Here is a 45,066-nt window from a genome sequence, read left to right as displayed (position 1 = left end):
GCCGACGTATCCCTTCCAACACCAGCGCTACTGGCTGACGTCGCCCTCGGCGCGTTGCGACGTCAGCCAGTAGCGCTGGTGTTGGAAGGGATACGTCGGCAGTTGCGTGCGCCGTGCCCCCCGCGCATCGAACGCAGCCTCCCAGTCGACATCCACACCCCCCGCGAACACCTCACCCACCGACCGCAAAAACCGCTCCAAGCCCCCCTCACCACGACGCAACGACCCCACCACCAGACCATCCACACCCACCGCACCCATCGTCTCCGCCACCACAAAACCCAGCACCGGATGCGGACTCATCTCCACGAACACCCGCCGACCCTCACCCAACAAAACCCGCGTCACCTCCTCAAAACGCACCCGCTCCCGCAAATTCCGATACCAATACCCCCCGTCCAACAACGCCGTATCCACCACCCCACCCGTCACCGTCGAATAAAACGGCACCCCCGACGACACACCCGACACACCCGCCAACACCCCCGCCAACTCACCCTCAACCCCCTCCACCTCCACCGAATGCGACGCATAATCCACCGCCACCCGACGAACCCGCACCCCCTCCCCACGCAACTCCTCCTCCAACACACCCAACGCATCCACCCCACCCGCCACCACCACCGACGACGGACCATTCACCGCAGCAACCGACAACCCCCCACCCAACCGCCCCTCCACCACACCCACCGGCAAAGCAACCGACAACATCCCACCCCCACCAGCCAACGACGACGCAATCACCGCACTACGCCCCGCCACCACCCGCGCACCATCCTCCAACGACAACCCACCCACCACACACGCCGCCGCAATCTCCCCCTGCGAATGCCCCACCACCGCAACCGGCTCCACACCCACCGACCGCCACAACCCCGCCAACGACACCATCACCGCCCACAACACCGGCTGCACCACATCAACCCGCCCCAACGCCTCCTCATCACCCAACACATCAACCAACGACCACCCCACAAACGGCGCCAACGCCTCCCCACACCGCCCCATCCACTCCGCGAACACCACCGACTCCGACAACAACCCCAACGCCATCCCCACCCACTGCGCCCCCTGACCCGGAAACACGAACACCACACCGGAAGAACCAGGAGCCCCGCCACAACCCCGCCAACGACACCATCACCGCCCACAACACCGGCTGCACCACATCAACCCGCCCCAACGCCTCCTCATCACCCAACACATCAACCAACGACCACCCCACAAACGGCGCCAACGCCTCCCCACACCGCCCCATCCACTCCGCGAACACCACCGACTCCGACAACAACCCCAACGCCATCCCCACCCACTGCGCCCCCTGACCCGGAAACACGAACACCACACCGGAAGAACCAGGAGCGAGCGGCGCGGTGTCGGGGGCGACGGCGAGGGCCGCCAGACGTTCCACGGCCTCCTCATGGGTGCCGGCGACCACGACACCGCGATGGGGAAAGCGGGTTCGGGTGGTCAGGAGTGACAGGGCGGTGTCGTGCAGCGGGATGCCGGGGTGGGCGCGGAGGTGGTCTGCGAGGGAGACGGCCTGGGCGCGCAGGGCTTCGGGGGTGGTGCCGGACAGGGCCAGCGGGACCACGCCGGCGGGGGTCGTACGTGCCGGGGCGGGGGTGTCGGCGGGTTCTTCGGGCCGGGCCTCTTCCAGGATGACGTGGGCGTTGGTGCCGCTGATGCCGAAGGACGACACACCGGCACGCCGCGGCTCGTCGCGCTCCGGCCACTCCCACGCCTCCGTCAGCAGCCGCACCGCACCCGCCGACCAGTCCACCTCAGGCGTCGGAGCGTCCACGTGCAACGTCTTCGGCAGCACACCGTGCCGCATCGCCTGCACCATCTTGATCACACCCGCCACGCCGGCGGCGGCCTGTGTGTGACCGATGTTGGACTTCAGCGAGCCCAGCCACAGGGGCGAGTCCTCGGGGCGGGAGCGGCCGTAGGTGGTGAGGAGCGCCTGCGCCTCGATCGGGTCGCCGAGGGAGGTACCGGTGCCGTGCGCCTCCACCACGTCGACGTCCGCCGCGGACAGCCGGGCGTTCTCCAGCGCCTGCCGGATGACGCGCTGCTGGGAGGGGCCGTTGGGCGCGGTCAGACCGTTGGACGCGCCGTCCTGGTTGACCGCGCTGCCCCGGACGACGGCCAGGACGTCGTGACCGTTGCGCCGGGCGTCCGACAGCCGCTCCAGCAGCAGGACGCCCACGCCCTCGGCCCACGCGGTGCCGTCCGCCGCGGCGGCGAACGCCTTGCAGCGGCCGTCCAGGGCCAGTCCGCGCTGGCGCGAGAACTCCACGAAGGCGCCCGGGGTCGACATCACGGCCACGCCGCCCGCCAGCGCGAGCGAGCACTCGCCGGAACGCAGCGCCTGAGCGGCGAGGTGGATCGCCACCAGCGACGACGAGCACGCGGTGTCCACCGTCACCGCGGGGCCCTCGAAGCCGAGGGTGTACGCCACCCGGCCGGAGACGACGCTGCCGGCGCCGCCGGTGAGGACGTACCCCTCGATCTCCTCGGAGCCGGTGCCCATGCGGGGGGCGTATTCCTGTCCGGCAGCGCCGGTGAAGACGCCGACGCTCTCGCCCTTGAGGGTGGAGGGGTCGATCCCGGCTCGTTCCAGGGTCTCCCAGGAGGTCTCCAGGAGGAGCCGCTGCTGGGGGTCCATCGCCAGCGCCTCGCGCGGCGAGATCCCGAAGAACCCGGCGTCGAAGCCGGCCACGTCGTCGAGGAAGCCGCCCTCCCGGACGTAGGACGTGCCGGACACCTCCGGGTCGGGGTTGTAGAGGGTGCCGAGGTCCCAGCCGCGGTCGGCCGGGAAGTCGCCGACGGCGTCGGCGCCCTCGGACACCAGCCGCCACAGCCCGTCGGGGGAGGTCACGCCTCCCGGCAGCCTGCAGCCCATGGCCACCACGGCGATGGGTTCGGTACGCCGGTTCTGTTCCTCGCGCAGCTTCTCCCGCGTCTGCTGCAGCTCGGCCGAGACCCGCTTGAGGTAGGTGAGAGCCTTCTCGTCGGTGGTCATGGAACCTGATCTCCTCTTCGCGTGCCTGGCGGGTCAGCCGAGCCCGAGCTCGTTGTCGATGAAGGCGTAGACGTCGTCGGCGGTGGCGGCTTCGAGGGGCCGGGTCCGTTCGCGTGTCTCTTCGGGGCCGCTCTTCAGGGCGGCTTCTTCGAGCCTCGATCCGAGGAACCGCAGCCGGGAGTGGACGCCGGAGTGCTCCAGCTCCTCCGCCAGCAGGGCGTCGAGCGCCGCTTCCAGGGCTTCGAGTCTGGCCGCGACCGGATCGGATTCCTGGTCGAGTGCCTTGAGCAGGTAGTCGGCGAGCGCGGTGGGCGCCGGGTAGTCGAACACGGCCGTCGTGGGCAGCCTGGTGCCTGCGGCCCTGCCGAGCCGGTTGCGCAGTTCCACCGCGGTCAGCGAGTCGAACCCGGCCTCCTTGAAGGCGCGGTCGGGTACGACCAGTGAGGCGTCGGAGTGGCCGAGGACGGTCGCGGCTTCCTTGAGGACCACGTCCAGGACGTGGGCGGCCTTCTCCTGCGCGGAGAGTCCCGCGAGCCGTTCGGCGAGGGTGCGTCCCTGGGCCGTGCCGGCGGCAGCGGCGCGGCGGGGCGCGCGCACGAGTGCGCGCAGCATCGGCGGAAGCCCGCCGGATGCGGCCCGCTCGCGCAGCACGCTCGGGTCGAGCCGGATCGGGACGAGGGCCGGTTCGCCGACGGTCAGGGCGGTGTCGAGGAGGGCCAGGCCCTCCTCGGCCGTGAGCCCGAGCACGCCGTCGCGTTCGGTGCGCCGGAGGTCGGCCTCGGCGAGGGCGCCGGTCATGCCGCTCGCGTGCGACCACAGGCCCCAGGCGAGCGACACCGCGGGCAGTCCTTCCGCGCGGCGGACGCGGGCGAGCGAGTCGAGGAAGGAGTTGGCTGCCGCGTAGTTGGCCTGCCCGGGGTTGCCGAGGACACCGGCGGCCGAGGAGAACAGCACCCAGGCGGCGAGGTCGAGGTCGCGGGTCAGCTCGTGCAGGTTGAGGGCGGCGTCGGCCTTGGGGCGCAGGACGGTGGCCATCTTCTGTGGGGTGAGCGCGGCCAGCACGCCGTCGTCGACGACGCCTGCGGTGTGCACGACGGCCGTCAGGGGCGCGGTCGCCGGGACGGAGTCCAGCAGCAGGGCCAGGGCGTCGCGGTCGGCGGCGTCGCAGGCCTCGACCCGTACGGTCGCCCCCAGGGCGGTGAGTTCGGCGGCGAGTTCCTGTGCGCCGGGCGCGTCGGGGCCGCGCCTGCTGGTGAGCAGCAGGTGGCGGGCGCCGTGTTCGGTGACGAGGTGGCGGGCGACGAGGGCGCCGAGGGAACCGGTGCCGCCGGTGACCAGGACGGTACCGTCGGGGTCGGGTCGGCGTGGCATGGTCAGGACGGCCTTGCCGGTGTGGCGGGCCCGGCTGAGGTGCCGGAAGGCGTCCGGGGCGTGTCGTACGTCCCATGCCGCCAGCGGGAGCGGGGTGAAGGCTCCGTCCTCGAAGAGGTCGACGAGTTCGTCCAGCAGCTCCCGGACCCGGTCGTCGTCGGCCTCCGCGAGGTCGTAGGCGCGGTACTCGACCCCGGGGTGGCGTTCGGCGACCTCGGCGGCGTCACGGATGTCGGTCTTGCCCATCTCCAGGAAGCGCCCGCCCCGCGGCAGCAGGCGCAGGGAGGCGTCGACGAACTCGCCGGCCAGTGCGTCGAGGACGACGTCGACGCCGCCGCCGTCGGTGGCGTCGAGGAAGTGGTGCTCGAAGTCGGTGGTGCGGGAGTTGGCGAGGTGCGCGTCGTCGAGTCCGCAGGCACGGAGGGTGTCCCACTTGCCGGGGCTGGCGGTGCCGTAGACCTCGGCGCCGAGGTGTCGGGCGACCTGGACGGCGGCCATGCCGACGCCGCCGGCCGCGGCGTGGACCAGGACGGTCTCACCGGGCCGGACGCCGGCCAGGTCGCGCAGGCCGTAGAGGGCGGTGAGGAACGCGATGGGCGCGGCGGCGGCCTGGGCGAAGGTCCATCCCCGGGGGACGCGGACGAGCCTGCGGTGGTCGGTCACGGCCTCCGGGCCGAACGCTGCGCCGGGGAACAGGCCCATGACCCGGTCACCGGGGGCCAGGCCCGTCACGCCGGGGCCGGTCTCCAGGACGATGCCCGCGCCCTCGCCGCCGATGGCGGCCCGTCCGGGGTACATGTCGAGAGCGATCATGACGTCGCGGAAGTTCATGCCTGCGGCGCGGACGGCCACGCGGACCTGTCCGGGGGCCGGCGGGCCGGATTCGGCGTTCGGCACGAGGGCCAGGTTGTCCAGGGTGCCGGGCCCGGTGGTGTCCAGGTGCCAGGTGCGGGCGCCGTCGGGGACCGTCAGGCCGACCGCGGCGGCGCGGACGAGGCGGGGCACGGTCACCTCGCCGTCGCGTATCGCGAACTGCGACTCCTCCAGGGCCGCGGCCGCCGCCGGGAGTCCGGCGAGCGCGTCGCGGGAGGCGTCGTGTCCGTCGAGGTCGGCCAGGAGGAAGCGGTCGGGGTGCTCGGCCTGGGCTGAGCGCACCAGGCCCCAGACCGCGGCTGCCGCCGGGTCGGTGACCTTCTCGCCGTCATGGACGTCGACGGCGCCCCTGGTGACCACCAGCAGCCGTGATGTGTCGTCGCCGGGCTCGGCCAGGAATGCCTGGAGGTCTCCCAGCACGCGGTCGGCGAGGGCGTGCACGTCCTCGGCCGAGGCGCCGTCGCCGATGGCGTCGAGGACGCGGATGCCGTGGGGGGCGTCCGTGCGTGTCGTCACCGGCAGCGAGGTCCACGTCGTGCGGAACAGGGATTCGTGTCCGGCTTCGGTGGCCGTGCGCAGGTGTTCGGCCGCCACGGGGCGCAGGACGAGGGAGTCGACGTCGAGGACCGGGGCTCCGGTGGTGTCGGTGACGCGCAGGGACACCCCGCTCTCGCCGGCGGGGGACAGCCGTACGCGCAGGGCTTTGGCGCCCGAGGCGTGCAGTCGTACGCCGTTCCAGGCGAAGGGCAGCAGACGGCTTCCGTCGCCCCGTTCGGCGATGCCGCCGAAGGCGCTGGGGTGCAGGGCGGCGTCGAAGAGGGCGGGGTGCAGGCCGAACAGGTCGGCTTCGTCGTGGTGGGCGTCATCGAGGGCGACGTCGGCGTAGACGTCCTCTCCCTGGGTCCACACCGCGCGCAGTCCCTGGAACGCGGGGCCGTACCCGTAGCCGGCCTCGGCGCGTCGCCGGTAGAAGTCCGTGACGGGCACGGCCGTGGCGTTCGGCGGAGGCCATGGGGCGGTGTCCGTGCCCGGAGCGTCGTGGGGGCCGGTCCGTGTCAGGGCGCCGCTCGCGTGGCGGGTCCACGCACCCTCGTCACCGTCGGGGCGGGAGTGGACGGCGACGGGGCGTTCGCCGGTCTCGTCGGGGGCGCCGACGTGCACGCGTATGCGCACCGCGCCGTCGGCGGGCAGCAGCAGGGGTGCGGCCAGGACGAGTTCGCGGACGGCGCCGTGCCCGACCTCGTCGCCGGCCCGGACGGCCATCTCGACGAGGGCCGTGCCGGCGAGCAGCACGGTGCCGTCGACGGCGTGGTCGGCGAGCCAGGGCCGGTCGGCCGAGGACAGGCGTCCGGTGAAGGTGACGGCGTCGGCCTCGGGCAGTTCCACCGCCGCGGTCAGCAGCGGGTGGCCGGCCGTGGTGATGCCCGCGGCTTCGAGGTCACCGGCGCCGGGGTCGGCGTCGAGCCAGTAGCGCCGGTGCTGGAAGGCGTACGTCGGTACGTCGGCGCCGCGGGCGCCGCTGCCGGCGAACAGGGCGGGCCAGTCGACGTGGGCGCCCCTGGTGTGCGCGCGGGCGACGGCCGCGACCAGCGTCGCGGGTTCCGGCCGTCCGTCGCGCAGTGCGGCGAGGCAGTCGACGGTCTCGGGGAGGCAGTCCTGCGCCATGGCGGTGAGCACTCCGCCGGGCCCGAGTTCGAGCACGGTGGTGACGCCCTGTTCGCTCAGGGTGCGCAGGCCGTCGGCGAAGCGGACCGTGCCGCGGACGTGGCGTACCCAGTACTCGGGGGCGCGCAGCTGTGCGGGGTCGGCGAGGGCGCCGGTCAGGTTGGAGACGACGGGCAGGGCGGGGGTGTGGAAGCTCAGTCCGGCGGCGACCTCGTGGAAGGCGTCGAGCATCGGCTCCATGCGCGGCGAGTGGAAGGCGTGCGAGACGCGCAGTCGTTTCGTCTTGCGGCCACGGGCCGCGAACAGACCGGCCACGGCTTCGACGGCGGGCGCGTCACCGGAGAGGACGACGGCTTCGGGGCCGTTGAGCGCCGCGACGGCGACTCCCTCGGTGAGCTCGGCGAGGGCCTCGTCCTCGGTGGCCTGCACGGCGATCATGGCGCCGCCCTCGGGCAGCCGCTGCATCATCGCGCCGCGAGCGGCGACCAGGGCCGCGGCGTCCTCCAGGGACCACACACCGGCCACGTGGGCGGCGGCGAGTTCGCCGATGGAGTGCCCGGCGACCAGGTCGGGGCGCACCCCCCAGGACTCGACCAGTCGGTAGAGGGCCACTCCCACGGCGAACAGGGCTGCCTGGGTGTAGGCGGTGCGGTCGAGCAGTTCCGCGTCGGGAGTGCCGGGTTCGGCGAGGACGACGTCCCGCAGCGGGCGGTCGAGCCGGCGGTCCAGGGTGGCGCAGACCTCGTCGAAGGCCCGGGCGTACACCGGGAACGACGCGTACAGTTCGCGGCCCGTACCGGGGCGTTGCGCGCCCTGGCCGGAGAAGACGACGGCGAGCTTGCCGTCGGTGGCGGTGCCGGTCGTGCCGTCGCCGGCCGCGAGGGCGGCCAGGGCGTCGCGGGCCTCCGCCGTGGATCGGGCGACCACGACCGCGCGGTGCTCGAAGGCGGAGCGGCCGCTGAGCGTGAGGGCGACGTCGGCCAGGGCGGGCGCCGGCTCCGCGTCGAGAAGAGCGGCGACGCGTGCGGCCTGCGCGCGCAGGGCCTGTGGGGACTTGGCGGACAGGACGAGCGGGACGAGCCCGTCGGGCAGCGCGCGTTCCACCGTGTCCGCCGTGTCGTCGGCGGCCGTGGTGGCGGGGTCCTGGGTGGCGGGGTCCTCGGTGGGCTGTTCGAGGACGACGTGGGCGTTGGTGCCGCTGATGCCGAAGGAGGACACGCCCGCGCGGCGCGGGCGCCCGGTCCGGGGCCAGGGCCTGGGCTCGGTGAGCAGTTCGACCGCGCCGCGGGTCCAGTCGACCTCGGGCGTCGGGGCGTCGACGTGCAGCGTGCGGGGCAGCACGCCGTGCCGCATCGCCTGCACCATCTTGATCACGCCCGCCGCGCCGGCGGCGGCCTGTGCATGGCCGATGTTGGACTTGAGGGAGCCGAGCCACAGCGGGTGGCCGTCGCCGGGCCGTTCCTGACCGTAGGTCGCGAGAAGGGCCTGCGCTTCGATGGGGTCGCCGAGGGACGTGCCGGTGCCGTGCGCCTCGACGGCGTCGACGTCGGCGGGGGTGAGATCCGCGTTGGCGAGAGCCTGGCGGATGACGCGCTGCTGGGAGGGGCCGTTGGGAGCGGTGAGGCCGTTGGACGCGCCGTCCTGGTTGACCGCGCTGCCCCGGACGACGGCGAGGACCTCGTGGCCGTTGCGGCGGGCGTCCGACAGCCGCTCCAGCAGCAGCAGAGCCACGCCTTCGGACCAGCCGGTGCCGTCCGCCGCGGCGGCGAAGGCTTTGCAGCGCCCGTCGGGAGCGAGTCCACGCTGCCGTGAGAACTCCACGAAGCTGCCCGGGGTCGCCATCACCGCGACACCGCCCGCCAGCGCCAGGGAGCACTCCCCCGCGCGCAGCGCCTGGGCGGCGAGATGCAGGGCGACCAGCGAGGACGAGCACGCGGTGTCCACCGTGACGGCGGGGCCCTCGAAGCCGAAGGTGTACGACACCCGGCCGGAGACGACGCTGCCCGCGCCGCCGACGCCGAGGTAGCCCTCGATCTCCTTCGCGGGCCGCACCGCCCGGGTGGTGTAGTCGTGGTACATGACCCCCGCGAAGACTCCGACGTCTGCGCCGCGCAGGGCCCCCACGTCCAGGCCTGCGCGCTCGAAGACCTCCCAGGAGGTCTCCAGGAGGAGCCGCTGCTGGGGGTCCATGGCCACCGCCTCGCGTGGCGAGATCCCGAAGAACTCGGCGTCGAAGCCGGCCACGTCGTCGAGGAACCCGCCCTCCGTGACGTACGACTTTCCGGCGGCGTCGGGGTCGGGGTCGAACAGCTCCTCCAGGTTCCAGCCCCGGTCGGACGGGAACGGGGAGAGGCCGTCGGCGCCGTCGGCGACCAGGCGCCACAGGTCCTCTGGGGACGTGACGCCGCCCGGCAGCCGGCAGCCCATCGAGACGATGGCGATCGGCTCGTCGGAGATCACGGCGGGGGCGGGCGGGGCCGGGAGGTCGGCGGGTCCGCCGTGGACCTCGTCCAGCAGCCGGTGCGCCAGGGCTTCGGGGGTGGGGTGGTCGAAGGCGCTGGTCGCGGGAAGCCGCAGTCCGGTGGCGGCGCCGAGCCGGTCGCGCAGCGCCACGACCATCACGGAGGTGAACCCCAGCTCCTTGAAGGCCCGGTCGGCCGGGACGTCCTCGACGCCGCTGCGTCCGAGGACCGCGGCGGCCTCGGTGCGCACCAGCCGCAGCAGGACGTTCTCCTGCTCCTGGACGGGCAGGCCCTCCAGTCGGCCGCGCAGCTCCGAGGTCTCGGCGCGCGCCTCGTGAACCGCGGTGTCGATCAGGCCGCGCAACGGTGCGGGGACCGGGCCGGTGAGCAGGGCGGCGTTGTCGAGGCGCATGGCGACGAACGCGGCCTCGCCGGCGGCGTGCGCGGCGTCGAACATCACCTGGGCCTGCTGTTCGGTGAGTGCGCCCGCCGCGAAGGGCACGGCGCACTGGGTCGCGCCGTCCTTCCAGGGCCCCCAGGCCAGGGACAACGCGGGCAGGCCGTGAGCGCGCCGGTGCTGGGCCAGCGCCTCCAGCGCGGCGCTCTCGGCGGCGATGTCACCGGCGCCGGGGGCGCCCAGGACTCCCAGGGGTGAGGAACACAGGACGAAGGCGGCCAGGTCGTGGCCGGCGGTCAGGTCGTGCAGGTGGTGCGCCGCGGCGGCCACGGCGCCGGTTCCGGTGATCTCCTCTGCGTGCACCACGGCCGTCAGCGGCGGCCGGCCGGCGTCCGCGAGCAGCTCGGCGAGCGCGGCACGGTCGCCCGTGTCGCACGCTACGGCGGTGGCGGCGGCGCCGGCCCCGGCGAGTTCGGCGCACAGCGTCTGCACGCTCTCGTCGCCGTGTCCGGGGGTGAACCCCAGCAGCAGGTGGCGGGCGCCGTGCGCGGTCACGAGGTGGCGGGCGAGCAGGGCTCCCTGGACGGTGGCGGCTCCGGTGACCAGGACGGTCCCGTCGGGGTCGAGCAGCGGAAGCGGCGGCTCCTCGCGCTCCATGGAGACCCGGGCGAAGCGCGGCAGCAGGACGACGCCGGAGCGGACGGCGAACTGCGGTTCACCGGCGTTGACGGCGGCGGCCAGGGAGCGCGCGCCGTCCTCGCCGAGACCGTCGCTGTCGAGGTCGGCGAGCACGAACCTGCCCGGGTACTCGGTCTGGAGCGCGCGGACCAGGCCCCACAGCGGGGTGTGCGCGGGGTCCTCCACGTCCTCGCCGTCGCCGACGGCCAGGGCACGCCGGGTGAGGACCACGAGCGTGAGGTCGTCGTTGCGGTCGTCGGCGGGCCAGTCCTGCAGGGACGCGACGAACTCCTCGATGCCCGCCCCGGCGTCGTGGGCGGTCCGGTCGGCGAGGAGGACGCCGCCGCCCCGGGCGGCCGTGCGGGCGGCGGCCAGGCCGGTGTGGACCTCGCACGGTACGCCGGCGTCCTGGAGGGCGGCGGCCAGGCCGAGCGGGTCGGGGCCGGCCAGCGCCCAGTCGCCCGGCTCACCCGGGGCCGCGCCCAGGGAGAGCGGGGAGCTGGGTATCCAGTCGACGCGGAACAGCGAGTCGTACAGGCCGCTGCTGGTGGCGCGCAACCGGGCGGGCGTCTCCAGCAGCCGGTGCCGCACGATCTTGCCCGAGGCGGTGCGCGGGATCGCCTCGATCTCGTACAGCTCCTCGGGCACCTTGAAGTAGGAGAGGCGGTCGCGGCACTCGGCGAACAGCCGTTCCGTGTCCGGTCCTTGAGAGCCGGGGACGATGAACGCGACCGGCACCTCGCCCAGCACGTCGTGCGGCTTGCCGACCACCGCGACGTCGGCGACGCCGGGGACGGTGCGCAGGACCTCCTCCACCTCTCCCGGGTGGATGTTCTCCCCGGCGCGGATGATGAGTTCCTTGCGGCGGCCGGTGATCGTGAAGTAGCCGGCCTCGTCACGGCGGGCCAGGTCGCCCGTGCGGTACCAGCCGTCCTGGAAGGCGGCCGCGGTGGCTTCGGGCTGGTTGTGGTAGCCGGCCATGACGCTCGGCCCGCGCACCCACACCTCGCCCTCCTGGTTGTCGGCGACGTCCTCGCCGGTCCGCGTGTCCACCAGACGTACGCCCAGACCCACCACCGGCAGGCCGCAGGAGCCTTCGGCGCGGGCGCCCGAGGGCCAGTTGACGGTGATGGAGCCGCAGGTCTCGGTGGAGCCGTAGGCGTCGATGAGGGGTACGCCGAAGACGCGCTCGAACGACCGGCGCAGCGATGCCGTGGTGACCGCGCCGCCCACCAGGGTCACGCGCAGCCACGGCGCGGTGAAGCCGCGGTCGCGGGCCGCGTCGAGCAGATAGTGCAGCAGGGTGGGAACGCCGGCCAGGAAGGTGGCGCGCTCCTCCTCCAGCGCGGTCAGCACGTCCTCCGCCGACAGACCGTCGACGATGCGGGCGCTGGCGCCCACGGCCACCACGGAGAGCACACAGGCGATGTGCGAGAGGCTGTGGAAGAGGGGCAGCGGCCAGACGACGCGGTCCTCGGGGCCGAGTCCGGGCACCGGCACATAGCAGGCGGCCACCGACCACAGGCAGTTGCGCTGGGTGGAGAGCACACCCTTGGGCCTGCCGGTGGTGCCCGAGGTGTAGAGCATCCACGCCAGATCGTCGAGGCCGAGGTCGTCACGGGCCGGCGTGGCGGGTTCCCGGCTCGCGAGCGATTCGTAGGGCAGGAAGCCGGAGCCGAACGGCACCGGCGCGTCGCCGACGAGGACGACCGTCAGGTGCGGACGGTCGGCGAGCAGGCGCCGCAGCTGTTCCACATGCGGGTGGTCGGTGATGACGATCCGGGCGCCGCTGTCGTCGAGGACGTGCGCGAGTTCCGCGTCGCTGCTCTGCGGGTTGACGGGGACGCCGATGGCGCTGGCCCGGGTGATGGCGTAGTAACTCTCGACGATCTCGACGCGGTTGCCCAGGCAGATGGCCGCACGGTCGCCCGGTTGCAGTCGCAACTCCGCCAGATGTCCGGCCAGTCGGCGGGTCCGCGACTCCAGGTCGGTGTAGCTGACGCTCCGTCGGGCGTCCCGGTAGGCGATCTTGGCGCCGAAATTCCGGGCCTGGTCCACCAGCAGCTCGGGAAGCGGCCGGATCAGCTCCGTGCGCAACATGTGTCGTCATCCCTCCGGGGCGAGAGCAGACGGGCAGTCCGCAAGGGCAGATGGTTCGCCCTACCCGGCACAGTCTTGTCATCCGCCGCTCCCCTGCACCCCCTCATCACCCCCCTACGCGTCCCTAACTTGGAGAGTGACCAGAAATAATCAACAGGGGTTTGGAGCGGCGGACCGACGGTATTAGGCTCCGTCGCCGTACTGACAGTCGTCGCACTATTGACCGTCGGCCCGAAATGCAGACCTGATGAGCGGCCATCGCATATCCGCCAGTGCCCTGGGAGCGGGATTTCATTTCCCGGCAGCCTTCGCTCGACGGCGGGACAGCAGGGAAAGGGACACACACGGACATGACGAATTCGGCACCCCATCACACCCGTATCCGGGTGGAACTCGGCGAGCGCGCCTATCCCGTCGACATCGGACCCGGGGTGCGGAACTCGCTGTCCGGGATCGTCGAGCGGCTGGGAGCGCGGCGCGCGGCGGTGGTCTCGGCCCGGCCGGACGCCTGGCTTCCCGACCCCGGCGTGCCCGCGCTGGTCCTGCGCGCCCGCGACGGCGAGCGGGACAAGACACTCGCCACGGTGGAATCGCTGTGCCGGGAGTTCGTGCGCTTCGGCCTGACCCGTGACGACGTCGTCGTCTCCGTCGGCGGCGGCACCACGACGGACGTCGTGGGTCTCGCCGCGGCCCTCTTCCACCGCGGGGTGCCCGTGGTGCATCTGCCGACCACGCTGCTGGCGCAGGTGGACGCGAGCGTCGGCGGGAAGACCGCCGTGAACACGCCCGAGGGCAAGAACCTCATCGGCGCCTACTGGCAGCCCAGCGCGGTGCTGTGCGACACCGACTACCTGAAGACCCTGCCCGGGCGGGAGATGCTCAACGGCTACGGCGAGATCGCCCGCTGCCACTTCATCGGCGCCGGCGACCTGCGGGGGCTGCCGCTGCCGGAGCAGATCGCGGCGAGTGTGGCGCGCAAGGCAGCCATCGTGTCCGCCGACGAGCGCGACACCGGTCTGCGTCATCTGCTCAACTACGGCCACACCCTGGGCCACGCGCTGGAGGTGGCCACGGACTTCCGGCTGCGGCACGGCGAGGCGGTGGCCATCGGCACCGTGTTCGCGGGTCGGCTCGCCCGGGCACTGGACCGCATCGACGAGCAGCGGGCGGCGGAGCACCTGGAAGTGGTGCGTCACTACGGCCTGCCCCACGAGCTGCCCGCGGACGTCGCTCCGGCCCGGCTGATCGAGCTCGTACGGCTGGACAAGAAGGCGATGTCGGGGCTGACCTTCGTGCTGGACGGCAAGGACGGCGCCGAGCTGGTGCCCGACCTGCCGCAGGACGTCGTCGCGCGGGTGCTGGCGGAGATGCCGCGCGCGGCGGCCTGAGAAGGGTGTGCGTACGACGGACGGTCCGCGCCGGTCCGGACGAGGGGTTCGTCCGGACCGGCGCGGACCGTGTCGTTCCCGGCGGCGGCCGGGCCGTCGCCGGCCGTGAGGGGGCGCCGGCCCGGTGATCCGCCCGGTCTCAGTTCTGCGGTGGACGGCTCTGCGGTGGACGGCCCCTGGCCAGCAGGACCGCCCCGTGCAGTGAGGAGAGTCCGCCGAGGCGGGCGGACTCCACGGGGGGCGGCGGGAAACCGGGGCGGCCCAGCCGCGCCGTCTCCGCCGCGACCGTTTCGGTGAAGCCGGCCAGGGCGTCGGCGAATCCGCCACCGACCACGACGAGCGCGGGGCGAAGGAGTTCGCCCACCCCGACAGCGGCCGCGGCGAGTGCCGCACAGCCCTCGCGTACGGCGTCGGCCGCCCAGGGCGTGCCGTCGGCGAAGGCCTGGGCCAGCTCGGGGAAGGTCACCTCGGCGCCGCGGGCGCGGGCGGCACGGCGCAGTACGGCGGGGCCCGAGGCCACGGACTGCACACAGCCGCGGCGCCCGCAGTCGCACAGGTCCCCGGACCGGTCCACGATCAGGTGGCCGATCTCGCAGGAGCCCCGCGACGGGCCGGGCAGCAGCCTGCCGCCGAGGACGATCCCGCCGCCGACGCCGGTGCCGACGCCGAGATACAGCAGGTCGGGACGGTCCGCCGCATGGGCCTCGGCGAGCGCGGCGAGGTCGCCGTCGTCGGCGCAGAGCACCTCCGCGGTACCGAAGACCTCGCGCAGTGCACCACGCAGGTCGAGGCCGGTCCAGTCCGGGCGGTTGGGCCAGGCGGTGACGACGCCCGCCGCGTCCAGGGTGGCGGGCATCGCCACGCCGACGCCCGCCAACTCGTCCGGGGCGCCGGCGCACAGTTCCCGGACCTGCCGGGCGAGCAGTTCCAGGTCCGCCGCGGGGCGGACGGGCCCGTCGGGCGGCCGGGGCCACCGGAAGCCGGCCTCGCGCACGGTGCCGTCCGTGTGCTCCGCGCGCAGGGCGACCTTCGTGCCGCCCACGTCGATGCCCAGGTGGTAGGGGATGGCTGCCTCCCGGCCGGGTCAGTCCCTGAGGTGGTCGGTGACGATCTGTGCGACCTGACGGAGCACGCGCGGGCTGCTGAGCATCTCCTCGTGGCCGCAGCTCAGTTCGTGTCGCACGATCTCGCCCGCGACGTACGGCGCCCAGGCCTCGCTGGAGGCCGCTTCGGCCACCGGGCTGGGATCGGCCGCGAACAGGTGCATGGCGCCGCTGTACTTCTCGGGCGTGTGGGCCTTCCAGGCGCCGAGGTCGGTCAGCATGGTCTCGACGAAGGTCTCGGCCGCGCTCTTCCTGCCGCGCCAGGCGTAGTTCGTCGCCATGTCGGCGAACTCGGCGACGTCGTCGTACCGGAGGGGGCGCTCGTACTCGGCGAGGTCCTTGCCGTTGATCAGCAGGATCAGTTCGATCAGGCCCTGCTCGTCACGGTCCTCCTTGTCGGTGATGTGCGGGTTGGTGTTGAACACGCCGAGGAACTCGATCTCCTCACCGCGCTTCTGGAACTCGGTGGCGACGGCATGGGCGAGGATGCCGCCGAAGGACCAGCCGAGAATGCGGTACGGGCCCGTGGGCTGCACGCCGCTGATGCGGTCCGCGTAGTCCGCCGCCATGGCCGCGACACTGTCGACCGGCGTGTCGAACTCCTGGAAGGTGTGCGACTGGAGGCCGTAGAGGGGGTACTCCAGGCTGAAGTGCTGGGCGAGCACTCCGTAGCACCAGGCGGTGCCGCCGAGGTGACGCATGCAGAACAGCGGCCGCGCCGAGCCCCTGGTCATCAGCGGCAGCAGCACGTCGAAGGAGTCCTGCGGCTCCTCCCCCGTCAGCCGCCGGGACAGCTCGGCCGGCGTCGGGGACTCCACCAGCATGCGGATCGACAGCTCCAGGTGCATCTCGGAGCGCACCCGGGCCAGCAGCCGTGCCGCGAGGACCGAGGAGCCGCCGAGGTCGAAGAAGCTGTCGCGTGGTCCGACCTGCTCCACACCGAGCACCTCGGCGAAGAGCCGGCCGAGGAGCAGTTCCGACTGCGTGAGGTGCGTCTCCACCATCGCCGTCCGCGCGACCACCGGGGCCGGCAGTGCCTTGCGGTCGAGCTTGCCGTTGGGGGTGAGGGGGAACTCCTCCAGGGCCACCACGGCGGACGGCACCATGTACAGGGGCAGTGCGTCCGCCACGAAGTCGCGCAGTTCCCTGACGTCGGGCTCACGGCCGGGGGCGGCTGTCACGTACGCCACGAGGCGACGGTCGCCGGGCCGGTCCTCGCGCACCGTCGCGGCCGCCTGGTCGACGTCCTCGGACCGCTCCAGGACGGCCTCGATCTCGCCGAGTTCCATCCGGAAGCCGTGCAGCTTGACCTGGTGGTCGGCACGGCCGACGTACTCGAGGTCGCCGTCCGGGCGCAGCCGCACCACGTCGCCCGTGCGGTACATGAGGGCACTGCCGTCACCGAAACGGTCGGGCAGGAACCGCTCGGCGGTCAGCTCCGGCCGGTTGAGGTAGCCGCGGGCCACTCCCGCTCCGGCGATGAACAGCTCGCCCTCGGTACCGGCTTCGACGGGCGCCAGTTCCTCGTCGAGGACGTACAGACGGGTGTTGCGCAGGGGCTTGCCGATGACGGCGGCGTCCTCGGGTCCGGTGACCGGGTGGACCGTGGACCACACGGTGGTCTCGGTGGGCCCGTACCACTGGACGACCTCGGCGCCGAGGTCGAGCAGCGCCGCCGCGAGCTTCTCCGACAGGGCCTCGCCGCCGATGAGGATGCGCAGGCCGCGCAGCGCCTCGGGGCAGACGGTGGCCAGCATGTGCCAGTGCGTGGGAGTGGCCTGGGCGGTGCCGATCTTCCCGCGGACGATCAGGTCGCCCAGCGCCTGCGGGTCCTGCCCGGTGGCTCGTGGCGCGATGACCGCGCGGGCACCGGTGTAGTACGGAAGGAACAGCTCGGGCACCGACATGTCGAAGGTGGCGGTGGTGACCGACAGCATGCGCTCACCGGGTTGCATGGCCAGCCGCTCCCGCATCGCCTCCAGCAGGTTGTGCAGGGCGCGCACGGGGATCTCGACGCCCTTGGGGGTGCCGGTGGAACCCGAGGTGTAGATGACGTACGCGAGGTCCTCGGGCCGCGGCGGGGCGGCCCGCTCGGCGTCCGTCAGATGGCCGGCGGGCAGTTCGGCGAGCGTCGCGGCCGTCGCGGGGTCGTCCAGCACGATGCGGGGAACACCCAGGGCGGTGCGGTCGGCGGGGATGCGGGTCGACGTCAGCAGGGCGACCGGAGCGGCGTCGCGGACCTGGAAGTCCACGCGCTCGGCGGGGTGTTCCGGGTCGAGCGCCAGGTAGGCCCCGCCCGCCTTCAGCACGGCCAGCAGTGCCACCAGCAGGTCCGTGGAACGTGGCAGCATCACCGCGACGACGCGGTCGGGCCCCACCCCCTGGGCGACCAGGTGGCGGGCGAGCCGGTTGGCCTGCTCGTGCGCCTCCCGGTAAGTGAGCTCCACGCCCTCGCATTCGAGGGCCGTGAGGTCCAGAACGGAGGCGGCCCGCTCCTCCAGCGCCTTCACCAGCATGTTCCCCTCCACAGGGCTCGTACGGATTCTCGGCACGGCGGCGGTCAGACGGCCGGGGTGCGCATCCAGCGGTTCCAGTACGGCCGCCATCCGTGGCGGTGCCAGAACGGCGTGGAGATCGGGTTGAACATCGCGTGGTAGCCGACCGCCGCGCCGATGCCCATGGCGTCCAGCTCGGTGTGGACGTGGTTGGCGAGGGAGGTGCCGATGCCCAGGCCGCGGTAGCCCTCCTTGACGGCCTGGCAGACCAGGTGCGCGACGGGGGTGGCGGTGATCTTCGTCGCGAGCCACGCCTGCTGCGGCTCGGAGGGGTCCTCGCCCCGGTGCATGCCCACGATCCCGCCCTCGTACTCGGCGACCCAGATCAGCGGTTCGTCGCGCTTGAACGACGCGGTGATCTCCTCGCGCAGCAGCGCCTCGGTCGTGGCGCGCTCGACGGCGCCGCTGACGGCGGCGTCGAACCGGGTCTCCACCATCTGCAGCGCGAACACCTCCTCGCTGTCCTCCGGGGTGGCCCGTCGCACGTGGACCCGGCGCGACTCGGGCACCAGGTCGGTGCCGTTGACCCGGCCGATCATCACGAACTCGGGGACGAATCCGAAGGCCCGCAGGACGCGGGTCATGGCCACGTCGCGGCTGGGCCACTCGACGGCGGCCATGGAGTCCGTCCCGGGGCGTTCCGGGTGGCTCCGCATGTACTGCTGCCAGTGCGTGAGCAGGGCGGCCATCTCGTCGGGCCCGGAGACCCGGGGGGTCAGCTCCCAGCGGTCGAGCGGGCCGAGCACCGCCTCCAGCGCGTCGGCGTCGACACGGGTGTGCGTCAGCAGGCCCTGCGCCCCGTCCACCTCCAGCAGTTCTTCGCCTTCGCCGGGCTCCGGCAGCGCGTCGGCCGCCGGGATCATCCGGTCGACGGGGCGCAGCCGGTCGCGGTGGGCGGCCAGCACTGATTCGGCCGTCTGTACCTGGGGCATGGTGTTCTGTCCTCGGCTTTCGGTCGTGTCCGTGGCGACGTCGCGCGGGCGCGGCTCCACGGGAAGCAGGGGTTCTCTCGTGGCCGGTGGCGCCGGGTCAGCGGTCGGTGACCTTCTCCAGCAGGGCGCGGGCGGCGAGCCGATAGCCCGTGGCGCCCAGTCCGAAGATCACGCCGCTGGCGAGCGGTCCGGTCACCGACTCGTGGCGGAACTGCTCGCGGGCCCAGACGTTGGAGAGGTGGACCTCGATCCACGGGCGCGGATAGTTGGCCAGCGCGTCCCTCAGTCCCCAGCCGGCCATCATCAGGGCGGCGGGATTGACGATCGCGCCGACCGAGTCGTAGTTGCCCTGGATGGTGCGGATCATCTCCGCCTCACCGTCGTGCTGGAACGCTTCCACTTTCCAGCCACGGTCCGCCACTTCTTCGGCGACCCATCCTTCGATATCGGCGAGCGTGTCCGTTCCGTAGATCTCGGGCTGACGGCTCCCGAGTATGCCTAGATTCGGCCCGTTCACCAACAGAAGCCTGCTCAATGCGCACCCTTTGTCTGTGCGGAACCACCGGGAAGTGCTTTTTGTAGCACGGCCGTTGACGGGTAAACACGGCTCCTCGGTATGCGCCCAATCACAAGGGGGAACATAGGGGGGTCACCAGGGGAATGACGCCTCGCCAACACTGGGTTAGCGTGCTAATCGCGACGACCGACCCCGTCCGGCGGCTACTGCGATCTGCCCCGCCGGTCGCCCGGACCGCGCCGAGGTCGTCATTCCGGCGCCGGCGTCCGTGTGAACGCCCGCCCCACTAGGGGTGGTTCCGTGTCGTGACCTCCGTGGCGTCCGCTGCGGCAGTATTCGCATGCGCGAAGACCGAAGGAGCAAGGAACAGCATGAGCAGTGGTGTGCGACTGGGCTCAGACCTTCCGGCGTGGCCGCAGTACGACGATGTGGAGCGGACCGGCCTCATACGTGCGCTGGAGCAGGGTCAGTGGTGGCGCATGGGCGGTGGCGAGGTCGACGCCTTCGAGCGGGAGTTCGCCGAGTACCACGGGAGCGAGCACGCACTGGCCGTCACGAACGGCACGCACGCCCTCGAACTGGCTCTGGAGGTCATGGGTGTCGGCCCCGGCACCGAGGTGATCGTGCCGGCCTTCACCTTCATCTCCTCGTCCCAGGCCGCTCAGCGCCTGGGAGCGGTCGTGGTGCCGGTGGACGTGGACCCGGAGACGTACTGCATCGATCCGGCCGAGGCCGCCAAGGCCATCACTGCCAGGACCCGCGCCATCATGCCCGTGCACATGGCCGGCCAGTTCGCCGACATGGACTCCCTCGACAAGGTCGCCGCCGAATCCGGGGTGCCGCTGATCCAGGACGCGGCACACGCCCAGGGCGCGACCTGGAACGGCCGACGCGTCGGTGAGCTGGGCTCGGTCGCCGCGTTCTCCTTCCAGAACGGCAAGCTGATGACGGCGGGCGAGGGCGGTGCGGTGCTGTTCCCGACCGCCGAGATGGCGGAACACGCCTTCGTCCGGCACAGCTGTGGGCGCCCCCGCGGTGACCGCGGCTATTTCCACCGCACCTCGGGCTCCAACTTCCGGCTCAACGAGTTCTCCGCCGCCGTGCTGCGCGCCCAGCTCGCTCGCCTGGACGGGCAGATCCGCACACGTGAGGAACGATGGCCGCTGCTGTCCTCGCTGCTCGCCGAGATCCCCGGGGTGCTGCCGCAGCGGCTGGACCCCAGGGCCGACCGCAACCCGCACTACATGGCCATGTTCCGGGTCCCCGGCATCACCGAGGAGCGGCGCGCGCAGGTGGTCGACACGCTCATCGAGCGAGGCGTCCCCGCGTTCGTGGCGTTCCGCTCGGTCTACCGCACGGACGCCTTCTGGGAGAGGGGCGCGCCGGACCTGTCGGTGGACGAACTGGCCCGGCGCTGCCCCAACTCCGAGGCGCTGACGTCCGACTGTCTGTGGCTGCACCACCGGACGCTGCTCGGCACCGAGGCGCAGATGCACGAGGTCGCCGCGGTCATAGCCGACGTCCTCGGCTCATGACCGCGGCGAACGGCGGCGGCCGGCCGATCCGTACCGCCGTGGTGGGGCTCGGCTGGGCTGCTCGCTCCATCTGGCTGCCGCGGCTGCGTCGCCATCCCGGCTTCGCCGTGAACGCGGCGATCGACCCCGACCCCGCCTCGCGCGCGGCCGTCGCCGCGGAGTTCCCGGACACCCCGGTCCTGGCGGCGGTGCACGACGCGGACCTGGCACAGGTGGACCTGGCCGTCGTGGCCGTCCCCAACCATCTGCACTGCGAGATCGCCGGCGGACTGCTCCACAAGGGCGTCCCGGTCTTCCTCGAGAAGCCGGTGTGCCTGACGTCGGCGGAGGCGGAGCAGCTGGCCGAAGCCGAACGCGTCGGCGGCGCACGACTCCTGGCGGGCAGTGCCGCCCGCCACCGCGCCGACGTCCGGTCCCTGCTCGCGAGCGCCGGCGACCTGGGCACGATCCGTCACATCGAGCTGTCCTGGGTGCGTGCCCGGGGCGTGCCGGACGCGGGCGGCTGGTTCACCCGGCGCCGCCTGTCGGGCGGCGGGGCCCTGGTGGACCTCGGCTGGCATCTGTTCGACATCGCCGCTCCGGTGCTGGGCTCCGCGAACTTCACGCAGGTCACCGGGACGGTCTCGGGTGACTTCATCGCGCGGGACTCCGCACGGGTCTCCTGGCGCGCCGACAAGGCCGAGACGGCCGAGGACGGCCAGGACAGCGCGCGGGCCGGCGTCGGCGTCATCGACGTCGAGGACACCGCCCGCGCCTTCCTCGTCACCGACGACGGTGTCTCGCTGTCGCTGCACGCGAGTTGGGCCTCGCACGAGGAGCGCGACATCACCCGCGTCCGCATCGAGGGCAGTGCGGGCAGCGCGACCCTGCGGTGCACGTTCGGCTTCAGCCCCAACCGGCTGGAGCACCCGGAACTGACCCGCACCGACGACGGCCGGACCCGTGCGATCCCGGTGCCGGAGGAGCCCGTCGGCACGGAGTACGACCGGCAGCTCGACGAACTGCTCGCCCAGCTGCGGGACCCGGCCGGTCCACGCCGGGCCGTCGAGGAGGCGCGCCGCACCATCGGCGCCATCGAGCGGATCTACTCCTCGGCCCGCGCCGCGCAGGAGAAGACCCGGTCGCACCGGGCGTGACCGGCACGATCACCGGTTCGGCCGGAACCCGTACCGCGGCGGCAGCGGGCCCACACCCGAAGCCGCCGCCCCACGAAGGAGAGCACCACAGCGCCATGGACAGGCTTGGAACCAGCCAAGGCCCCGCCTCCCCCGACACCTGGGACGACGAGGCACAGCCGATCGCCGCGGTCGTCTTCGATCTCGACGGGGTGCTCGTCAACAGCTTCGCCGTGATGCGCCAGGCGTTCACCACCGCCTACGCCGAGGCGGTGGGGGACGGCGAGCCCCCCTTCGAGGAGTACGAGCGCCATCTGGGCCGCTACTTCCCCGACATCATGCGGATCATGGGGCTGCCGCTGGAGATGGAGGCCCCGTTCGTCCGCGAGAGCTACCGGCTCGCGCACCTCGTCCCGGTCTTCGACGGCGTACCGGAGATGCTCAGGGAACTGCGGGACCGCGACATCGGACTCGCCGTCGCGACCGGCAAGAGCGGACCGCGGGCCCGTTCCCTCCTCGAACAGCTCGGACTGCTGGACCTGTTCACCGTCGTGATCGGCTCCGACGAGGTGGCACGCCCCAAGCCGGCCCCCGACATCGTGCTCAAGGCACTCGGCGTGCTCGGCTCCGACCCCCAGCGGACGATCATGGTCGGCGACGCGGTCACCGACCTCACCAGCGCGCGGGGGGCCGGTGTCGCCGCCGTAGCCGCCCTGTGGGGCGAGACCGACGAGGAGACCCTCCTCGCGGAAAGCCCCGATGTCGTGCTGCGCTCCCCCTCGGAACTGCTCGAGGTGTGCGTCGGCAGATCCCGCACGCCCTGATCCCGGGCGACAAGCTCCGCCTCGTCGGGGGCCGATGGACGGAAAGCTCGGACAGGGGAATTCACGGGTGCGACATCCCGGTCGGACTGTTCTGACGCGGTGTTCACGAACACCGGGGATCACCGGTCCGAGAATCCGATGGAGGAAGATCCGGTGGCATTGACCGGGTTGGAGGATCCTCAGCCCGTTCCGCCCTTCCACGGTGCCCGCCGGAGGCTGTCGATGGGTCTTCGAGAATCGCCCTCCACTGATCGCAGTCATATCTCGACCGATATTCAACCGGAGACCCGACGTGGGAAAAGCCGTGACCGACATACGTAAACCGGCCCAGCAACAACCCGAGTGGGACGATCCGTCACAGGTCCGGCGCATCCGGGAAGTGCTGGCCGCACGTCCGCCGCTGGTCAGGGCGGAGGACGTGCGCGGGCTGCGGACGCTGCTGGCCCAGGTTGCCCGGGGCGAAGCCCTGGTGCTGCAGGCCGGGGACTGCGCCGAGAACCCGGCCGAGTGCGACGCCGAGTACGTGTCGCGCAAGTCCGCGGTCCTCGACCTGCTGGCCGCGACACTGCAGACGGCCACCCACAAGCCGGTCGTGCGGGTCGGGCGTATCGCGGGCCAGTTCGCCAAGCCACGGTCCCGGCCGCTCGAACGGATCGGGGACCTGGAACTGCCCGTCTACCGGGGCCACATGGTCAACGGCCCGGAGTGCGATCCGGAAAGCCGGCGGCACGATCCGCTGCGCCTGCTGACCTCGTACATGACGGCCAGCGATGTCATGGAGCACCTGGGCTGGCGCGGCCGCGCCGCCCTGGGGCACCAGCCCCTGATCGAGCCCCGGATGTGGACGAGCCACGAGGCGCTGGTTCTGGACTACGAAGTGCCCCTGATCCGCGAGACCGAGGACGGACGCCGCTGGCTCGGCTCCACCCACTGGCCGTGGATCGGTGAACGGACCCGTCAACTGGACGGCGCTCACCTGGACCTCGTCGCCGGCATCGTCAACCCGGTCGCCGTCAAGGTCGGTCCGACCACCACCGTGGAGGAGATCACCGCCCTGTGCGAACGGCTCGATCCGACGCGGGAGCCGGGCCGGCTCACCCTCATCGCACGCATGGGCGCCGAGACGGTCGGCGACCGGCTGCCCGCGCTCGTGGAGGCGGTCCGGGTGGCCGGCCATCCGGTGATCTGGCTCAGCGACCCCATGCACGGGAACACCGTCGTCGGCCCCGACGGGCACAAGACCCGCCTGCTGGAGACCATGGCACGGGAGGTCAGGGGATTCCTGAGGGCCGTGACCGACGCCGGCGGCACGGCAGGCGGACTGCACCTGGAGACCACCCCCGACGACGTCCTCGAATGCGCCGCGGACGTCTCCGTGTACGAGGGGAAGGCCGTCCGGCGTACCAGCCTGTGCGACCCGCGGCTCAATCCGGAGCAGGCCGTTTCGCTGGTGTCCGTCTGGCCCGACGTGGACGTCCGGCCCGCCGGGCCCGGACAGGGGTCGCGGGTGGTCCGGGAAGCGCGGGCGGTCCAGGGCGGCCGGTCACTGTCCTCTGCCCCGGATCATCCGGAGTTCGAGGCCCGGAACCACTCCGCGTTGCGGCTCGACCAGACGTAGGGCGGGTTCCCGGAAAGTCCTGCCGAGTGAGCCAGAACATCTTCTCCATTTCGAACTTCTGACCCTACGACGTCGGCGTCCGATTTTTCTGTGTGCGTGTGCCCGATGCCCAGGCGTCGGTGTGCCGTGAGGATTCGGACCGTTTTCTTTTCCTGTCTCGGCCGCCATCCCACAGTCAGGGAGCAGTAGGACCCATGCACCTTCTCGTCAACGGAATTCAGCACCGCGTCACCGGTGAGATCCTTGTCCCCAATTCGAAATACCATGCGCACCGTGCGCTGATCCTCGCCTCGCTCGCCGACGGCGTCAGCCGCGTCCACGGGCTGTCCGACGCGCGTCATGTCGAGTACACCGTGCGACTGCTGCGCGACCTCGGTGTGCGGATCGCCAGGGACGGTGACACCTTCGTGGTGCATGGACTCGGCGGGCGGTACGAACCCCGCCGGGACGCGGTCTCCGCCGGCAGTTCCGGCACGACGCTGTACTTCATGATCGGTCTGGCCTCGCTGTCGGCCCGCGCCGTGTCGGTGACCGGGCAGAAGTACTTCAGGCGACGCCCGGTCGGTCCCCTGCTGCGCGCCCTCGAACAGATGGGTGTGCAACTGGAGTCGTCCGACGACTGCCCGCCCGTCCACGTCCAGGGCCGCAGACCCACGGGCGGCCACGTCACCATCGCGGGAACCCTGTCCCAGTGGGTCTCGGGCCTCATCCTGCTGGCCCCGTTCGCGACCCGGCACACCACCATCGAGGTGGAGGGCGAACTCAACGAACGGCCGTATCTCGAACTGACCGTGGCGATGATGCGGCAGTTCGGCCTCGACGTGACCGTCTCCGAGGACTGGCGGCGCTTCGACATCGAGCCCGGCCAGCAGGCGCGCAGCGTCGAGCTGACGCTGCCGCCGGACATCGGCTCGGCCGCGTTCGGCATCGCCACCGCGGCCCTGCATCCCAGCGATGTGCTGCTACGCGGGATCACCACGCTGGAGGGCGGACCGGCCGATCACCCCGAGTTCGACTTCCTCGACGTCGCACGGTCCATGGGCGTACCGATGGAGACCGACGAGGCGGCCGGCGGCCTGCGCATCCGCCAGGACACGCCGCGGCTCACCGCGGTCGACGTCGACTGCCGCGACATTCCCGACATGCTGCCGATCCTCGCGACTCTCGCCACGTTCGCGCGCGGCGAGTCGGTGTTCCGCAACATCGCGCACACCCGGCTCAAGGAGTCCGACCGGGCCGCCGCCATGCTCCAGCTCAACTCCATGGGCGGCCGCCTGGCACTGTCGGACGACGCGCTGCGGGTACGGGGCGTGGACGGCCTGACCGGGGCCAAGCTGTCCTCGTTCAACGACCACCGCATCCTGATGTCGCTCGCGGTGGCGTCGTCGCGGGCCCGGGGGCATTCGACGCTGACCTATCCGAACGCGTACCGCATCTCGTACCCGACGTTCCTCGACGCGATGAACTCGCTCGCGGTGCCCATGTCGGTGGAGGACGGCTCGGCCGGCCCCGCGGGTGACGGTGCGGGCGCCGGGGTCCCCGTGGCGACGCCGGAGGCCGTCGACCCGGAGGCCGTCGGCCCCGAGGCCGCCTCACGGGTCACGCTGCCGCAGTGGCTGCGCCGCAGGGCCGAGGCCCGGCCCCAGGACACGGCGGTCGTCGACGTGCGCTCCGACCGCGACGAGATGATCACCTGGGGCGAGCTGGCAGAACAGGTGGACCGTGCGGCGGCGCTGCTGCTGCGGCTCGGGGTACGGCCGGGCGAGAACGTGGCGTACCAGCTGCCCAACCGTGTCGAGTTCGTGGTGCTGTCGCTGGCGGCCCTGCGCATCGGGGCCGTGTGCTGCCCGGTCATCCCGTTCTTCCGTAAGCGCGAGGTCGGTTTCGTCCTGCGGCGCTCCAAGGCGCGGGTACTGGTCGTGGCGGACCGGCACCGCTCGCGGCTGCCCGCCGAGGAGGTGCTGGACCTGGTCGCCGAGGACGGCTCGGACCTGAACCTGGAACACGTGGTGGTCCTGGCCACCGCGGGCGGTTCCGCTCGGCTGCCCGAGTCTCCCGCGCACGGGACGACCGTGCACGACTGGGCGCAGGCGCTGTCGGCGACGACGGTCGACCGCGCGGTGCTCGACGCCCTCGCGCCCACCCCCGAGATGACGGCGCAGCTGCTCTTCACCTCGGGCACCACCAGCGAACCGAAGGGGGTCACCCAGCCCACGCGCAATCTGGTCAGGGCCGCCGCGATGGAGATCGGGCACCTCGGGCTCGGCGGGCAGGACGCGATCTGGGTGCCGTCGCCGCTGGCCCACCAGACGGGCTTCCTGTACGGCATGGTGCTCGCCCTGGTACTGGGCGTGCCGCAGATCCTGCAGCCCGAGTGGGACGCCAAGCGCGCGCTGCAGTCGCTCAACGACCACCGCGCGACGTTCGTGCAGGCCGCGACGCCGTTCCTGTCCGACCTGGTGAAGGCCGTGGAGGAGAGCGGCGAAACGCCGCAGCACCTGCGGATCTTCGTAGCGACGGGAGCCATGGTGCCGCGGGCCCTGGCCGAGCGGGCCGGGCGGGTGCTGCGCACCGACGTGTGCGGGGCCTTCGGCACCACGGAGACCTGCCTGGGCGCGTTGTCGTCACCCGGCGACGAGCCCCGGCAGCGCTGGGGTTCCGACGGCCGCGCGCTGGACGGCATCGAGCTGCGGATCACCGACGACGAAGGGCTGGTGCTGCCCGCCGGCAAAGAGGGCAACTTCGAGCTGCGTTCCCCGACGGTCTTCGACGGATACCTCGACCGTCCCGACCTGACGTCGCAGGCGTTCACCGAGGACGGCTGGTACCGCACGGGCGATCTGGCGACGATCGACACCGAGGGCTTCCTGAGGATCACCGGACGGGTCAAGGACGTGATCAACCGCGGCGGCGAGAAGATACCCGTCGCGGAGATCGAGCAACTGCTGTTCGGGCACCCCGCGGTGGACGACGTCGCCGTGGTGGCCATGCCGGACGAGCGCCTCGGCGAGCGCGCGTGCGCCTTCGTGGTCCCGGCGGGCGGGACGGAACTGACCTTCGACGAGATGCGACGTCACCTCGACGGCCACGAGGTGGCCAAACAGTACTGGCCGGAGCGTCTGGAGCGGATCGACGCCCTGCCGCGCAACCCCATCGGCAAGGTGACGAAGTGGGAACTGCGGGCGCGGGCCCGTGCTCTGCGGCCCCACGACGAGGACGCCGGCTGACACACGACGGACAGCGCACCGGAACGACGGAACAAGGACAGAGGTGGCACATGACCGACGAGCAGCAGTTCCACGAACTGCGTACCCAGGTCGAACAGTGGGTGGAGGGGCCCGGCGAACGCTGGGCCGAACGCATCGAGGAGACCGGGCAGGTGCCCGAGGAGCTGTGGGCCGAGCTGAACGCCCTGGGGTTCCTGCGGATAGCCGCTCCCGAGGAGTACGGCGGCCAGGGCCTCGGCTTCGTGCGCTGGATGGAGCTGATGGAGGTCTTCTCCCGCTCGCACGGATCCGTACGCATGATCGTGCACGTGGTCAACGGCATCTGGCGGTCGATGGACGGCCACGCCGACGACGAGCAGCGCAAGCGCTTCGTCGTTCCCTCCGTCACCGGTGACATCAAGATCGCCTTCACCCTCACCGAGCCGGGCAACGGCACCGGCGCCGACATCACCACGTCGGTGGTGCGCGAGGGCGACACGTACTACCTCTCGGGACGCAAGCACCTGATCACCTTCGGGGTTCGCTGCGACTACTACCTGCTGGCCGCCCGGGTCGAGGGCAGCGCCGGGCACGAGGGCACGGTGGCCCTGCTGGTGCCGCGGGACGCCCCGGGCGTCACGGTCGAGGACACCTCCGACACCATGGGCGTCAGGGGCACCGACCACGCCTCGCTGGCCTTCGACCGCACCCCGGTGCCGGTCGACCACCGGCTCGGAGCGGAGGGCCAGGGCCTGGAGGTGTTCCTCGGCGGCTTCCTCACCCCGTCCCGGATCTCCGTGGCGATGAGCTGCGTAGGGCTCGCTCAGCGCGCCCAGCAGCTGGCCGTCGAATACGCCCGCAACCGTGTGACCTTCGGCAAGGCGCTCACCCAGCGCCAGGTCATCCAGTTCATGCTCGCCGAGAACGCTGCGGACATCGAGGCGGCACGGCAGCTGGTCCTGCACGCGGCGCGCCGCTTCGAGGAGGGAGCGGACGACGCGTCCATGCAGTCGTCGATGGCGAAGATGCACGCGGTGACGATGCTGACGAACGTCACCGACAAGGCGCTCCAGGTGCACGGCGGGCTCGGCTACTGGAAGTCGCAGAAGATCGAGCGCGTGTACCGCGACGCGCGTGCCCAGCGTTTCGAGGAGGGCACCAACGAGGTGCAGAAGGCCGTCGTCTTCCGCGAGTTGCTCCAGCGCACCACGTCCCGGGACGGAGAGGGAACGAGCCGATGAACAGCCCGCACCGTCAGCAGACACCCCACCGCGAGCAGGTCTCGCTGATCACCGGTGCCTCACGCGGCATCGGCCGCGCTCTGGCGCTCACCCTCGCCGAACGCGGTGGCACCGTGGTCGTCAACTACAAGAAGAACGCCGACCTGGCTCAGAAGACCGTCGCCGAGGTCGAGGAGGCCGGCGGTCAGGGCTTCGCCGTCCAGGCGGACGTCGAGACCACCGAGGGCGTCACGGCACTGTTCGACGAGGTGGCGCAGCGCTGCGGGCGCCTCGACCACTTCGTCTCCAACGCTGCCGCGAGCGCGTTCAAGAACATCGTCGATCTCGGCCCGCACCACCTGGACCGCTCGTACGCGATGAACCTGCGGCCGTTCGTCCTGGGGGCGCAGCAGGCCGTGAAGCTGATGGACAACGGCGGGCGGATCGTCGCCCTGTCCTCCTACGGTTCCATCCGCGCCTACCCCACCTACGCGATGCTGGGCGGCATGAAGGCCGCCATGGAGTCGTGGGTGCGCTACATGGCGGTGGAGTTCGCGCCCTACGGCATCAACGTCAACGCGGTCAACGGCGGCCTGATCGACTCCGATTCGCTGGAGTTCTTCTACAACGTGGAAGGCATGCCGCCCATGCAGGGCGTACTCGACCGCATCCCCGCGCGCCGTCCCGGCACCGTGCGGGAGATGGCCGACACCATCGCCTTCCTGCTCGGCGAGGGGGCGGGCTACATCACGGGGCAGACCCTCGTGGTCGACGGCGGGCTCAGCGTCGTCGCGCCGCCGTTCTTCGCGGACGCGGGTGAGGCGCTGGCGCTGCCGCCCCGGCCGACGCGCGACGCCTGAGAAGAACGACCGAGAAGAGGGGAGGGCAGATGCTGGACCAGGTCTTCAGGCCCTGCACGATCGGCGGCCTGACGGTGCCGCACCGCATCGTCATGGGCGCCATGCACCTGAACCTGGAGGCCCTGGACGACGGCGGCGCCGCCCTGGCCGCGTTCTACACGGAACGTGTGCGGGGCGGCGCCGGCCTGATCGTCACCGGCGGCTCCGCGGTGAACCCGGCGGGTTCCGGCGGCCCCGGTTACGGCGTGCTCGACGACGAGAAGCACCGGTCGGCGCTGCGCCTGGCCGCCCGTGCGGTGCACGACGCCGGGGGTCTCATCGCCCTTCAGCTCTTCCACGCGGGGCGGTACGCGCTTCCCGGCGCCCCGGGGACGGACGGCGCCGCGCCCCTCGCGCCGTCCGCCGTGTACAGCCGGTTCTCCCGCACCGTTCCACGGGCGATGACGGAGGAACAGATCACCGAGACCGTCGCCGCCTTCGCCCGCGGGGCGGAAAGGGCGTACGAGCTGGGCTTCGACGCCGTCGAGGTGATGGGTTCCGAGGGCTATCTGATCAATCAGTTCACCGCGCCCCTCACCAATCGGCGCGACGACGCCTGGGGCGGTGACGCCGGGCGGCGCGGGCGCTTCCCCGTCGAGGTGCTGCGGGCCGTACGAGCCGCGGTGGGGCCGGGCTTCCCGGTGCTCTTCCGGATGTCGGGCGCCGACCTCGTCGAGGACGGCACCCCGTGGGAGGAGACGGCCGCGCTCGCCGTGGAACTCGCGGGAGCCGGCGCCGACGCGCTCGCGGTGGGCGTCGGCTGGCACGAGTCCCCGGTGCCGACCGTGCAGGCCCAGGTGCCGGCGGGCACCTGGGCCGTGTACGCCCAGCGGGTCAAGCGGGCGCTGCGGGCGGCGGGTCACGGCACGGTGCCCGTCATCGCCTCCAACCGCTTCAACCGGCTCGCGCAGGCCGAACAGGTGCTTGCCGGGGGTGACGTCGACCTGGTGGCCATGGCCCGCCCGTTCCTCGCGGACCCGGCCATCGTCGACAAGTCCCGTACCGGGGCGAGCACATCGGTGGACGTCTGCATCGCCTGCAACGAGGCGTGCATCGACCGCTCGTTCGGCACCGAGCGGGTGTCCTGCCTGGTCAATCCGCGGGCGGGCCACGAGCGTGAGTTCCCGGCCCGGCCGTATCCCGCGCGCCGGGGCAGATACGCCGTGATCGGCGCGGGTCTCGCGGGCCTGGAGGCGGCCCGCACCCTGGCGAGACTCGGGCACAGGGTCGAGGTGTACGAGGCGGCCGACGAGCCCGGCGGCCAGTTCCGGCTGGCCGCCCGGGTGCCGGGCAAGGCGGACTTCGCCGCGACCGTACGACAGCGGGAACAGGAACTCGGCCGACTGGACGTGCCCGTGCACCTGGGGCACCGCGTCGGTGCGCGGGACGTGCCCGTCCTGCGCACCATGGACGGAGTGGTCCTGGCCACCGGGGTCCGGCCTCACCGGCCGGACCTTCCCGGCATCGACCTGCCGCATGTCCTCGACTACGCCCGGGCGTTCGCCGACCCCGGCGCCCTCGGCCCGCGTGTCGCCGTCATCGGCGGCGGCGGAATCGCGGTCGACCTGGCGCACCTCCTCACCGGCGGTTCCTCCCCCGCCCCGACCCCTGAGGAGTTCCTCGCCTCCCTCGCCATGACGGCGCCGCCGGCAGCCGTCCCGGAGTCACGCGCCGCCGCTGCCCCGGCCGACGGCTCCCGTCAGCTCACCGTGATGCGGCGCGGCGGCAGGATCGGCGCCGGGATCGGCCCGTCCACCCGGTGGGTGGTCATGGAGGAGCTGCGCTCTCGCGGAGTACGCCTGCTCACCGGCGTCACGTACCAGGAGATCACCCGTGACGGCGTGGTCGTCGTCGAGACCGGCGGCGAACGGCGGTTGGTCGCCGCCGACCATGTCGTCCTCGCCACCGGCCAGGAAAGCCGGCGCGAGGTGGCCGCCGTGCTCCGCCGCGCCGAGATCCCCTTCGAGACCGCCGGCGGCGCCGCCGACGCCCGGTCGCTCAACGCGGTACGGGCCACCGCGCAAGGGCTGCGCGCCGCGCACCGCATCGTGGAACGGGCCGAGTCGAGGTGGTCGGAACGGACCGGGTAGTGCGGGATCCGCAGTCCTCGGCCGGTGCGGGGCGCGGCGCCGTGGGCCAAGGCGGGTCAGCCGGGTTCGCCACGCAGATAACCCGGCAGACTCTGGCGGTTCTTGACGGCCAGTTTGCGGTAGACCCGGGTCAGGTGCTGCTCGACCGTACTGGGTGTGACGAACAGCTTCTCCGCGATCTCCCGGTTGGTGTACCCCATGACCGCCATCGAGGCGATCCTGCGCTCGGAGTTGGTCAGCGAGGCGACGGCCGTGGTCTTCTCCCTTCCCTCCGCCGGGGCCGTCTCACCGCTCGCGTCCGGCAGCAGCTCCTTGCACAGGGGTTCCGCATGACAGAGATGTGCCACTCTCCAGGCCCGGCGGATGATCACCCGCGTCCGGCGGTGCTTGCCCAGCGCGTGGTAGGCCCGGCCCAGGTCGGACAGCGTCCTCGCCAGTTCGTAGGCACGGCCTTCCGCCTCCAGGGTGTCGGCGGCCTCGCTCAGCAGACGCGGGCGCTGACCCGCGGAACTGAACACGGCCATCAGCCGCAGGGCGAGAGCCCGGCTCACGGTGTCGTCCGGACCGGGAAGGGCCAGCTGGTCCTTCACCAGGCGCTTGGCCTGGTCGCGGTTGCCCTGCAGCAGCCATGCCTCGGCCGCGCTGGTCCGCCAGGGCACGATGCCGGGCAGGTCCATGCCCCACTTGCCCATGAGCTCACCGCAGGAGAGGAAGTCCCCGAGCGCCGCGCGCGTGCGGTTCATGGCCAGGTAGTAGTGCCCACGTGCGTACAGGTAGTGCAGTCCGTAGCGGCTCTGGAACATCTCGTCGGGGACGCCCCGAGAGACGATCGCCGTGGCCTCGTCGAACTCCCCCATGCGGGTGTGGGCCAGGATCAGGGTCCCCAGCGGCAGCCCGACGGCGGTGCCCCACCCCTGGACGGACACATGCTCCAGGGCCGACAGGCCGCGTTCCACCGCTCCCTTGAGATCGCCCCCTCGCAGCCGGATCTCCGCGTCGGCGGCGTCCAGGATGCCCTGCCACATCGGGTAGGGGCGCCCGTTTCGACGCTCGTCCAGGCTCCGGCAGCGGTTGGCCGCATCGCTCAGCCGGCCGCTGTAGACCAGCGACAGCAACGCGAGGAGGGTCGCCTCCTCGGCCCAGGGGGCGGTGTGGTTGAGGTCGAGCTGCCCGAGGACGTGCGAGGCCCACTCCTGCATCTCCGCGCTGCGCCTGCGGACGAGACCACCGGAGAGCGCGCCGATCGACTGCAGCCAGAAGGCCCGGCCCCGGGTGGCGGGCGCGCCCTCGGGGCCGGTGGTCACGGGCCCGCTCTGCACCCGTCCCGCGAGCGGCGGATAGGTACAGGCCAGCCACACCTCGAGGTCGTGGAGCTCGGCCGGCTGCATCGGCGTGTCGGGCGGGGGCGCGATTCCCGCGGACGGCAGACGCGCCGCCCGCTTGCGCAGCAGGGAAAGGATCTCGGCGGCCTCCTGCGTACGGTGCAGCCACAGCAGCTGTCGCACGAGCAGCATCGTCTCGTGGGGGTCCAACTGGTCGCTGCGGACCGCCTCGGTGAGCGCGATCAGGTGCCGCAGCGACGCCGAGGGGTTGAGCTGCCATTCGGCCTGAGCAAGCCTGGCCCGGATCGCCCAGCGGTCCCGCTCGTTCGTGCATGCCCCCTGGGCCGAGTTCAGGTACCGCAGGGCACGTTGCACCGCACCGTGCAGCAGCGCCTCCGAAGACGCCTCCAGCAGCACGCGCAGCGCCCAGGGCTCCGGGACCTGGCCGGCCTCGGCCAGGTGATGGGCGGTGTCGGCCACCGCGGCACCCTGGCTGTAGAGCAGTCGCGCGGCCCGGTGATGCAGTTGCACGCGGTCCGCAGCGGGCACGTCGTCCAGCACCGTGCGCGCGGCCAGCACGTGCCGGAACCGGCCCTCCCTCAGCAGCCCGGCCTCGGTCATGGTGCGCAGCGCCCGCTCGACGGTGCCCGTGTCCGCGTCGAGCAGCGCTCCGAGCTCGTCGGACGAGGCCTCGTCGCCGTAGACCGCCATGGCGCGGGCCACGCGCAGTGTGTCGGGCTGACTGCGGTGCAGGCAGTTCAACAGCGCGCGTCCGTATCCCTGTTGCCGGGGTTCCCCGGCAAGCTGCTCGTCGTGGATCAGGGCGTCGAGCAGCCGCGGGTTGCCACCGCTGTAGGCGATGAAGGCGTCACTCAGCTCCCGGGCCGCTCCCGCGCCGAGACGCCGATCGACCAGGGTGCGCACGGCCTGTGGGGAGAGCGGTACGAGCCGGACGGGCACGACGGAGGCATGACGCAGGAGTTCGGCATGGAACGGGGAGTGGGTCCCGCTCGACTCGGCCAGTTCGGTGAACACCATCAGCAGCGGTGCCGAGCTCAGCCGGCGGACCAGGTACAGCAGGGACTGCTGTGACGGCACGTCCATGTGGTCGATGTCATCCACGCACACGACGACCGGTGTCGTGGCGGCGAGTTCCGTGACGGGCAGGAAGAGGTCGTACAGGATCTCGGCCCTGTTGAGCTCCACGGCCTTGTGCATGCTCTCGGCCCGGGTCGACCCCATGAGCCCGCGCAGTACCGGGGAGATGCGTCTGCGCAGTTCCGCGGGGAGCGCGGGACTGTCGAACAGCTGGCTGAGCGCCCCGAAGGGCAGATCCCGCTCCTCGGAGGAGCAGACGGCGGTCAGAACGATGGCCTCGCCGGCCAGGGCGCACTGGGCCACCTCACGCAGGAACTCCGTCTTGCCCGCACCCACGGTGCCCTCGAGCAGGATCACGTGTCCCACCGTCGGCTGCGGGGAGGCCAACCAGGCTCGGACGCGAGCGAGTTGCTTCTCTCGATCCATCAGCACCGTTCCCGGTGCCATGTGCGGACCAGAGCCGAAGAGCCGTCCGACGACAGCTCCCGGGTCGGGTCTCCCCCTGCGTCACGTGTGGACTGCCGCCATTCCGCCCCGCCGGAGCGGACATCACATAAGGAGTTCATGCTTCTTCCCTGAAAGCCGTTCACACAGTTCCAGGTGCCACGCTAACTCGTTCAACAACCCTTTCCGCGGCGTCGCATTTCAGACAGGAGCCTTTTCGGACAGCGACGCTCGGACGGCGCCTGCTCCGAAGGGAACCGGGGGATAAAACTTTGGGGCAAGGAAACTTGCCCCCACCGCCACAGCGGATGGCACCGACGGTCCGGTGCACTGTCACCCAGGTTCACTTTCGACGGTCAGCCTGCGTCAAAACCGAGGACCTAGATCACGCCATCCGGATATTCGCAGCATAAGGCAGCTTTCCTCCTACCCCGGGCGATCTGCTGGATTCACCTGTGCACACATTCGGCGGATTGCCGCGGCAATGCGGACGACCGGGAGCCGGGGCGGCGGACCGGGTGAACCGACTGGTCCGAGGTGCGGCGACTGCCACGGCGGGAGGGGGTGGGGCGAGAACGGGCCTTGGGCAGACCCGCTGGACGCATGCGGAGTCCGCCGACCCCCTACCCGCCCCACCCGCGCGCGACAGGCCACCACCCACCGCGCCGGGACGGGCGACCGCCCTCCGGACCAGCCCTCAGCTTTGCGGACGCTCACGACGGGTGACCGAGGAAGCGTGCCGCGACCGTCGCATGTGTGGCATGTGCATGCACAGATCCCCAATGGTGACCGCTCCGCCGCGAAAAGTGTCGAATGACGCGACCCTCGACCCGCCGCAAGTCGTCGTCGAAACGCGAACGCAGGCCATCGGCGCTCGTCCCGTTCCCGGCGTGTTCAACAGCCAAGTCACGGTCACGGCCGACGAGTTGCCGCGCCTCACTTCGCTGCCACGGACCCTCGTTCCGCGACGAACTGCCGGATCTCCTGAATAACCCGCTGTGCGTGGGAATTGAGGTAGAAGTGCCCGCCCTCATAAAGGTGAAAGACGGCTTCCTTCGTCGTGTGCTCGGCCCAGGAGCGGGCTTCCTCCTCGGTCACCTTCGGATCGTCGTTCCCGAACATGACGACCACGGGGCAGCTCACCCGCCCCGGCTGCGGGCGATACGTCTCCGCGGCGCGATAGTCGCTGCGCACCGCGGGGAGAATCATCCGCACGATCTCCTCGTCCCCCAGGACGGCCGGATCCGTGCCGCTGAGGTTTCGGAGTTCCGCGAGCAGCTCTTCCTCGTCGGCCTGGTGCACACGCTCGTCCCGCCACCGGGAGGGCGCCCGGCGCCCGGAAGCGAAGAGACCGAGCAATGTCGTTCCCCGGGCCTCCAGCCGCAGCGCCACCTCATAGGCCAACGACGCGCCCATACTGTGCCCGAAGAACGTCAACGGCCGGTCGGCCCAGGGCTCGAGCTCCACCACGATGAGGTCCGCCAGTTCCTCGATGCTGCTCACGAGGGGTTCCGTACGGCGATCCTGGCGTCCCGGGTACTGCACCGCCACCACGTCGATCTCGGGCGACAGCGCACGCGAGACGGGGTGGTAGAACGTCGCGGAGCCACCGGCGTGCGGAAAGCAGACCAGACGGGTCGGAGCGTCCGGGGCGGGGTGGTAGCTCCTGATCCAGTTGTCGGAGTTCGTCGCCATGCTCGGGTGCGTCCCTTCGGTTCTGGTTTCACGGGTCGTGGCGGAGGCTGTTCCGCCGGCCGGGCGAGCGGTACGACCGAACTCCGCGTCCCTCTCCGACCTACCCTGACCCCCGAGCAGTTTCAGCAGGGGGCAGACCGTACCTGCCTATTGGACGGCGCAACACCGCAGCTCCGCCAGCGCACACACCCCCTACTTTGCGTCGCTCTCCCCCCTTAAACCCGGCTGCTTGCACCGGGCGCGGTCCGGCAGCCGCACCGCCGAACCGGGCCTTTGTGGGTCATGGCTGCACACGGAAGGCGGCGTCGCTGACGGCGACCTTGCGGAAGGCGGCGTCGGCGGCGAACCGGGTGCTGCCGTCGTTGTGGGCGAGCTGGACGTCGAAGTCGGAGTGCCGCAGGAAGTGCCCGGGGAACTCTTCCTGACCCGGCGTACGGGAACGGCATACCGACGTCGCGGCAAGACCTCCCGCGCCGGCTCCCCCGGGCCCCGTCGACACCGGTCCCCCGTCGCCGACCGTCCGCTATCCGAACAGACGCCGCTGGATCTCCCGCCGGTAGTCCTCCAGCGTCCTGTCCAGATGCACCGCCGTGGCCTGGGCCGCCTCGTCGGGCCGGCCGTCGCGAATGGCCCGGTAGATCGCCTCGTGCTCCTGAACCGCGGCCGCCGTGCCCTCTCCCAGCGTGTCGTGGATCCCGATCGCGCTGGACTGCCGCTGGAGGCGTCGCGCATCACGCACGGCGCTGACGAGGAAGGTGTTGTGCGAGGCGACGGCGACGCCCATGTGGAAGTCCTCGTCCGCCTGGTTGAACTCCTCGACCTGACCGTGGACGAACCCGTGCCCGCACTTCTGCATGGCGACCTCGATGGTCCGCAGCTCGGCCGGGGTGGCCCGGGTGGCGGCCAGACTGCTGGCGGCCATCTCCTGAACCCTGCGGAACTCGAACAGCATGAGGACGTGATCGAGGTCGACGGGGCGGAAGAAGCCACCCCAGCGGCTGGTGGTGAGCATCCCCTCGTCGTCCGCGACGAACAGACCGCGCCCCTTGTGCGCCCGGACCCGGCCGAGCGCCGACAGGATCTTCACGGCCTCCCGCACCACCGCCCTGCTGGTGTTCAGCCTCTGCGCAAGATCGATCTCCGTGGGCAGCCGGTCACCTGCCACCAGACGGGCCTCGGCGATGAACTCGAGGATCCGCTCCGCCACGACTTCGTAGCCGGGGCGATAGTCACGCCGCTCGTCCGAGCCGTTCACCGCCGCCGCAGCGGCGGGAGAGGCCTGCGCCGACAAGGCGGCTTCGGTCGCGGGCGTGTCGTTCATCTGTCCTGCCTTAGGGATGACTGCTGCGAGGGCGGTTGATCGCTGTGGAGCTATGTCCACCGTACTCCAACTCCATAATGAGTCGTACTCATCACGCAAGGATTCACACCACAGAGCCGCAGTCGCTTTAGGTGCAATAAGGGATATAAAGGACTTTCCTCTGCGCGAATACGGGAAATCGGTCATGGATGGCGAGGAAGTAGGCGCGAGAACCCTTGACGGATCCCTCGATAAGACGCCTAATTTCTTCCGCGGCGGCAAACGAGACGGCCGGCCGCGATACCGGACGTCCGACCACGGCGGCCCGTCGTCGCCCCATCCTCGCGCCGCCTGCCCGTCTGCTCGGGGCGCCTTCTCACACCAGTGGAGTCGCACATGACCGTCAACCAGCCCTCGTCGAGCCGGGAGAGAGCGTTCAGCAGGAGGCGTCTGGCGTTGCTGGCCGGCTGCGCGGCCACCGCCGCTCTGACTCTGACCGCCTGCGGCAGCGGTGGCGCCACGGGTACGACGACCAAGGACGGCTTCGCTCAAGTACCGCAGAAGGAAGGGGCGTTGACGGTCTGGGTGGACGCGACCCGCGTGGATGCCGCGAAGCTCTACCAGAAGCAGCACCCGGACGTGAAGATGGACATCGTCACCTACGACGGCGACGCCAACGGCTCGAACTACCTCCAGACCAAGGTCCAGCTGTTCAACCGGACCCACAAGGGCTGGCCGGACGTCGTGTTCAGCTCCCAGAACAACGAGACCTCCTGGGCTGTCGACGCGGGCTTCGCCGCTCCGCTCGACAAGGGCCTGGTCCCCGCCGCGACCCTGGGGAAGTTCGCGAGCGGCGCCAACGACGTCTGCACGGTCGACGGCACCCTCTACTGCCTGCGCAACGACCTCTCCCAGGCGGTGCTGTGGTACAACGCGCCGCTGCTGAAGAAGTTCGGCTACCAGGTTCCGACGACCTGGGAGGACTACCAGAAGCTCGGGGAGAAGGTGGCCAAGGAACACCCGGGCTATCTCGTGGGCGACGCGGGAGACTCCTTCACCCCCGAGATCTACCTGTGGGCGAGCAAGTGCGGCGCCAACCACATCACCGGCCCGAAGGCCGTATCGGTGAACACCACCAGCGAGGCCTGCACCAAGATGGCCAAGCTCCTGGACGTGCTGATCGCGAACAAGTCCATGTCCATCAGCGGCGTCTTCAGCACCGACTTCGGCAAGAACCAGGCCGACAAGGTCCTGCTCATGCCCGGCCCCGCCTGGTACGGCGGCGCGCTGTTCGAGGGCACCTTCAAGACACCGGCCAAGCAGATCGCGGCGGCGCCCATCCCGCAGTGGCAGGGCGACGCTTCGCCGTCCACCGGCAACGTGGGCGGCGGCACCTGGCTGCTGTCCCAGCACTCCGCCCACATCAAGGCCGCCACCGACTTCCTGAAGTGGGTCACCACCGACAACGCCTACCAGGGTGAGAAGGCGCCGGGCTTCCCCGCTTACGCTCCGGCGGCCGAGACGTGGCTGAAGGGGCAGGACGCGGCCGGCTACTTCGCCGGTGACCTGAGCGCGCTCAAGGCCGCCTCCTCCCAGGTCTGGCCCGGCTGGGGCTCGGGACAGTTCAGCCAGGAGGCGATCTGGGCCGCCACCGTCAAGCCCGCTCTGACGCAGGGCAAGAGCGTCGTGTCGATGCTGCCGGCCTGGCAGGACTCCGTGGTCAAGTACGCCAGGTCCAACGGATACAAGGTCTCGCAGTGACCCTCACCCACTCCCCGGCCGGCTCTGCCACCCGGCGCCGTCGCGGCACCGCCCGGCAGAGCCGGGCCGGCATGGCGTTCGTCGCGGCCTACGTGGTGCTGCTGGTCGCCTTCGGCGTGCTCCCCACCGGCTACGCCGTCTACTTCGCCTTCACCGACGCCGGCGGCAAGGTCACCGGCTTCGCCAACTTCGTGACCGCGGCGCAGGACTTCCGCTTCCTGGACGCCGTCAGCCATGTCGCCGTCTACCTCCTCTTCTGGCTGCTGTCCCTGGTGGTGTTCGTGGTGGCCCTGGCTCTGCTGCTGCACCGCCTGGGCGCGAGTCCCGTCGGCAAGGCGCTGCGCTTCCTCTACTACATCCCCGGAGCGCTCGCCGGCGCCGCGAGTGTGCTGGTCTGGCTGTTCATGCTCGACCCGACGGTGAGTCCGGTCAGTTCGCTGCTGGGCGCGCTGGGGTTCGACACCTTCGGCGAGGTGATCGCGCCCGGGAACCTGCCGCTGCTGTTCACGGTCATCGCGTTCTGGACCGGCGCGGGCGGCTGGATCGTCGTCATGTACGGCGCGCTCAACAACATCCCCACGGACGTGATGGAAGCCGCGCGCATCGATGGCTCGAACGCCTGGCAGACCGCCTGGCACATACAGATCCCGATGCTGCGCAAGTGGATCGTGTACATGGTGATCCTGGCCTTCGCGGGCGGCGCCCAGTTGTTCGTGGAACCGCAGTTGCTGTCCCTCGCCAGTGTGGGCGTCGCCGGACGTGACTACTCGCTCAACCAGCTGACGTACGACTTCGCCTTCCAGATGAACAACATCAACGGCGCCGCCGCGGTCTCGGTGGAACTTCTGGTCGTGAGTGTGTCGGCCGCCGCGGTCTTCGTCGCACGGTCGGGGTTCTTCGATGCCGAATAAGTCCTTCGCCGCCCCGGTCGCCGCCGCCCCGCATACGGAAGGGGAACCGGGCGTCATGAGTCTGACGCAGCACCGGGCTCCGGAGCGGCGGCGCCCGCGTCCCCAGCGGCGCGTGGCATCACAGCTGCTGACCGGGTCCGTCCTGACCGTGTTCGTCGTGTTCTTCGTGCTGCCGGTGCTGTGGCTCGTCCTCGCGGCGACCAAGACCGACCAGCAATTGATCCACGACAACCCGCTGTCCTTCGGCTCGTTCCACGCGCTGAAGGCCAACTGGGACGCGCTCACGGCCTTCCAGGACAACGCCGTCATGCAGTGGCTGGGCAACTCGGCGCTCTACTCGGTGATCTCGCTGGTCATCACTCTCGGTATCGCCGTTCCCGCGGGATACGCCCTGGCCATGACCGAGTTCCGCGGCCGGCACAGCCTGCTGGTCGCGACGCTGGTGGTGATGCTCATGCCGAACGCCACCCTGGTGGTGCCGCTGTTCCTGGAGCTCAACGCGGTGCGCCTGATCGGCACGATGTGGTCGATCATCCTGCCGTACTCGTTCTACCCGTTCGGCGTGTACCTGACGTACATCTACTTCACCACCGCTGTGCCGAAGGACCTGCTGGCGGCGGCACGGATGGACGGCTGCTCCGAGTTCCGCGTCTTCTGGCACATCGCGCTGCCGCTGGCGACCCCGGTCATCGCGCTCGTCGGCTTCTTCAGCTTCGTCGCCAACTGGACCAACTACTTCCTGCCGTACGTCATGCTCCCCGAGAGCAGCCAGATGCCGATCCAGGTGGGGGTCGGATCCCTGCTCAGCAGCGTGCCGTCGTTCAACCCGACCGTCGGTGACCTGGCGATCCAGCGCCCGCAGCTGGCTCTGGCGACGCTGGTGGCCATCACGCCGGTGCTGATCGTCTTCCTCTTCGCCCAGCGCTTCCTGGTCAGCGGGATGCTCGCCGGCGCCACCAAGGACTAGCGCCCCGTCCTGGTCCACCGGCCGTCGTCCCCGGCGTGCGCCGTCCGCCGCCCGCCCCGAACGGAGATGCTCCATGCCCTTCAACTCTGCCGACCGCACCCCGGGTGAGGACACCGGCCCCGCCCACCACGCCGCGGCACCCGAGATCGAGGCGGCGGTGCCGCTGCTCGAACCACCCGGCTGGGCCGTGGCCCAGCGATCCCTGTTCGACCTCCTCGACCACGCCTGGCGCCGCTTCGCCCGCGACTTCACCGGTCCGGACGGCCGTCTGAACTACAACGGAGAACTGACCACCCGTGACGGTGTGGACGACTTCTACGAGGTGTTCTTCAACTGGCCCCAGTTGTACCTCCTCGGCGGCGCGGACGAACTGCTGCCCGCCAGCGAGAAGCACTGGGAGGGCGTGACCAGGCAGCTGACCGAACTCGGCATGCTCCAGGGCGAGTACGAGCGCGGGTACGACTGGTTCCACCAGGGCGAGAGCCTGCTCCTGCTCTACTTCCTGTGCATGGCCGCCCCCGACCGCTGGAGCGAACGCGCCCTGCGCTTCGCCGAGTTGTACGTCGACCCGGCGGCCGGCAACTACGACGCCGAGCACCGCCTCCTCACCCGCCCCCACAACGGCAGCGACCCCGACCGCACGGGCCTGTTCGACGGCGACGTCTACCCCTGGCTGGAGAAGGAAGCACAGACGTACGGCTACCCGCTCGACTGGCTCCCCGAGGCAGCGGACGGCGGCCCCTTCCCTCTCTCGGCGGACCCGCGTCTTGGCGCGCAGATGCGGGACCGGATGGGCGTCGGCGACACCGCGGTCAACCTGGCCGTGGCCGGGCTGGTCCTCAACGCCTTCATCCTGTCGGGCGAGGACCGCTACCGCGACTGGATCGTCGAGTACGTCGGCGCGTGGCGGGAGCGCACCGAGACCAACGGCGGTCTCGTCCCGGACAACGTCGGCCCGGACGGCGTCGTCGGCAGCCTGCTGGAGGGCCGCTGGTACGGCGGGCACTACGGCTGGTCCTGGCCGCACGGCTGGCACAGCGTGGGGCACGCCGCCTGCGTGGCAGCCCTCGCGGCGGCGACGGTCACCGGGGACGACGAGTACCTCTCCCTGGTCACGACCTCCCTCGACACCCTCATCGGCCACGCAAAGGTGATGCCCCACACCGAGGCGGACTCGAGTCTCCCGTCCAAGTGGGCCGTCGAACTCGGCGACGACAAGCACACCCCCACGATCCACCTCCCCTTCCGTCACAACGACTCGGGCTGGTTCGACTACAACCCGGCCACCCCGCCCGTCCCCGTGGCCCTGTGGCACCACACCGCCGCCGACGCCGACCGCGCCCGGCTGGAGGGACTGCGGGCGGCCGACGGCATCGACTGGCGCACCGTGCGGCCCTTCCGCGCCAAGGAGGAGTCAGGGCACGAGAAGGCGTGGTTCGCGTTCCTCGCCGGCGACGACCCGGGCTACCCCGAGCGGATCCTCGCCACCGCCCAGGCCCAGGTCCGCCACCGCCTGCGCCGCATCGAGCGCTACCGCGACCTGGACGTGCCCGAGGCCGACATCCACGTGTGGCAGCAGTGCAACCCCGTCGCCACCGAAGCCCTCGTCCAGCTCACCTGGGGCGGACCCCAGGTGCTCTACCAGGGCGGACTCCAGCAGGCCCGGTTGCGCTACCACGACGCCGAGGCCCGCCGCGCCGGCCTGCCCCCGGACGTTGCCGCCCTGGTCACCTCCATCGACCCCGAAGCGACCACCGTCGAACTCGTCAACCTCTCCCCCGAGGCCACGCGTAAGGTGATCGTCCAGGCCGGCGCCTTCGCCGAGCACACCATCACCACCGTCCGCCACACCACCTGCCAGGACGACACTTGGATCGGCGACATGTACGACTACGGGCACACCGAGCCGGTGGTCACGGAGACGGCGATGTCCTGCGACAGCGCCTTCCTGACGGTACGACTGCCTGCCTCCACCCGCATCCGGCTAGTCCTGCGGCTCGACCTGCGCGCCAACACGCCCAGCTACCGCACCCCGTTCGACGCCCCGGCCTACGAGTCTTCCCCGCGCACGGAGGAGAGCACCGCATGAAGCGCATCGCCCAGACCATCAGGCTCCGCCCCGAACACCGCGAGGAATACCTCGAACTCCATTCGGCGGTCTGGCCCGGAGTCCGAGCCGCCCTGCACCGGGCGAACGTCCGCAACTACAGCATCTTCCTCCACGGCGACACCCTGTTCGCGTACTTCGAATACCACGGCGACGACTTCGAGGCCGACATGGCCGTCCTCGAAGCCGACCCCGAGACCCAGAAGTGGTGGCAGCTCACCGATCCCTGCCAGGAGGCCCTCCCCGACCGGGGCGGCTCCCGTCAGTGGACGGAACTCACCGAGATCTGGCACCTCGAACCGCCCGGCGGCACCACCGTGTGACACACCTCGCCCCGGACCGAAGCGACTTGGAACCCGTCATGACCTTCCCCACCGCTCCCCCGCTCATCGACGCCCACCACCACCTGTGGGACCTCGACCAGCGTCCGCAGCCCTGGCTCGACGACCCCTCCGTGGCGTCGATCCGCCGCACCTTCACCCTCGGCGACCTGCGTACCACCGCCACCCAGCCGATCGCGGGCCGCCGTCTGCACGGGACGGTGGCCGTACAGTGCATCCCGGACGTGCCCGAGACCGAGGACCTCCTCGCACTCGCGGAGCGAGAGCCGCTGATCGGGGCGGTCGTGGGCTGGGCCGACCTGACGTCACCGGCCATCGGCGAGGTGCTCGACAGACTGCTCGCCGGGCCGGGCGGTGCGTATCTGCGTTCACTGCGCCACCTCGTGCAGGGCGAGACGGATCCGGAGTGGCTGCAACGCGCCGATGTGCCGTCGATCGCCGACGGTGAACTGGCCGACTGGGAGAGCCGGTTGCGCCTGCTGGCCGCACACCCGCAGGTGGTCTGCAAGGTGTCGGGGCTGATCACCGAGGCGGACCACGAGAAGTGGACCGTCGACGACATCCGCCCGGTGTGGGACGTCCTGCTCTCCGCCTTCGGCCCCGACCGGCTGATGTTCGGCTCCGACTGGCCGGTCGCGAACCTCGCGGGCGGCTGGAACCGCTGGGCCGCCACCGTGGACGAACTGCTCGCCGACTGCGCCGACACCGAGATCGACTCGCTCCTGGCCGGCACCGCGACCGCCTTCTACCGCCTTCCCCGCAAGGCCGCAGAACTGGGGACGAGCGCTCGTACCCCGCGCACCTGACCCGTCTCCTCCACCTCCACCGAAGGCACGCGGGAGTCACCCGCGGCCGCACGCCGGGGCGAGGCCGACGACCGCGCCGGGGCCACGGTCTTCCTCGCCTCCGACGCGGCCGCCCACGTCAACGGCGTCGTCCTGCCCGTCGACGGCGGACGGCTCGGCCGATGACCACCGACGCGACCACCGACCTGGCCTCCGTATGAGCCGGGGCGCAACTCCTGTGACCACGCCCGGCGATGTCTCCATGGCCTCGCTCGCCGAGGTCGAGGCCCTCATCGCGGGCGGGTCGGCCCACGTCAGACGCTGACGGGCACCCCGCTCGCCCGCCCTCCAGGAGCACGTAGGAGCACGCCTTGCACCAGCGGAAGATCCACCACACGCCCGTCGCGCTCACCACGCTCGGCTTCGGGGCGTCCGTGATCGGCAACCTCTACCGCGTCACCCCGCCCGCCGACGCGGCAGCCGCCGTCGACGCGGCCTGGGACGCCGGAATCCGGTACTTCGACACCGCACCCCACTACGGCCTCGGCCTCTCCGAACGCCGCCTGGGCGCCGCCCTGCAAGGCCGCCCCCGCCACCAGTACGTCATCTCCTCCAAAGCCGGCCGGCTCCTCGTGCCCAACGAAGAACCCCGCGGAGTCGACAGCGACGGCTTCGTCGTCCGCGACGAGCCGGCCGGCTCCTCGTGCCCAACGAAGAACCCCGCGGAGTCGACAGCGACGGCTTCGTCGTCCGCGACGA

27 protein-coding genes and 1 pseudogene are annotated in these 45,066 nt (G+C 71.4%); 17 read left to right on the top strand and 11 right to left on the bottom strand.

The genetic code is table 11. The annotated features are described in order from the left end of the window. Positions 1-27: 27 nt before the first annotated feature. From BG482_RS45565 to BG482_RS35645, 3 genes are read right to left on the bottom strand one after another with little or no spacing between them, the layout of a single operon-like run. Positions 28-1,053 (bottom strand): acyltransferase domain-containing protein, encoded by a 1,026-nt coding sequence (locus tag BG482_RS45565; RefSeq protein ID WP_256096583.1) that lies wholly within the window; start codon positions 1,051-1,053, stop codon positions 28-30. After that, a complete protein-coding gene (locus BG482_RS35650; protein ID WP_069773365.1) occupies positions 956-3,028 on the bottom strand; it encodes a type I polyketide synthase in 2,073 nt (690 codons plus the stop codon). Before BG482_RS35650 ends, BG482_RS45565 begins: the two co-directional genes overlap by 98 nt. Before the next feature lie 33 nt (positions 3,029-3,061). Then, positions 3,062-12,574, bottom strand: a complete 9,513-nt coding sequence (locus BG482_RS35645) for a type I polyketide synthase (RefSeq protein ID WP_069773364.1) — start codon at positions 12,572-12,574, stop codon at positions 3,062-3,064. Between the two features lie 350 nt (positions 12,575-12,924). Here BG482_RS35645 and BG482_RS35640 point away from each other — a divergent pair, with 350 nt between their 5' ends. After that, positions 12,925-13,962, top strand: a complete 1,038-nt coding sequence (locus tag BG482_RS35640) for a 3-dehydroquinate synthase (protein ID WP_069773363.1) — start codon at positions 12,925-12,927, stop codon at positions 13,960-13,962. Positions 13,963-14,101: 139 nt separating this feature from the next. On the opposite strand, the gene BG482_RS35635 is transcribed toward BG482_RS35640, so the two are convergent. From BG482_RS35635 to BG482_RS35620, 4 genes are all read right to left on the bottom strand, one after another. After that, positions 14,102-15,004 (bottom strand): ROK family protein, encoded by a 903-nt coding sequence (locus tag BG482_RS35635; RefSeq protein WP_256096582.1) that lies wholly within the window; start codon positions 15,002-15,004, stop codon positions 14,102-14,104. Positions 15,005-15,046: 42 nt separating this feature from the next. After that, positions 15,047-17,581, bottom strand: coding sequence for an amino acid adenylation domain-containing protein (locus BG482_RS35630; RefSeq protein WP_069773361.1), 2,535 nt, complete (start codon positions 17,579-17,581; stop codon positions 15,047-15,049). Positions 17,582-17,625: 44 nt separating this feature from the next. Continuing rightward, positions 17,626-18,552 (bottom strand): GNAT family N-acetyltransferase, encoded by a 927-nt coding sequence (locus tag BG482_RS35625; RefSeq protein ID WP_141746696.1) that lies wholly within the window; start codon positions 18,550-18,552, stop codon positions 17,626-17,628. 97 nt (positions 18,553-18,649) lie between these two features. Further along, positions 18,650-19,087 carry a type II 3-dehydroquinate dehydratase gene (locus tag BG482_RS35620; protein ID WP_069773359.1) on the bottom strand — a complete coding sequence of 146 codons (438 nt, stop codon included), beginning with the start codon at positions 19,085-19,087 and terminating at the stop codon, positions 18,650-18,652. A 353-nt stretch (positions 19,088-19,440) separates the two neighbouring features. Here BG482_RS35620 and BG482_RS35615 point away from each other — a divergent pair, with 353 nt between their 5' ends. The 8 genes from BG482_RS35615 to BG482_RS35580 all read left to right on the top strand — a co-directional run bounded on the left by BG482_RS35615 (position 19,441) and on the right by BG482_RS35580 (position 31,576). After that, the gene (locus tag BG482_RS35615; protein WP_069773358.1) at positions 19,441-20,604 is read left to right on the top strand and encodes a DegT/DnrJ/EryC1/StrS family aminotransferase; all 1,164 of its coding nucleotides are present in this window, start codon (positions 19,441-19,443) and stop codon (positions 20,602-20,604) included. After that, complete coding sequence (locus BG482_RS35610) at positions 20,601-21,740, top strand: Gfo/Idh/MocA family protein (RefSeq protein WP_069773357.1); 1,140 nt, start codon at positions 20,601-20,603, stop codon at positions 21,738-21,740. The genes BG482_RS35615 and BG482_RS35610 overlap by 4 nt, the downstream gene beginning before the upstream one ends. A gap of 95 nt (positions 21,741-21,835) precedes the next feature. Then, on the top strand, positions 21,836-22,543 hold the full coding sequence (locus BG482_RS35605; protein ID WP_079142559.1) for an HAD-IA family hydrolase: 708 nt from the start codon (positions 21,836-21,838) through the stop codon (positions 22,541-22,543). A gap of 292 nt (positions 22,544-22,835) precedes the next feature. Beyond that, the gene (locus BG482_RS35600; protein WP_079142557.1) at positions 22,836-24,161 is read left to right on the top strand and encodes a 3-deoxy-7-phosphoheptulonate synthase; all 1,326 of its coding nucleotides are present in this window, start codon (positions 22,836-22,838) and stop codon (positions 24,159-24,161) included. A gap of 194 nt (positions 24,162-24,355) precedes the next feature. Further along, positions 24,356-27,388 (top strand): 3-phosphoshikimate 1-carboxyvinyltransferase, encoded by a 3,033-nt coding sequence (gene aroA, locus BG482_RS35595; RefSeq protein WP_069773355.1) that lies wholly within the window; start codon positions 24,356-24,358, stop codon positions 27,386-27,388. 50 nt (positions 27,389-27,438) lie between these two features. After that, positions 27,439-28,608 (top strand): acyl-CoA dehydrogenase family protein, encoded by a 1,170-nt coding sequence (locus tag BG482_RS35590; RefSeq protein WP_069773354.1) that lies wholly within the window; start codon positions 27,439-27,441, stop codon positions 28,606-28,608. Then, the gene (locus BG482_RS35585; RefSeq protein ID WP_069773353.1) at positions 28,605-29,447 is read left to right on the top strand and encodes an SDR family oxidoreductase; all 843 of its coding nucleotides are present in this window, start codon (positions 28,605-28,607) and stop codon (positions 29,445-29,447) included. Before BG482_RS35590 ends, BG482_RS35585 begins: the two co-directional genes overlap by 4 nt. A 29-nt stretch (positions 29,448-29,476) precedes the next feature. Then, positions 29,477-31,576 carry an NADPH-dependent 2,4-dienoyl-CoA reductase gene (locus BG482_RS35580; protein WP_069773352.1) on the top strand — a complete coding sequence of 700 codons (2,100 nt, stop codon included), beginning with the start codon at positions 29,477-29,479 and terminating at the stop codon, positions 31,574-31,576. A gap of 56 nt (positions 31,577-31,632) precedes the next feature. Here the strand turns inward: BG482_RS35580 and BG482_RS35575 are convergent, their stop codons facing one another. From BG482_RS35575 to BG482_RS35560, 4 genes are all read right to left on the bottom strand, one after another. Further along, positions 31,633-34,422, bottom strand: a complete 2,790-nt coding sequence (locus BG482_RS35575; RefSeq protein WP_069773351.1) for a LuxR family transcriptional regulator — start codon at positions 34,420-34,422, stop codon at positions 31,633-31,635. 954 nt (positions 34,423-35,376) lie between these two features. Beyond that, entirely contained in the window at positions 35,377-36,135 is a 759-nt protein-coding gene (locus BG482_RS35570; protein ID WP_069773350.1) for a thioesterase II family protein, read from the bottom strand. Positions 36,136-36,415: 280 nt separating this feature from the next. Then, a complete protein-coding gene (locus BG482_RS35565) occupies positions 36,416-36,634 on the bottom strand; it encodes an AbfB domain-containing protein (RefSeq protein WP_069773349.1) in 219 nt (72 codons plus the stop codon). A gap of 24 nt (positions 36,635-36,658) precedes the next feature. Next, positions 36,659-37,456, bottom strand: a complete 798-nt coding sequence (locus BG482_RS35560) for a FadR/GntR family transcriptional regulator (RefSeq protein WP_069773348.1) — start codon at positions 37,454-37,456, stop codon at positions 36,659-36,661. A gap of 375 nt (positions 37,457-37,831) precedes the next feature. Here BG482_RS35560 and BG482_RS35555 point away from each other — a divergent pair, with 375 nt between their 5' ends. From BG482_RS35555 to BG482_RS35525, 8 genes and pseudogenes are all read left to right on the top strand, one after another. Then, positions 37,832-39,196 (top strand): ABC transporter substrate-binding protein, encoded by a 1,365-nt coding sequence (locus BG482_RS35555; RefSeq protein ID WP_069773347.1) that lies wholly within the window; start codon positions 37,832-37,834, stop codon positions 39,194-39,196. Next, on the top strand, positions 39,193-40,107 hold the full coding sequence (locus BG482_RS35550) for a carbohydrate ABC transporter permease (protein ID WP_069773346.1): 915 nt from the start codon (positions 39,193-39,195) through the stop codon (positions 40,105-40,107). The genes BG482_RS35555 and BG482_RS35550 overlap by 4 nt, the downstream gene beginning before the upstream one ends. Positions 40,108-40,219: 112 nt before the next feature. Continuing rightward, positions 40,220-41,074, top strand: coding sequence for a carbohydrate ABC transporter permease (locus BG482_RS35545; protein ID WP_069773367.1), 855 nt, complete (start codon positions 40,220-40,222; stop codon positions 41,072-41,074). A gap of 73 nt (positions 41,075-41,147) precedes the next feature. Continuing rightward, complete coding sequence (locus tag BG482_RS35540) at positions 41,148-43,163, top strand: hypothetical protein (RefSeq protein ID WP_069773345.1); 2,016 nt, start codon at positions 41,148-41,150, stop codon at positions 43,161-43,163. After that, entirely contained in the window at positions 43,160-43,504 is a 345-nt protein-coding gene (locus BG482_RS35535) for an L-rhamnose mutarotase (protein WP_069773344.1), read from the top strand. Before BG482_RS35540 ends, BG482_RS35535 begins: the two co-directional genes overlap by 4 nt. Positions 43,505-43,542: 38 nt before the next feature. Then, positions 43,543-44,328, top strand: a complete 786-nt coding sequence (locus BG482_RS35530) for an amidohydrolase (protein WP_069773343.1) — start codon at positions 43,543-43,545, stop codon at positions 44,326-44,328. 18 nt (positions 44,329-44,346) lie between these two features. Beyond that, a pseudogene (locus tag BG482_RS43060) lies at positions 44,347-44,493 on the top strand (SDR family oxidoreductase); the annotation flags it as partial. Between the two features lie 185 nt (positions 44,494-44,678). After that, positions 44,679-45,066: aldo/keto reductase (locus BG482_RS35525; RefSeq protein ID WP_141746695.1), on the top strand; the 388-nt coding region annotated here is incomplete at its 3' end.

Source organism: Streptomyces sp. LUP30 (assembly GCF_001746365.1).
Classification (GTDB): Bacteria; Actinomycetota; Actinomycetes; order Streptomycetales; family Streptomycetaceae; genus Streptomyces.
Note: the sequence above shows the minus strand (reverse complement) of the source record. Positions and strands in the feature narration are given on the sequence as shown.

Bases quoted from the DNA above. Each gene is read 5' to 3' on its own strand.
- BG482_RS45565 (WP_256096583.1), bottom strand. From the start codon at position 1,053: ATGGCGTTGGGGTTGTTGTCGGAGTCGGTGGTGTTCGCGGAGTGGATG.
- BG482_RS35650 (WP_069773365.1), bottom strand. From the start codon at position 3,028: ATGACCACCGACGAGAAGGCTCTCACCTACCTCAAGCGGGTCTCGGCC.
- BG482_RS35645 (WP_069773364.1), bottom strand. From the start codon at position 12,574: ATGTTGCGCACGGAGCTGATCCGGCCGCTTCCCGAGCTGCTGGTGGAC.
- BG482_RS35640 (WP_069773363.1), top strand. From the start codon at position 12,925: ATGACGAATTCGGCACCCCATCACACCCGTATCCGGGTGGAACTCGGC.
- BG482_RS35630 (WP_069773361.1), bottom strand. From the start codon at position 17,581: ATGCTGGTGAAGGCGCTGGAGGAGCGGGCCGCCTCCGTTCTGGACCTC.
- BG482_RS35625 (WP_141746696.1), bottom strand. From the start codon at position 18,552: ATGCCCCAGGTACAGACGGCCGAATCAGTGCTGGCCGCCCACCGCGAC.
- BG482_RS35615 (WP_069773358.1), top strand. From the start codon at position 19,441: ATGAGCAGTGGTGTGCGACTGGGCTCAGACCTTCCGGCGTGGCCGCAG.
- BG482_RS35610 (WP_069773357.1), top strand. From the start codon at position 20,601: ATGACCGCGGCGAACGGCGGCGGCCGGCCGATCCGTACCGCCGTGGTG.
- BG482_RS35605 (WP_079142559.1), top strand. From the start codon at position 21,836: ATGGACAGGCTTGGAACCAGCCAAGGCCCCGCCTCCCCCGACACCTGG.
- aroA (WP_069773355.1), top strand. From the start codon at position 24,356: ATGCACCTTCTCGTCAACGGAATTCAGCACCGCGTCACCGGTGAGATC.
- BG482_RS35590 (WP_069773354.1), top strand. From the start codon at position 27,439: ATGACCGACGAGCAGCAGTTCCACGAACTGCGTACCCAGGTCGAACAG.
- BG482_RS35585 (WP_069773353.1), top strand. From the start codon at position 28,605: ATGAACAGCCCGCACCGTCAGCAGACACCCCACCGCGAGCAGGTCTCG.
- BG482_RS35580 (WP_069773352.1), top strand. From the start codon at position 29,477: ATGCTGGACCAGGTCTTCAGGCCCTGCACGATCGGCGGCCTGACGGTG.
- BG482_RS35575 (WP_069773351.1), bottom strand. From the start codon at position 34,422: ATGGATCGAGAGAAGCAACTCGCTCGCGTCCGAGCCTGGTTGGCCTCC.
- BG482_RS35570 (WP_069773350.1), bottom strand. From the start codon at position 36,135: ATGGCGACGAACTCCGACAACTGGATCAGGAGCTACCACCCCGCCCCG.
- BG482_RS35560 (WP_069773348.1), bottom strand. From the start codon at position 37,456: ATGAACGACACGCCCGCGACCGAAGCCGCCTTGTCGGCGCAGGCCTCT.
- BG482_RS35555 (WP_069773347.1), top strand. From the start codon at position 37,832: ATGACCGTCAACCAGCCCTCGTCGAGCCGGGAGAGAGCGTTCAGCAGG.
- BG482_RS35540 (WP_069773345.1), top strand. From the start codon at position 41,148: ATGCCCTTCAACTCTGCCGACCGCACCCCGGGTGAGGACACCGGCCCC.
- BG482_RS35535 (WP_069773344.1), top strand. From the start codon at position 43,160: ATGAAGCGCATCGCCCAGACCATCAGGCTCCGCCCCGAACACCGCGAG.
- BG482_RS35530 (WP_069773343.1), top strand. From the start codon at position 43,543: ATGACCTTCCCCACCGCTCCCCCGCTCATCGACGCCCACCACCACCTG.